This window comes from Micromonospora sp. ATLC16, from assembly GCF_057196645.1.
The window spans coordinates 1-57670 of sequence record NZ_JBXUOW010000037.1 but is presented as its reverse complement, the minus strand read 5'-3'; the positions used below and the strand labels follow the sequence as shown (position 1 = coordinate 57670).

Here is a 57670-nt window from a genome sequence, read left to right as displayed (position 1 = left end):
ACCTGATCCGGGTCGGCCACCAACTCCAGAGTCGATCCCGGCGCACCCGGCTGTTTACCCCGCCGCCTACCGCTGCTCTTGCTCTTGCCCGACTGCGGGAGCGGCCTCGCCAGCCCATCGGACGACGGCGGTTTGGACGAGTTCGACGAGTTCAACCCCAGCCGACGCCGAAGTTCCGCGTTCTCGGCTTCCAGTCGATCCACCCGATCCCGCAGCTCAACCAGCATCGCCAACAGATCCTCGTACGAGGGCGGGACCTGCGGGACGGACGACACACCACGATCATGCCAGCCAATCAACCAAACTGGACGACCGGCCACCGGCTCACATCAAGCTGAATACGTACCCTGCGTCCCGAGGAGGCAATGATGTCCTTGACCTTCGTCGTAGGCACCGGTCGGTGCGGCTCGACGATTCTGAGCAAGGCATTGCACACCCACCCCGATATCCTGAGCCTGAGCGAGTTCTTCGCCTCGCTGCGGAACCGCGCCTTCCCGGACGGGGCGATCGACGGGCAAAGTTTCTGGCAGATGCTCAGCGCGCCGGATCCGGCGATCGACGCCATGATCCGCAATGGACTGCGCACCCCTGAGCAGGAGTACCCGTACGACACCGGGCGGTTCGGCCAGCACCCCGGTGTACCGGCCATCTGCAACATGACGCTGCCGGGGCTCACCGACGATCCGGACGGGCTCTACGACGAACTCGCCGCCGAGCTGCCGAGCTGGCCGCGCCGGCCGGTGGTGGGACACTACCGCGACCTGTTCGACTGGCTCGCCCGCCGCTTCGGCCGCCGGATCACCGTCGAACGCTCCGGCACCTCGCTGCTCTACGTACACCGTTTGCGGGCGATGTTTCCCGAGGCCCGCTTCGTGCACATCTTCCGCGACGGTGCCGACTGTGCGCTCTCGATGAGCCGGCACGTCGGGTTCCGCATGATCATGCTGCCCCGGGCCGCGGCCCGGATCGTCGGGGTACCGGTGCCGGGTCTGATCAAGAACTACCTCACCCGGCTTCCCGAGGACTACCAGCGGTTCTTCCGGCGGGACTTCAGCTCCGAGTTCATCATGGGTGCCGACCTGCCGCTGCGCGACTTCGGCGAGTTCTGGTCCTCGATGATCGAGCACGGTGTGCGGGTGCTGTCCGAGATGGATCCGGCGGACCGGCTCGACCTGCGCTAAGAGCAGGTGGTCGCCGACCCCACCGCCCAGCTCGCCACCCTGGCCAGCTTCCTCGGCGTAGCCGCCGACCAGCGGTGGCTGAGCCGAGCCGGTGGTCTGATCAACAGCTCCCGCACCGGGGCCGCGCAGCGGCTTGATCCGCCGGCCCGGGAGGAACTCCTGCTCGCCTGTGCCCCCGGCGAGCAGGCGTTGCGGTCGGCCTGACCGGCGTCACCGATGCCCCGGCCGCACGAGTCCCGCCTCGTACGCGGCGATCACCAACTGGGCCCTGTCCCTCGCGTCCAACTTGCCGAGCAGCCGTCCGATGTGCGTCTTCACCGTGCCCAACGCGACGTGCAGAGTTTCGGCGATCTCCGTGTTGGACATGCCGCGTGCGACAAGGGTCAGCACCTCGCGCTCCCGTTGGGTGACCACCTCCAGGTTCTCCCTCGACCCGGGCGTCGGCTGGGCCTGCCGGGTGAACGTGGCGATCAGCCGTCGAGTGATCCGTGGCGACAGCAGCGCCTCGCCGGAGGCGACCACCTTGATGCCGGCCAGCAGGTCGGCGGCGGTGGTGTCCTTGACCAGGAACCCGCTCGCCCCGGCCTGCAACGCCGTGTACACGTACTCGTCCAGGTCGAAGGTGGTCAGGATGAGTACCCGCACCGACGCGGTCTCCGGGGCGGCACAGATCTGTCGGGTCGCCTCGATGCCGTCCAACTCGGGCATCCGGATGTCCATCAGCACTACGTCCGGCCGATGCTGCCGGGTCATCCGGACCGCCTCGGCGCCGGTGCCGACCCCGCCCACCGTCACGAATCCCGGCGTGACGTCCAGCAACGCCCGGAAGCTGTCCCGCAGCAGCGCGTGGTCGTCGGCGATGAGCACGCCGATTTCCGATCCGGATGGCGAGGTAGGGGCGGACGGGGCATCGGTCATGCGCTCTCCTCCGTGGCGTCGTACGGGATCTCGGCGGCCAGCCGGAAGCCTCCCCGGGGAAGCGGTCCGGCGGAGAGAGTTCCGCCGTACATGCTCACACGTTCCCGCATGCCGATCAGGCCCTGCCCGCCGCCGGCACGCCGGCCGGTGGACCGGTGCGCCCGGCCGTCGTCGACCACCTCGATCCGCACCCCGTCGTCCCCGGCGCGCACACTCACCCGGACGTGCGTGGCCTGCGCGTGCTTTATCACATTGGTAAGCGCCTCCTGCACGATCCGGTAGACCGTCAGGTCGACCGCCTTGGGTAGCTCGTCCGGACTGTGCACGTCCAACTGCACCCGCAGCCCCGCCGAACGCAGCCGATCGGCCAGGTCGGGCAGGTCGGCGGTGCCCGGCGCCGGGCTCAGTTCGGCGACCGGGCCGGAGTCCGAGCGCAGCACCCCGAGCAGCCGGCGGATCTCGGTGAGCGCCGCCCGGCTGGTGTGCTCGATGGTGCCCAGCGCGGCACGCGCCTCCTCGGGGCGCTCCGTGGCGATGTGGTTGGCCACGGTCGCCTTCACTGCGATCAGGCTCATGCTGTGCCCGATGATGTCGTGCAGTTCCCGGGCGATCCGCAGCCGCTCCTCGTCCACCGCGTCCCGGGCCATCCGACGGACGAAATCCGCCCGCACCATCCGCCGCCACCGAGCCAACCGGCCGGCGACCCAGGCCGCACCGAGGATCACCGCCACCATCCCCAGGTCGACCGGCCACCAGAGCGGCACCTCACTTGCCGCATTCTCGGCGGACGACGCTTCGTACAGGTCGTAGAACCAGGGGATCGTCACGAGCGCGGCGACCAGGCTCCCGGCCAGCGACAGCGTCGACACCACCGGCCCGTGCGCGGTGGCCACGGTGTACAGCGCGAGCGCGACGGAGGCGTACGTCACCCAGATCACCCCGGCACCGGCGACACCGAACGCGGTCGCCGTTGCTGCCACCGCCGCCACCCAGCAGAGCACCGGCAGCGGACGGCGGCGTCGTACCGCCAGCGGCAGCCCGACCGCGGCCCCGACCAGCCAGGCGACCCAGGCCGGCCCGCCGAACGCCCGGCCGGGCGGATCGAGCGGGGCGGCGGCGGCAATGTAAGCCAGCAGGACGCTGACCGCGATGTCGACGACGGCGCGCGTTCGCGATCCGTTGGGCCAGGCGAAGCTCCCGGATATCTCGGAAGGCACCCCACGACGCTATACCGGACGGCGTCGCCGCGCGTACGTCACAGGTCCGAGATGGATTTCCGACCGTGGTCGGACGCGCCGGCAGGCTCCGGTTGGGAGAGTTTCGGGTGAGCGAGCCAAGCGGATCGAGAGCCCGGGACCCACCCGTCCCGCAGCAGCTTCCCGACGCTCGGTCCCCCGTGCGAGCTCGGGGAGCAGCGGGGGCCACCGCCCGGGGGGTGGCCCCCGACTGGACCGTGGTTCCGTCGTGGTCGCGGCGGCGCCGGGGTGGGCACCGCGTCGTCCGGGTGGGTAAGACGTTTCGCGGCGAGCGACGCACCAATTGGATTCCTATCGGCGTCGGTATCTGGCGATGATTTCTCGTTTATAGGTCAGATATCGATGCCCCCGACATGATGAGCCCTGTGTCGTGAAGCGATCGGCCTGGCGACAGGCTGTCGCGCTTCGGCGTTAAGACAGAATGGGGATCATCACGTGACCTCTCACTTTCCGGGATCACCACACGCACCCGACCTGACCCTCGGCGCACTGTTGCGCGACCAACTCGCGGACCTGTTGCGGGCGGTCGGTGCCAGCGCCCAGTACGACTCCGGGATACGACTGCTCGAAACGTTCCTCGGCGACAACGTCGGGTGCCGGGTGACTGCCTCGCCGGCCTGGCCCTCGGACGTCGCCGACGACCACTCACCGGTGGAGTGGTCGGTGGCGTTCGAGCCGAACCGGCCACCGACGGTCCGCATCCTTCTCGAACCCGTCGCGGCCCGTCCGTCCCACCGGGCGAACGCACGGTACGCGCTGAGCCGCCTGGACCGGCTCCCCGGGCATCGTGGACTCGCAACGGACCGGCTGCGCTCCCTGGGCGACCTCTTCTTTCCCCAGGACGCCACCGGGCTCTTCGCGCTGTGGTACTCGATCGTGCTACGGGACACCACGCCGGAGGTGAAGGCGTACCTCAACCCGGCGGCGGCCGGCCCGGCCCACAGCACCGAACTGGTCCGTGAGGCACTGCAGCGCCTCGGCTTCGGCGGGGGCTTCCGGGTGCTTGAGGAGGCCGGCCTGACCCGCGGACCGGGGCTGGACAACTGCGCCTACTTCGCCCTCGATCTCAACGACGGGCCGGACGCTCGGGTCAAGGTCTACCTCACGCACCGGATGGCCGGCGCCGACGACGTCGTCCGGGCGGCCAAGGCGGTGCCGGGACTCGACCTGGACGAGGTACGGGAGTTCTGCCGGCTCGCCGGGGACCCCGCCGACCAGCACCGGCGTCGGCCGTTGATGTCCAGTTACTCCTTCCTGTCCCGCCGCCGGGACCGGCCGAGCGGATACTCGCTGTATGTGCCGGTGCGCGACTACGTGGCCGACGACCGGGAGGCCCGCGACCGCGCCCTCGGGGTGCTGCGGCACTTCGGGTACGACCCGACGAGCTGCGACGACGCCATCGCCGCGGTCGCCCGGCGGCCGCTCGAACAGGGGCGGGGCCTCATCTCCCACCTCTCCCTGCGGATGGGGATCCCCCGTCCCGGTGTGACCGTGTACCTGTCCACAGAGGTCTACGGCAGCCAGCCCGTACGGGGCGGCCGGTCCGGAGCCCTCGCCCTGGCTCGGCCCGAGGAGTGAGCGTGCAGACCCTACCCGTAGCAGACCAGGAGTCCACCGAGTCCGTTGTCCTCTGTGCCCCGGACGGCTCGGCCGCCGGCCAGATGCTCAAGCGGGACGTGCACCATGCCGACACGCCGTTGCATCTGGCGTTCTCGTGCTACGTGTTCGACGCCTCGGAGCGGCTGCTGGTGACCTGGCGGGCGCTGACCAAGAAGACCTGGCCGGGGGTGCGGACGAACACCTGCTGCGGTCATCCGGGACCGGGGGAGCCCATGCGGGACGCCGTCGTACGGCGGCTACGCGAGGAACTGGGGGTGACGGTACAGCGGCTTGACCTCGTACTGCCCCGGTTCCGGTATCGGGCGGTGATGGCCGACGGAATGGTGGAGAACGAACTCTGCCCGGTCTATCGGGCGTACGCCGACGCCGCCGAGGTGCTGGCCATCAACCCGGCGGAGGTGGACTCGGCCCGGTGGTACCCGTGGCAGGAGTACGCGGCCGACGCGTTGGCCCGGCCGGAATCGATCTCACCGTGGTCGACGTTGCAGGTCGCGGAGCTGGTCGGGCTCGGGGCCGACCCGGCGGGCTGGCCGGTTCGGGACGACGCGGAGTTGCCAGCGGCGGCGGTCGCATGACCACACCGGCGCGTGCGGTCCCCGCCCTGCGGGGATCGGCACGCGCTGGTGTCCTGCCGGGGACCGGGCCGCGCTCACCCCGGTTCGGTTCGGTGCGGGCGGCCGGGTCGGTGCTCGGGGCGAACCAGGGGCCGGGACGCCGACCGCGCCCGATCGTCTGCCCCGGCCGGCGGCTCCAGCCGGCACGGCGGACCTGACCTGGGTTCGCCAGGTCGAGGTAGGCCGCCGAGGCCGTCCTGCCGGACGATGTACCGGTGCCCCGTCGCCGCGCCGGGCCTCGTGGCCGTCCCGGCGGAGGCTCTCGGGTGGCCGGGCAGCCGGCGGCGCTCGCCGGTGTCCTAGTCGTTGGGCTGAAGCGGACGACACCATGGCGACCTGCCGGCCGAGCCCGAGCCAGGCCGTCCGACCGGTTCCGATCCCACCGGCGTCGGCGGGTGTTGTTGGGGTGCCGACAACTCGACCGGCATCCCAGGCAGGGTCGGCAGCTCCGACAGCGCCGGCAGTTCCGGAGGGGTCTGCGGTTTCGGCTGGGCGGGCCGACGTCGGGTGTGCCGCGCCGGTCTGGCCGCGTACCGGTTCCTGTGGGGTGATCCGGCCCGGCGGCCGTCCGGCGCGCGACGGGCAGCCCGGCGCCCTTGGCTGGCCCTGGCGGTTTTGGCTGTTCCGGCCGGGTCGCCGGGCGGGCCGGCGTGGCACGACCGGTCGCAGCGGATTGTCTGCCGTGGGGTGTGCGCCGGCCGGGATCGCGCCGGCGCGGGCGGGCACCGGGGTGGCTATGGGCGTCGCGCCGCCGTCCGGTGCCGCCGCGCCGGGTGTGGTCGCCACCGGCACGTTGTTCGGTGCCGGTGGATGCCGTGGCAGGTCGCCGGTCAGTATCGCCTGGTACGCGTTGCGTAGCGTCGGCCCCGGGTCCGTCCCGTACTCGTCGGCGAGCAGCCGGCGACCCTCCTGGTACGTCGCGAACGCCTGGGCCTGCCGGTCCGACCGGTACAGCGCGGTCATCAGCTGTGCCCGGATCCGCTCCCGCATCGGGTACGCGCTGACCAGGCCGATGAGTTCCGAGATGAGCCGGGCGTGCCGGCCGAGCGCCAGTTCGGCCTCGATCCGGTTCTCCAGCGCGTCGATGCGCTCCTCGTCGAGGCGGGGGCACGCGGCATCCGCGAGCACCTTCGTCACACCGGTCAACGTGGGGCCCTGCCAGAGCGCCAGGGCGGCGTCGAGGAGTTCGGCGGCCCGCTCGTGGCGGTGCTCGGCCAGCGCGACCCGACCAGCCTGGGACAGCCGGAGGAAGTCCTGGTAGTCGAAGCTGGCCGAGCCGATCTCCAGCAGGTACCCGAAACCCCGCCGGGTGATTTCGGCAGTGCGATCGAACTGGCGCCGCAGGCGCGACGCGGCCGTGTAGATCTGGGCCTGCTGGGTGTCCGGGATGTCGTCGCCCCAGAGCACCCTGCTGAGCTGGTGGTCGGTCAGCACGTGCCCCTTGGCCAGCAGGAGGGCGGCCAGCAGGGTCTTCTGCTTAGTGCCGTTCAACGGCACCTCGTGCCCGTCCCGTCGTAGTTCGACGGGCCCAAGGATACGAAATTCCACTGCAATGTCACCCCGTGGCAGCGTGTTCGCCGACAGTGCCGCGCCCTTCCGGTCCAGCGTCGGGTCTGCGGCGGCTAGCTCGCGGACAGGTCTCCGGCGTCGCCGGCCAGCTCGCGGGCGACGCTCATCACGTACCGGCCGTAGTCCGAGTTGGGCATTGCGGCGCCCAGCGCGTGGCAGGCGTCGGCGTCGATGAAACCCATCCGCAGGGCCAGCTCCTCCAGGCAGGCGATCCGTACCCCCTGCCGTTCCTCAAGCGTGCGTACGTACTGACCAGCCTGGAGTAGCGACTCGAAGGTGCCGGTGTCGAGCCAGGCGAACCCTCGGCCGAGGTCGATCAGCTTCGCCCGCCCCTGGCGCAGGTACGCGGCGTTCACCTCCGAGATCTCCAGCTCGCCCCGAGCCGAGGGCCGGATGTTCTTGGCGATGTCCACCACCTCGTTGTCGTACAGGTAGAGCCCGGTGATCGCCCGATTCGACCGGGGGCGGTCCGGCTTCTCCTCGATCGCCACCAGCCGGCCGTCGGCGTCGGTCACCCCGACGCCGTACCGCTCCGGATCCTGCACCCGGTAGCCGAAGAGCGTGCAGCCGTCCACCTGGCTGACCTCCCGCTGGAGCAGTCGGGAGAACGCCGTGCCGTGGAAGATGTTGTCGCCGAGGATCAGCGCGCAGGAGTCCTGACCGATGTGGTCGGCACCGAGCACCAGCGCCTCGGCGATGCCCCGTGGCTGCGGCTGCTCGGCGTAGGAGATGTGCAGCCCCAGGTGCGCGCCGTCGCCGAGCAGGGTACGGAACAGCGGCTGGTCGACGGGGCGGGTGATCACCAGGATGTCCTGGACGCCCGCGGCCATCAGCACCGAGATCGGATAGTAGATCATTGGTTTGTCGCCGACCGGCAGGAGCTGTTTCGACACCGGAATGGTGATCGGGTGCAGCCGGGTGCCGGTTCCACCGGCCAGGACGATGCCCTTCACTTCACCACTCCTTCGTCGACCGCGGGGCGGCGCACCGCGTACTCCTTGATCCGCGCCACGGTCTGGGCCTGCCGCAACGACCCGGCCGAGATCTCGGGCAGCAGGTCGCCGCTCGCCACCGCGCCGGTGAACAGGACGACGACGTTGCGGAACTGGTCGTCGGCGGGCAAGGTGATCTCCTCTCGGCGGTCCTGTCGGTCGATCCGGACCACCGGCGCCAGGCTGGACGGTGGGGTGAAGGCGCGGTCCAGCAGCAGCCGGCCGGTGCTGCCGACGAGTTCGTAACAGCTCCGGTACGAGTGCTCCATCCCGAACTGCAACTGAGCCGGCACACCCTCGGCGGTGTGCAGCAGCACGCCGCCGGAGAGCACCGCCCCGCCCACCGGGTCGACCCGGAGCACGGCACCGGTGACCGCCACCTCTCCGGGCAGGTAGTGCAGGGCGGCCCGGACCGGGTAGACGCCGATGTCGTCGAGTGCCCCGCCGCCGACCTCCGGCTGGTAGCGGATGTCCCCGGCCGGCTTGAGTGGGATGGTGAAGGTGCTGACGAAACCGCGCAGCTCCCCGATCACCCCGTCGGCGACCATGCGGGCCACTGCGGCGTGCTGGGAGTGCCGCAGGAACATGAAGTTCTCGTAGAGCACCAGGCCCCGGTGCCGGGCCAGCTCGAACAGCTCCCGTGTCCGGTTCAGGTCGGTGGTGAGCGGCTTCTCGGCGAGTACGTGCTTTCCGGCGTGCAGCGCTCGGGCGATCCACTCGGCGTGCAGGGCGGCCGGCAGCGGCAGGTACACCGCGTCCACGTCGTCCCGGTCGAGAAGCCGGTCGTACCCCTGCACCGGACTGCCCCCGAACCGCTTGGTGACCGTTTCGGCCTTGCCCTGGTCCCGGCTGGCGATCGCGGTGACCACGGCCGACTCCTCGGCCGCCAGCGCGGGCAGCATCCGGCGGAGCGCGATGTCGGCGCATCCCATGATTCCGAAGCGCAGCGGGGAGCCCGTGGCGGCCATCAGTACCCCGCCGATCCGTTCAGGGTGTGCACCCCGGCCAGTACGCTGCGCAGCTCCACGTTCAGGTAGTTGTAGTGCCGCAGCAGGCCGGACAACTGGTGCAGGGTCATCCACCGGTGGTAGCGCCCGGGTGCGGTGGCGAAGTCCGGGTCGGCTTCCAGGACCATGTACCGGTTGTGTGCGTGGTAGAAGCGCCCACCCTCCTCCGAGAGCATCACGTCGTACCGGATCCGGTGGGGATCGGCCGCCAGCACGTGATCCAGGAAGGGCGGGCGGAACGGTGCCGGTACTCCGACGTAGTTGCCCGGTTGGCAGTTCACCGTCGGCGCCAGCTCGGCCACGTTTACCGCACCGGCGTCGATCCGGGCCTGCACGAGCGCGTGCAGTACGCCGTCGACCGGCTTGACGATAAGCGCCACCACGCCGGGCTCGACCGGTGCGATCAGCGGCTGGCTCCACGAGCGCACCTCCCGGTCGCCGGCCTGGACATGTACGCCGACCACCCGGAAGTACTTGCCCTCGGTGTGCGCGATCTCGTCGGGACGCCACCGCCAGCCGTGCTGCCGCACCGAGTGCAGCGACACCCGGCGTTGCACCAGACGGCGCCGTGCCCGGATGTCGGTAAGCCAGCTCAGCAGCTCCGGTGTCGGGGTCAACGGCCGGCCGCGCCCGCAGAGCGAGTCGCGCAGCAGGGCCTGGAACGGGTCGGCGGTCGGGGCCGGATCGGCCGGGCCGGGCGGCGGAACGCAGGCCAGTACCGTCCGGGCGTCCATGTTGACCAGGTAGTCGCGGCGGAGGAGCTGCCGTACCTGCCCCAGGGTCAGCCAACAGAAGCCGTCCCGCGCCTCCACCGGCTCGGTCGCCTCAACGATCATGTTGCGGTTTCGCTTGTGCAGGTACCAGGCGGTCTGTTCAGACTGCAACACGTCGACGACGGTGCGCCCGGCGCCCGGGTTGAGGAAGTGGCTCAGGTACGGCACCTCGCGCCCGCCGTGTACCCCGGTGTAGTTGCTCCAGGTGGCCTGCACGGTCGGTGAGAGTTGGATCCCGTTGACGTTGCCCGGCTCCATCTTCGCCTGCATCAGCAGGTGCGGTACGCCGTTGATCCGGCGTACCAGGATGCCGAGTACGCCGACCTCGGGCTGCACGATGATGGGTTGCCGCCAGTGCCCTGCCCAGGCCCGGTCGGTCCAGACGTCCAGCCCCTCGATGGAGAAGAACCGCCCGCTCTCGTGCACGAGGTTGCCGGTCTCCGGTTCACTCTGCCAGCCGGCCATCTCGGCCAGCGGTATCCGGGTGATCCGGTGCTGCTGGGTCCGGCCACGCTCGGCCAGCCAGGCGTCGAACTCAGGCATCGACAGGACCGGGCGGCCGAGGTGCGCCGCCGACGTCCCGAACAGGTCGTCGCGCGCGGCCGCGTCCAGATCAGGCGTGTCGATGAGCATCGGATCAGCCCTGCCCGGCGGCGGAACGCCCGGGACCGGCCAGCGCGCGGCACTCCGCGTAGCTGGGCAGCAGCCCGGCGTCCGCCGCCTCGGCCAGCGTAGGTGCGGCGGCGTCCTTGTCCGATCGCACCGGCGGCGCGGTCAGGTTCCACGGGATGCCGATCTCGGGGTCGAGTGCCTGCACGTCCACCATGGTCCCGGGCACGTATTCGGTGGAGCAGAGGTAGTTCATGCAGACGTCGTCGGTGAGGGCCAGGAAGGCGTGCCCCAGGCCCTCGGCCAGGTAGACCGCGAGGCCCGAGTCGGCGTCCTGCATCGTGGTCTCGTACCGGCCGTACGTCGGTGAACCGATCCGCATGTCCACCACGACGTCCAGGACGGCGCCCCGGACGCAGGTCACCAGCTTCGCCTGGCCGGGCGGGGTCAGGGTGCCGTGGATGCCCCGCAGGGTGTTGCGCCGGGAGACGGAGAAGTTCACCTGCCGTACCTCGAACCGCCGGCCGACCGCCTCGGCCAGCTCGTCCGAGCGCCACGCCTCGAAGAAGCTGCCCCGCCGGTCCTCGAGGTGCTCCGGTTGGAGCCGGTACATGTCCGGCAGCTCGGTCGGGATGATCTTCATGACCTGGTCTCCCGTCCGAGTGGACGGCCGGTCAGGTGCTGGGGCATGCGGTGAACCTCCGGAGTCCGTACGGCGGGGGCCGCCCCGCGACCGGCCGGATGGGCGGGCGGTCCGGGCGGAAGTGCGCGACGGGTTGTCGATATTCGCTGACGCCGATCGTCGATGCGGCGGTCGGCGCCGTTAATCGGGCGCCGCCGGCGCGGCAACGGCATCGGCTCCCGTCGACGGCGGATAAGGTTCTCGGTCCGCTTTCCGTCGTACGACGGCTCGTGATCATCCTTTCGGAAAAAGGACCTGTGACGGCGGTTATTAAGTCTCGTCCGAAATAGCTGTTTCGGTGCTGGGGTGACCGGGAAACTTCATCCATGCAAGACAAAGACCCAGCTCGTGGCCTCCCACACGCTAGCAGTGGGGGAAGTCGAGGTCATCCTGTTTCAGTGTGCGGTGAAAGACCCAGGACGATATTGTCGCCGTCCATCCCAATCATCGTCGGGCGCTCTGGCGGTTGTCTTTTCGGCTACTCAAAGATTGCTTGACCCTTCCATCGCCGCTCGTTACGGTGGCGCTGCCGAACGTCTAGGAATGGCATTGTCTTCCGGATGCGTTTCGCGCGCGTCAATGCGTACACGCGGCCAATCGATCCGGTCCGGCCACCGCGGGGGAGAGCACAGATGACAGTGGACGGCGACGGTGGCCCGACGGGGATCCGCGAGCTGCCGGAGGCGATCTCGGCAGTGCGCCGATGGGCGGCTCGCCGGCCGTCGTCGGACGCGCTGATCTGGGTCGAGGATCCCGGCGAAGGCCGCGACGAGCGGCTGAGCTACGTCGAACTGGACGAGCAGGCCCGCGCGGTGGCGGTCTGGCTGCGCCGGCACTGTCCGGTCGGCTCTCGGGTGCTGCTGCTGTACTCGCCGGTCCGGTTCGTGGTGGGCTTCCTCGGCTGCCTGTACGCCGGAATGGTCGCGGTGCCCGCCCCGCTGCCGGGGCGTTACCAACACGAGCAGCGCCGGGTAGGCGGCATCGCCGCCGACGCCGAGGTCGCGGCCGTGCTCACCGAGGCCGCGCACCTGGCCACCGTACGGGAGTTCGTCGCGACCGGCCCGCTGGCCGGGCTGGAGATCCTCGCCACCGACGGCGACGTCGGCGCCGGGTCGGACGACTGGGAACCGCCGCCGGTGCACGCCGGCACGCTCGCCCTGTTGCAGTACACCTCGGGGTCCACCGGCGACCCCAAGGGCGTCATGGTGAGCCACGGCAACCTGCTGGCCAACGCCGCCACCCTGCTGGAGACGCTGCGGGTGCCGTCGGACCTGCGGTTTGGTGGCTGGGCACCGCACTACCACGACATGGGGCTGATGGCGCAGACCCTGCCGGCGCTCTTCGCCGGCAGCACCTGTGTGCTGATGGAACCCGTCACCTTCCTCAAGCGCCCGCTGGCCTGGCTCACGATGATCGACAAGTACGACATCGGCTGGTCACCGGCGCCGAACTTCGCCTACGACTACTGCGTCGACCGGATCACCGATCGGCAGTTGTCCGGGCTCGACCTGCACCGCTGGCGGTACGCCGTCAACGGCTCCGAGCCGGTCCGGGTCGCCACGATGCGCTCCTTCGCCCGCCGGTTCGCGCCGGCCGGGTTCTCCGCCGACGCCTGTTGCCCCTGCTACGGCCTGGCCGAGGCGACCGTTTTCGTCTCGGGCTCACCGCCCCGGCCGCTCGGCGTCGCCCGGGTGGACGCCACACAGCTCGACAGCCACCGGTTCCAGCCGGCCACCGGCGACGTCGGCGTCCGGGAACTGCCCAGCAACGGCCCGGCCCCGGGGTACGACGTGCGGATCGTCGACCCCCGGACCGGGCAGGTGCTGGAGCCGGGCCGGGTCGGCGAGATCTGGCTGCGCGGGGTGAGCGTCACGGCGGGGTACTGGCGCCGGCCGCAGGCGACAGCCGAGGTCTTCGGCGCGGTCATCGCGGACGGCGACGAGGGATTCCTGCGTACCGGCGATCTGGGCGCCGTGCACGACGGCGAGCTGTACGTCACCGGGCGGATCAAGGAGATGATCATCATGCGCGGTCGAAACCTGTATCCGCAGGACATCGAGCACGAGCTGCGCGTCCGGCACCCCGACCTCGGCAACGTGGGTGCGGTGTTCACCCTCGCCGAACCGGCGAGCACCGGCGACGACCTGCTGGTCGTGGTGCACGAGGTGGCTGACCCCCGCGACCGGGCTGGCCTCGCCCGGTTGGCCGGCGAGCTGCGGCACACGATCGCCCGCGAGTTCGGTGTCGGCGCCTGCGCGGTGATCCTGCTGCGTCGGGGCGGCGTCCGGCGTACCACCAGCGGCAAGATCGAGCGGACCGCCATGCGCCATCTGGTCCGCTCCGGTGAGCTGGTCGCCGAGCACGTCGAGGTGGACGCCCGGTGGCGCGACCTGGTGCCGGTGCGTACCGGCACCGGCACTGCGGCTCGGCGTGCGGAGCTGGTGTGATGGCCGCCGACCCCCGGGCCGGGCTCCCGATCACCGTCGACGAGCTCCGGGCGTGGATCCTGGCCCGCGCCGCCGCTCTGCTCGACGTACCGCCGCACCAGGTGTCCGCCGAGCGGCCGCTGGCCGACCACGGACTCGACTCGGTCTCCGCGGTGGCCCTGGTCGCCGAGGTCGAGGACCTGCTGCACCGGGAACTCGACTCCGACCTGCTCTGGGAGTACCCCACGGTCGACGACCTGGTCGCCTTCCTCGCCGGGATGTACCAGGTCGGCCCGGCCGCCGGTTGAGAGCCCTCGGCCGGACGGCGCCGTTGCCGGCCACGTGCAGCGCCCGCACCCGTGCGGCCCGGCCTCCGGGCCGCACACCGCGACATCAGGAGAGTGCACCGTGACCATGGTCGACCGCCCTACCACCCGGCAGGCTCTCTCCGCCGCCCAGCGCGGCGTCTGGGTAGCGCAGCAGCTCCAGCCCGGCGAACCCCTGTACCACTGTGGCGTCTGCGTCGACCTGCCCGGCCAGCTCGATCCGGAACTGCTCGGCCGGGCCGTCGGACGGGCCCTGGCCGAGACGCCGGCGCTGCGGGCCCGGTTCCAGGCCGAGGACGACGAACCCTGGCAGGAGTTTCCGGCGGCGCCGGCCGCACCGCTGCGGATCGTCGACCTGCGTCACAGCACCGACCCCGACGGCGCGGCCGAGGACTGGATGCGGACCGACCTCGCCACTCCGACCGAACTGGCCGGCGGCGAGCTGTACCGGCACGCCCTGCTGACCGTGGCCCCGACCCGCAGCGTCTTCTACCTCCGCTATCACCACATCCTGCTGGACGGCTGGGGGCAGACGCTGTACCTGCGCCGGGTGGCGGAGGTCTACACCGCACTGCTGGCCGGCGCCGAACCGGCCGCCACCCGGTTCGGCCCGCTGACCGAGGTACTCGCCGAGGACGCCGCATACCGTGCCTCGGACCGGTACGACCGCGACCGCGCCTACTGGCTGGCGACCCTGGGCGACGTCGGGGACCCGACCCGGCTCACCCCGGCCGCCGCCCCGCCCAGGCACAGCGACCTGCGCGAAACCGTGTGGCTCGACCCCGAGCGGCTCCGCCGGCTTCGCGACACGGCCCGGGCCACCGGCACCGGCTGGAGCACGGTCGTCACCGCCGCCTTCGCCGGCTACGTGCAGCGGATCACCGCCACCGACGACGTGGTGCTCGGCCTGCCGGTGGCCGCCCGCGCCGGCGCCGCCGCGCTCGGCACCCCGGCGATGGTCTCCAACGAGGTACCGCTGCGACTGGCCGGTCCCGTCCGGGCACCCTTCGACCACCTGGTCCGGGACACCGCCGCCGCGCTGCGCCGGGCGGTTCGGCACCAGCGGTACCGGGCCGAGGAACTGCACGCTGCGCTCGGGCGCTCTGGAGACGCGGCCCTCACCGGACCGGTGATCAACCTGGTCACCTTCGACCAGAGCCTCCGGTTCGGGGAGCACCTGACGGTCGCCCGCCAGCTCTCCACCGGCCGGGTCAAGGACCTCTCCCTGCACGCCTACGGCACCCCGGACGCGGGCAGCGGCATCCGGCTCGACGTCGACGCGAACCCGGCCCTCTACCCACCCGAGTTGCTCCGGCGGCACCGGGACGGCTTCCTCACCCTGCTCGACGGACTCCTCGCCGGCCCGGGTCGCCCGGTCGGGCGCAGCGCCGTCACCCCGCCGGCCGACCGCGCCGCCCTGTTGGCCGCCGGCACCGGGCCGACCACCGACGTTCCGGCGACCACCCTGCCCGAGCTGTTCGCCGCGCAGGCCCGGGCCACCCCGGACGCCGTCGCCGTGGCCGACGAGCACGGCGCGCTCAGCTACGCCGAACTGGACGCCAGGGCCGACCGGCTGGCTCGGCACCTGATCGGCGCGGGCGCCGCCGCCGAGACATACGTGGCGGTGGCGCTGCCCCGCTGCGTCGACCTGGTGGTGGCGCTGCTCGCCGTGCTCAGGTCGGGTGCCGCGTACCTGCCGATCGACCCCGCGTTGCCGCCCGACCGGATCGGTCTGATGTGCGACGATGCCCGCCCGGTGCTGGCCGTCACCACCACGGCGCACACCTCCCGGCTCGGCGCCGTCCCGGCCGTCGTCCTCGACGATCCCGGGGTACGCGCACTGCTCGACGTCACCCCGGCCGGCCCGGTGACCGACACCGAGCGTCGGGTACCGCTGCATCCCGGCCACCCGGCCTACCTGATCTACACCTCCGGCTCGACCGGCCGGCCCAAGGGCGTGGTGGTGGAACATCGCTCGCTGGCCCGGTATTTGCACCGGTCCCGGGAGGCGTACCCGGCCGCGGCCGGACGTGCCCTGCTGCACTCGCCGGTCTCCTTCGACCTGACCGTCACCGCGCTCTTCACCCCGCTGGTCAGCGGCGGTTGCGTACACCTCGCGGAACTCACCGAGGAGGGGGTACGGGCGGCCGGGCCGACCACCTTCGCCAAGTTCACCCCGAGTCACCTCGAACTGCTGGACGCGCTGCCGGACGAGGCGTCGCCGACCGGATGCCTGGTACTCGGCGGCGAGGCCCTGCACGGGCACGCGCTGCGCGGCTGGCGGGAACGGCACCCGGACGTGCTGGTGGTGAACGCCTACGGGCCGACCGAGGCGACCGTGAACTGTCTCGACTTCCGGATCGGACCGGGGCACCCGATCGGCGCCGGGCCGGTGCCGATCGGCCGCCCGTTCGCCGGCGTCCGGGCATACGTCCTGGACGCCGGCCTCAACCCGCTGCCCCAGGGCGTCGCGGGCGAGTTGTACGTCGCCGGCACGGTGCTGGCCCGTGGCTACCGGCACCGGCCGGGGCTCACCGCGGAACGCTTCGTCGCCGACCCGTACGGGCCGCCCGGCGCCCGGATGTACCGGACCGGTGACCTGGCCCGGTGGACCGCCGACGGGGTGCTGGAGTTCGCCGGTCGGGCGGACGAGCAGGTGAAGGTGCGCGGGCACCGGATCGAGCCGGGCGAGGTCGCCGCCGCGCTCACCGGCGAGCTCGAGGTGGCCACCGCCGCGGTGCTGCTCCGGGAGGACCAACCGGGCGATCCCCGGCTGGTCGGCTACGTCACCCCGGCTGACGGGGCGCGGCCGGACCCGGCCGCGCTGCGGGACGCGCTGGCCCGGACCCTGCCCGACTACATGGTCCCGGCGGCCGTCGTCGTGCTCGACGAGATCCCGCTGACCGCGCACGGCAAGGTCGACCGGCGGCGGCTGCCGGCCCCGAGCTACGGCCCCACGCAGTCCGACCGTGAGCCGCGTACGGCGACCGAGGAGATCCTCGCCAACCTCTTCGGCGAGGCCCTCGGGCTGGACCGGGTCGGCGTGCACGACGACTTCTTCGCCCTCGGCGGGCACTCGCTGCTGGCCACCCGACTGGCCGGGCGGATCCGGGCCACCTTCGGCGTTGACCTCTCCATCCGGCAGATCTTCGACACCCCGACGGTGGCCGAGGTCGCCGCGCTGCTGGCCCGGGGCGGTACGGCGCTGCCCCGGTGCGCGCCGGTGCACCGGCCGGACCCGATGCCCGCGTCGTTCGCCCAACACCGGTGGTGGTTCCTGGACCGGATCGACGAAACCAATGCCACCTACAACATTCCGGCCGCACTGCGGCTGACCGGCGACCTCGACTCCGCCGCCCTGCGCCGGGCACTGCGGGACGTGACCGACCGGCACGAGGCGCTGCGTACCGTGTTGGTCGGCGAGGCCGGCAGCCTTCGGCAGGTGGTCCGGGCACCGGGGGACGACATCGCCCCGCTGACCGTCCGGGAGGTGACCGAGGCCGAGCTGACCGAGCAGCTCGGGCAGGCGGTGCGGTACCGGTACGAGCTCTCCACCGACCTCCCGCTGCGGGCCACTCTCTTCCGACTGGCGCCGGACCGGCACGTGCTGCTGCTCCTCGTGCACCACGTCGCCGGAGACGGCTGGTCGATGGAACGGCTGGTCGGTGACCTCGCGTCGGCCTATGCGGCCCGCCGTGCCGGCACCGCCCCGGGCTGGCGCCCGCTGCCGGTGCAGTACGCCGACTACACGCTCTGGCAGCGCCAGGTGCTCGGCACCGAGGACGACCCGGACAGCCCGATGGCCCGGCAGTTGGCGTACTGGCGGACCGTGCTGGCCGACGTACCGGAGGAACTGGCCCTACCGGGTGACCGGCCCCGGCCGCCGGTGGCGTCCCGGACGGGACGCCGCCTGGAGGTCGGCCTCCCCGCGGACGTGCACGAAGGGGTCGACAGGCTGGCCAGGGCAACCCGGACCAGCGTCTTCATGGTCCTCCAGGCGGCCCTGGCCACCCTGCTGACCCGGATGGGCGCCGGCACCGACATCCCGATCGGCTCACCGGTCGCCGGTCGGGTCGACGACACCCTCGAGGACCTGGTCGGAGTCTTCGTCAACACCGTGGTGCTGCGTACCGACACCTCCGGCGACCCGACCTTCCGGGAACTGCTGGAGCGGGTCCGGGATACCGACCTTCAGGCGTACGCGCACCAGGACATCCCGTTCGAGCGGCTGGTTGACGTGTTGCGCCCGCAACGGTCGCTTGCCCGGCACCCGCTGTTCCAGGTCATGCTCAGCTACCAGAACACCTTCCGGCACGACGGGCTGCGCGCGGTCGGCGAGCTGACCGGCCTCGACGTCGAACTGCTCGACACCGACACCGGCGGCGCCGAGTTCGACCTCTCCATCGACCTCGGTGAACAGTTCAGTCCGGACGGGCGCCCGGCCGGCATCACCGGCGGGGTCCGGTACGCCGCCGACCTCTTCGACCCGGAGACGGCGCTGGCCCTGGTAGACCGGCTGGAGCGGGTACTGCGTCAGGTGGTCGCCGACCCGTCCCTGCGCCTCGACGCGATAGACGTCTGCGACGAGGCCGAACGCGAGCGGGTGCTGCGCGGCTGGAACGACACCGACGTCGACCTGCCGGCGGAGACCTGGCCGGCGATGTTCGAGCGGCAGGTGCGGCGTACCCCGGACCGGCCGGCCGTCGAGTCCGGCGACACCACGCTCAGCTACGCCGAACTCAACGACCGGGCCAACCGGCTGGCCCGACGGCTGGTCCGGGCTGGTGCCGCGCCGGAGACGGTGGTGGCGCTGGCGCTGCCCCGCTCGGTCGACCTGGTCGCCGGCCTGCTGGCGATCGTCAAGGCCGGTGGCGCCTACCTACCGATCGAGCCCGACTACCCGGCCGAACGGATCCGGATGGTGCTGGCCGACGCCGCCCCGGTGGCGCTGCTCACCGATCGGGCCACCGCGGCGCGGCTGCCCGACACCGACACCGCCGTGCTGCTGGTCGACGGGGAGGGCGACCCGCCGTCGGCGACGGCCGGCGCGGACCTGACCGACCGGGACCGGCGCGCGGTGCTCCGGCCCGAGCATCCGGCGTACGTGATCTACACCTCCGGGTCGACCGGCCGCCCCAAGGGAGTGCTGGTGAGTCACGTCGGCCTGGCCAGCCTGGTCGGAACCCAGGTACCGGCCTTCGGCGTCGACCGGCACAGCCGGGTGCTCCAGTTCGCCTCGGTCGGCTTCGACGCCTCCGTCTCGGAGATCTGCATGGCGCTGTTCACCGGCGCGACCCTGGTGGTGCCGGACGTGGACGAGCGCGCGCCGGGTGAGCCGCTCGCCCGCTATCTGACCCGACGGGCGATCACCCACGCCACCCTGCCACCGGCCGCGTTGGCCGCGATGTCCCCGGCCGACGTGCCGGTCGGGTTGACCATCGTGGTCGCCGGCGAGGCCTCCACCCCGGACCTGGTCCGGACCTGGGCCGCCGGGCGGGTGATGTTCAACGCGTACGGACCGAGCGAGACCACGGTGGACGCCACCAGCTGGCGCTGCACCCCCGAGGTCACCGGGGTGGTGCCGATCGGGCTGCCGTCGGTGAACACCCGGGCGTACGTGCTCGACGACCGGCTCCGCCCGGTGCCCGTCGGCGTTCCCGGTGGGCTGTACGTCGCCGGTGCCGGACTGGCTCGCGGCTATCTCGGCCAGCCCGGCCTGACCGCGCAACGCTTCGTGGCCGACCCGTTCGGCCCCGCCGGCTCCCGGCTCTACCGCACCGGCGACCGGGTACGCCGGCACCGCAGCGGCGACCTGGAGTTCCTCGGCCGCGCCGACGACCAGGTCAAGCTGCGTGGCTTCCGGATCGAACTCGGCGAGATCGAAGCGGCGCTTGCCAGCCACCAGGCGGTGCGGCAGGCGGCGGTGCTGCTCCGTGAGGACCGGCCCGGTGATCCCCGGCTGGTCGCGTACCTGGTCACCCGGGCGCCGGCACCGGAGCCGGCGGAGCTGCGCGCACACCTCTCCCGGATCCTGCCCGAGCACATGCTGCCGGCGGCGTACGTGTCGCTGGAGGCGATGCCGACGAACTTCAGCGGCAAGGTCGACCGGCGGGCGCTGCCGGCGCCGCAGGAGCGGATCGGTGACGGTCGAGCGGCGACCAGCCCGCAGGAGGAGATCCTTTGTGGCCTCTTCGCAGAGGTACTCGGCGTGCCCGGCGTGGGGCCGGAAGAGAACTTCTTCGAACTCGGCGGGCACTCGCTGCTCGGAACCAGCCTCGCCTCCCGCGTCCGGGCCATGTTCCAGGCCGAGATCACCATCCGGCAGCTCTTCCGGACACCCACCCCGGCCGGCCTGGCGGGTGTGCTGACCGCACCGGGCGGCGGCGTCCGGCCGCGCCTCGCGCGCGTGTCCCGGCCGGACCGGATGCCACTCTCCTTCGCCCAGCGTCGCCTGTGGTTCCTGCACCGGCTGGAGGAGAACACCAGCCCGTACAACATGCCGCTGGCCCTGGACCTGGCCGGGCCGGTGAGCCGGGTGGCACTGGAGGCCGCCCTCGCCGATGTGGTGGCCCGGCACGAGTCGCTGCGTACCGTCTTCCCCGAGGACGGCGACGGCCCGTACCAGCGCGTTCTGGACCCGGACGAGGTGCGGCCACAGCTCGCCCTGGAGGTCACCACCGACGAGGCGCTGCCCGATCAGCTCGCCGAGGCGACCCGACACCGCTTCGACCTGGCCACCGAGATCCCGCTCACCGCCCGGCTGTTCCAGGTCGCGCCGAACCGGCACACCCTGCTGATCCTGATGCATCACATCGCGGCGGATGGCTGGTCCGTCCCGCTGCTTGCCCGCGACCTGGCCACCGCGTACGCCGCCCGGCGTGCGGGCAGGGCACCGGAGCAGCCGCCACTGCCGGTGCAGTACGCCGACTACACCCTCTGGCAGCACGACGTCCTCGGCGACGAGCGGGAGGCCGGTTCGCCGGCCCGCGCCCAGCTCGACTACTGGCGTACCGCCCTGGCCGGGCTGCCCGAACAGCTCGACCTGCCGGCGGACCGGCCCCGGCCGGCGATCTCCTCGTATCGGGGGGAGCGGATCTCCTTCACCCTGCCGGCCGAGCTGCACCAGGGGCTGCGTGAGCTGGCCCGGACCCACCACGCCACGCTCTTCATGGTGGTGCAGGCGGCGCTCGCCGCCGTGCTGCACCGGCTGGGCGCCGGCCCGGACGTCCCGATCGGCTCCCCGATCGCCGGCCGGGTCGACGACGCCGCCGAGGATCTCGTCGGGTTCTTCGTCAACACGCTCGTGCTCCGCAACGACCTCTCCGGGAATCCGACCTTCACCGAACTGCTGTCCCGGGTCCGGGAGGTCGACCTGGCCGCGTACGGCCATCAGGATCTGCCGTTCGAACGGCTGGTCGAGGTGCTCAGTCCGGAGCGCTCGATGGGCCGGCATCCGCTCTTCCAGGTGGCCCTGGCCTTCGACAACTCCGACCAGGACATCGCCGCGGAACAAGTCGGCCGGCTGATGGGCCTGACCGTGCGTCCCCGGGACGTGGGGACCGGAGCCGCCAAGTTCGACCTGCTCTTCGGGGTACGCGAGCGGCGGGATCCGACCGGTGCGCCGGCCGGTCTCCAGGGCGCACTGCTGTTCAGCACCGACCTCTACGACCGGTCGATGGCGGGCCAGCTGGTGGCCTGCCTGACCCAGGTGCTGCAGGCCGTCGCCGACGACCCGACGGCCACCGTCGCCGAGCTGGACCTGCTCGGCCCGAGCCGGGACCAGGTGCTGCGCTGGGGTGACCCGGCCGGCCGGGCACCGGCGGTCCGGACCCTGGTCGAGGCGTTCGAGGCGCAGGCCCGGCGGGTCCCGGACGCGGTGGCGGTGCTCAGCGGTGCCGAGCGGCTGCGCTACGCCGAGTTGGAGCGGCGGGCGAACCGGCTGGCCCGGCTGCTGATCGGGTACGGCGTCGGCCCGGAGTCGCTGGTCGTGCTGGCGCTGCCCCGCTCCGTCGACCTGGTGGTCGCGCTGCTCGCCGTGCTCAAGGCGGGCGGTGTGTACGTGCCGGTCGACCCGGACTACCCGGCCGAACGGATTCGGCTGATCGTCGGGGACGCCCGGCCGGTGCTGGTACTCGCCACCGCCGGCACGGCGGCACTGCTGCCGGCGACCGGTGCCCCGGTCGTGGTGCTGGACGAGACGGACCTCGGGGACTTCCCGGACACCCCGGTCGAGGACGGCGACCGGCTCCGGCCACTGCGGCCGGAGCACCCGGCCTACGTCATCTACACCTCCGGCTCGACCGGGCGACCCAAGGGCGTGGTGGTGACGCACGCCAACGTCGATCGGCTGTTCGTGATGACGGACCGGCGGTTCGGCTTCACCGAGGAGGATGTCTGGACGCTGTTCCACTCGTACGCGTTCGACTTCTCCGTCTGGGAGCTGTGGGGTGCCCTGCGGTACGGCGGCCGGCTGGTCGTGGTGTCACACGCGGACAGCCGCGATCCGGCCGCGTTCCGACGGCTGCTCGCCCGCGAGCGGGTGACGGTGCTGAACCAGACCCCGGCGGCCTTCGCCGAGCTGATGCGGGCCGATGCCGAACATCCCGCCGACGGGCCGGACGGCGGGCTCGCGCTGCGTTACGTGATCTTCGGCGGCGAAGCGTTGGACCTGGCCCGGCTGCGGCCGTGGCTGGACCGGCATCCGGACCGTCCCGAGCTGGTCAACATGTACGGCATCACCGAGACCACGGTGCACGTCACGGAGTTGACCGTCGACCGCCGGGTCGCCGACGGCGCGCGGACCCGCAGCCTGGTCGGCCGGCCGATCGCCGACCTCACGGTCCGGGTGCTGGATGACCGGCTCCGGCCGGTGCCGCCGGGTGTCGGCGGCGAGATCTACGTGGGTGGGGCCGGTGTCGCCCGGGGCTACCTGAACCGCCCGCAACTCTCCGCCGTCCGCTTCGTCGCCGACCCGTACGGTCCGGCGGGCGCTCGGCTCTACCGCTCCGGCGACCTGGGCCGGTGGACCGCCGACGGCAACCTGGAGTACCTGGGCCGCGCCGACACCCAGGTGAAGATCCGGGGCTTCCGAATCGAGCTTGGTGAGATCGAGACGACGCTGGAAGCGCATCCGCAGGTGGCGCAGGCCGTGGTGGTGGTTCGGGCCGATCCGTCCGGTGACCGGCGCCTGGTCGGCTACGTCGTGCCGACCGGGGCGACGCCGGATCCGGCCGCTCTGCGCGAATTCGTCGGCCGGCACCTGCCCGGGCACATGGTGCCGACGGCCGTGGTGCTGTTGCCGGTACTGCCCCGCACCGCCCACGGCAAGCTCGACCAAGCGGCGCTGCCGGACCCCGAGTACCAGACCGGCCCGGCGGGACGGCCGCCGCGTAGCCCGCGGGAGGAGATCCTCTGTGAGCTCTTCGCCGACGTGCTGGGGGTCGCGTCGGTCGGCATCGACGACAACTTCTTCGCCCTCGGCGGCCACTCGCTGCTGGCCAACCGGCTGGTCAGCCGGATACGCAGCACGCTTGACGCGGAACTCTCCATCCGGCAGATCTTCGAGTCGCCGACCGTTGCCGGGCTGGGCGAGGCACTCGGACAGGCCGAGGCGGCACGCCCGCCGGTCGAGCGGGTCGCCAGCCGACCGGCCCGGCTGCCGCTCTCCTACGCACAGCAGCGGCTCTGGTTCGTCCACCACCTGCACGGGCCGAACGGGAACGACAACATCGCCACGGCGCTGCGGCTGACCGGCGACCTCGACCAGGAAGCCCTGCTGGCCGCCCTGCGGGACGTGGCCGAACGGCACGAACCACTGCGTACGGTGATCGCGGAGGACGCGGCGGGTCCGCACCATGTCATCGTCCCGGCCGCCGTCGCGGTGCCCCGCCTGGAAACACTGCGAATCGATCCCGAGGCACTGCCGCAGACCCTCGCCGCGGTCGCCCGGCACGAGTTCGACCTGCTGCGCCAGCCGCCGTTGCGGGTGTGGTTGCTGCTGACCGGTGACCGGGAGTTCGTTCTGGTGCTGGTGGTGCACCACGTGGCCGCCGACGGGTGGTCGATGCCGTTGCTGGCGACCGATCTGACCCGGGCGTACGCGGCGCGTTGTTCCGGTGGCGTGCCGGGCTGGTCGGTGCTGCCGGTCTCCTACCCGGACTACGTGCTCTGGCAGCGGGAGTTGCTTGGCACGGAGGACGATCTGGATTCCGGGTTGAGCCGGCAGCTGGGTTTCTGGCGGGACCGGTTGGCGGGCCTGCCGGTGGAGCTGGCGCTGCCGCTGGACCGGGTGCGGCCGGCGGTGGGGTCGCAGCGCGGTGGCGAGGTCGGGTTCGTGATCGGTGCGGGTCTGCACGGCGGCCTGGTGGGGTTGGCGCGCGGGTCCCGGGCCTCCTTGTTCATGGTGTTGCAGGCGGGTCTGGCCGGTCTGCTGTCGCGGTTGGGCGCCGGGCCGGATGTGCCGTTGGGTACGCCGGTGGCCGGACGCTCGGACGCCGGCCTGGAAGGGCTGGTCGGCTTCTTCGTCAACTCGCTGGTGTTGCGGTGTGACGTCTCCGGCGATCCGTCCTTCGCCGAGTTGCTGGGCCGGGTTCGGGAGGTGGACCTGGCGGCGTTCGCGAACCAGGACGTGCCGTTCGAGCGGTTGGTGGAACTGGTGAATCCGGAGCGGTCGTTGGCGCGGCATCCCCTCTTCCAGGTGATGCTCAACCTCGACGGCGCCCAGCACCAGGCCGCGCTGGAGGCGCTCGCCGACCTGCCCGGCCTCACCGTGCGCCACGAACGGATCCCGGTCGGGGCCGGCAAGTTCGACCTCTCCTTCTCGCTGCTCGAACAGAGCGGCGCGGACGGCGCACCCGCCGGGCTGACCGGGCGGCTCACCTTCAACCGCGACATCTTCGACGAGGCGACCGTGCGGGCGCTGGCCGCTCGCTACGTCCGGATGCTGGAGTACGTCGTCGGCGATCCCGACCGCCGGCTGAGCGAGGTGCCGCTGCTCACCGCCGTCGAGGAGGACCGGGTACTGCGGCGGTGGAACGCCACCGACCGGCCGGTTCCGGCCGCCACCGCACCGGAGCGGTTCGCCGAGCAGGCACGCCGGCATCCCCGACGGACCGCGCTGGAGCACGACGGCGAGCGACTCAGCTACGCCGAACTCAACGTGCGGGCCAACCGCCTCGCGCACTGGCTGATCCGGCAGGGCGTCGGCCCGGAGGACCTGGTCGCGCTCCGGATGCCCCGGTCGGTCGACGTGGTGACCGCGATCCTGGGTGTGCAGAAGGCCGGTGCCGCGTACCTGCCGGTCGACCCGGAACTGCCGACCGAGCGGATCGACTTCATCCTCGACGACGCGCGCCCGGTGCTGGTGCTGGACGTGCTGCCGGAGTTGGGTGGCGAAGCGGAGCAGGACCCGCGGCCGGGTCGGACCGCGCCGGAACACGCCGCCTACGTCATCTACACCTCCGGTTCCACCGGTACGCCGAAGGCCGTGCTCAGCACGCACGGCGGACTCGGCAACCTCGCCCTGCTCGCCGCCGAGCACGGCGTCACCGCCGAGAGCCGGGTCCTCCAGTTCGCCTCCTTCTCCTTCGACGTGTCGGTGCTGGAGATGTGGACCGCGCTGCTGAGCGGGGCGACCCTGGTGATGGTGCCGGAGCGGCTGCGCGTCGCCGACCTGCCGCTCACCGAGTTCATCACCCGCGAGCGGATCAGCTATGCCAAGCTGCCCGCCGCCGTGGTGGCCGCGCTGCCGACCGAGGCGCGGCTGCCGGAGACCGTCACCACCCTGGTGGTCGGCGGCGAGTCGCCGAGCCGTGCCCTGGTGCAGCGCTGGTCCACCGGCCGCCGGCTGGTCAACGCGTACGGCCCGACCGAGTGCACGGTGAACGCCACCGCCAGCGGCCCACTCGACGACAGTGGCGCCGTCCCGATCGGCCGTCCGTTGGCCAACACCCGGGCGTACGTCCTCGACGCCGGCCTCCGCCCGGTGCCGCCCGGTGTGGTCGGTGAGCTTTACCTGGCCGGACCCGGCCTGGCCCGTGGCTACCTGCGGCGGCCCGCCCTGACCGCCGAGCGCTTCGTCGCCTGCCCCTACGGGCCATCCGGACAGCGGATGTACCGCACCGGCGACCTGGCCCGCTGGACCGAGTCCGGTGAGCTGGTCTTCGCCGGCCGCGCCGACGACCAGGTGAAGCTGCGCGGCTTCCGAATCGAACCCGGCGAGGTGGAACAGGCGCTGACCGGGCACCCCTCCGTGCGGCAGAGCGCCGTGCTGGTCCGGGAGGACCGGCCCGGCTACCGCCAGCTCGTCGGTTACGTGGTGCCCACGCCGGGCATCGACTGCGACCCGACCGAACTGCGCCGGCATCTCGCGACCCGGCTCCCCGGCTACCTGGTGCCGGCCGCCGTCGTCCCGGTCGAGGCGTTGCCGCTGACCCGCAACGGCAAGCTCGACCGGCAGGCGCTGCCGGTGCCGGACTACGGCCGACTGCTCACCCGGCAGGCGCCGCGCACCCTTCAGGAGGAGCTGCTCTGCGGGATCTTCGCCGACGTACTGCACCTGCCGGAGGTGGGCGTCGACGACGGGTTCTTCCAGCTCGGCGGGGACAGCATCCTCTCCATCGACCTGGTGGCCCGCAGCCGTCGGGCCGGGATGCAGATCAACGTCCGCGATGTCTTCGAGCACCAGACCGTCGCCGCCCTCGCCCGGGTCGCCGTCGACCGTCCCACCGGACCGCCTACCGACTCCGGGGCCGGTCCGGATGTCCCGACCGGGGAGGTGCCGCTGACCCCGATCGTGGCGCGCTTCGCCGAGCGGGCAACTCCCGGCATGCTCTTCAGCCAGTCCCAGGTGGTCCGGGTACCGGCCGACACCGACGAGGCGCAGCTGGCCGCCGCGCTGGCCGCCCTGCTGACCCGGCACGACGCCCTGCGGACCCGGCTCACCGTGACCGACGGTCGGTGGTCGCTGACCATCCCGGAGCCCGGGGAACTGCCCGCCGATCCGCTGCTGCGCCGGGTCGACGTCGGCGACGCGGACGATGGGACGTACGCCGGGCTGCTGCGTGCCGAGGGGGCCGCCGCGCGTGCCCGGCTCGACGCGCGGCGTGGGGTGCTGCTCCAGGCAGTCTGGTTTCACCGAGGCGCCGACCGTCCCGGGTACCTGCTGCTGGTCGTGCACCATCTCGCCGTCGACGGGGTGTCCTGGCGCATCCTCCTGCCGGACCTGGCCGAGGCGTACCGGTCGGTGGCGGCCGGTCGAGAGGTGCGGCTGCCGGCGGTCCGGACCTCGTACCGCCGCTGGGCGCAACTCCTCGACGCGCACGCCGCCGGGCCGCGAGGGCCGGCGGAGGCGCAGTGGTGGCGCGAGGCGCTCGCCCCGGCCTCGGTAACTCCCGGCGACCGCGACGTCGGTACCGCCGATACCTACGGGACGGCTCGCCGGCTCACCCGGCAGCTGCCGGCCCGGATCACCGCTCCGGTGCTCTCCACGGTGCCGTCGAGGTACCAGGCGGGGGTCAACGACGTGCTGCTCACCGCCCTGCTGATGGCGATGGTCCGGGAGCAGGACGCGGCGGCCAGCTCGGTGCTGGTCGACCTCGAAGGGCATGGCCGGGACGAGGAGCTGTTCCCCGGCATCGACCTGTCTCGCACCGTGGGCTGGTTCACCTCGCTGTACCCGGTCCGGCTCGACTTCGGGCCCGAGGCCGGAGCCGACGTCTGGGCGGGTGGGCCGGCCACCGGCAGTCTGCTCAAGCATGTCAAGGAGCTGCTGCGGGCCGTGCCCGGCAACGGCCTCGGGTACGGCCCGCTCCGCTACCTGAGCCCGCAGGGCCGGGCGGAGTTCGCGGCGTTGCCCCGCCCCCGGGTCGGCTTCAACTACCTCGGCCGGGTCGCCGTGCCCGGCGGTGCCGAGTGGGCGGTGGTGCCGGGCCTCGACACGGGCGCCGACCAGGATCCGACGCTGCCGCTGACGCATGTGGTGGAAATCAACGCGGCCACCCGGGACACCGACGCCGGCCCCGAATTGACGGCGGTGTGGACGTGGGCGCCGGGCGCGATCGACGAGGGCTCGGTGCACCGGCTGGCCGATTCCTGGTTCCGCGCCCTGGAGGTGCTGGTGGCCCATGCCGAACGACCCGACGCGGGCGGTCTGACCCCGTCCGACGTGGCACTGTCCACGATCGACCAGGGCGAGATCGACGAATTCGAAGGGGAACTGCAAGCGGAGTGGGAGTCGTCGCGATGAGTCAGCCAGCGTCCGTCATCGAGGACATTCTGCCGTTGTCTGCGTTGCAGGAGGGTTTGCTTTTTCACAATGTTTTTGATGGGGCTGGTCCGGATGTGTATACGGGTCAGTCGGTGTTTGATTTGGATGGTGTGGTTGATTTTGGTTTGTTGCGGGTGGCTGCGGGTGAGTTGATTCGGCGTCATTCGAGTTTGCGGTCGGGTTTTCGTCAGCGGCGTTCTGGTGAGTGGGCGCAGTTGGTGTTGCGTGGGGTGGAGCCGGTTTGGCGTGAGGTGGATCTGCGGGGGTTGCCGGTTGGTGAGCAGTTGGCGGAGTCGGATCGTCTGGTTGATGAGGAGCGGTCGGTTCGGTTTGATTTGGGGTCGCCGCCGTTGGTGCGTTTCCTTGTGGTGCGTCTGGCGGGTTCGCGTTCTCGTTTCGTGGTGACGAGTCATCATATTGCTTTTGATGGTTGGTCGTTGCCTGTGGTGGTGCGGGATTTGTTCCGGCTGTATTCGGCGGGTGGCGATGGTCGGGTGTTGCCGCCGGTGAGGGGTTATCGGGATTTCTTGTTGTGGTTGGCGGGTCGGGATCGGGTTGAGGCGTTGCGGGTGTGGGGTGAGGCGCTGTCGGGTTTGGAGGGTCCGACAGTGGTGGCACCGGGGGCGTCGCGGGTGGCGGTGTTGCCTCGGGAGTGGGAGTTCGGTTTGTCGGAGGTGGAGACGTCCGCGTTGGTGGGGTGGGCGCGGGGTCGTGGGTTGACGTTGAACACGGTGGTGGAGGGTGCTTGGGGTTTGGTGTTGGGGCAGTTGACGGGCCGGTTGGACGTGGTGGGTGGGGTGACGGTTTCGGGTCGGCCGGCGGAGCTTGACGGTGTCGAGTCGATGGTGGGTTTGTTCATCAATACGGTGCCGTTGCGTGTGCGGGTGCGGTTGGGCGAGTCGTTGGTGGGGTTGCTGGAGCGGTTGCAGCGGGAACAGGCCGTGTTGTTGCCGCATCAGCATGTGGGTTTGGCGGATGTGCGGCGGGTGGCGGGGTTGCCGGGCGGGGTGGATCTGTTCGACACGTTGTGTGTGTTTCAGAATTTTCCGTCCAGTGGTGCGGGGTGGGGGGAGCTGGACGGGATTGTTCCGGTGGTGGGGGTGCGTAGTCGTAGCGCGTCGCATTATCCGTTGGCGTTGTTGGTCGGGCCGGGGCGTGAGTTGCGGTTCCAGTTGAACTACCGCCCGGACGTGTTCACCGAGTCCGACGCGGTCGGGATCGCCGACCGACTCCGCCGGGTCCTGCTGGAGATCCTCCGTGATCCCGACCAACTCGTCGGCCGACTGCCGCTACTCGACCACACCCACCACCACCAGGTCATCGGTGAGTGGTCGAGGCGGGTACCGGCGGAGCTGCTGCCGCCCGGAGCGCCCGCCGCCGACGCCCGGGTCTACCTGCTGGACGCCGCGTTGCGGCCGGTGCCGGCCGGGGTCACCGGCGAGGTGTACCTGGCCGGTGCGGTGCGGCGGCCGGCCGGGCCGGTGCGGCTGGTGGCCGATCCGTTCGCCGGGAACGGTTCCCTGATGTACCGCCCGGGTCAGCTCGGACGCTGGTCGCCGCAGGGGCAGCTCACGGTGACCGCCCCGCTGGACGACGGCGGGTTGACGGTACGCGGACGGCGGATCGATCCGGAGGTGGTGCTGGCGGCGCTGACCGGGCACCCGGGGATCCGCAGCGCGGCGGTGCTGACCCGGCCGCTGCGCTCCGGCGTACCGGGGCTGGTCGCGTACCTGCAACCGGAGCCCGGGTACTCACTGGACCGGGTGGCGGTGCTGCGGTACCTGCGTACCCGGCTGCCCGGATACATGGTGCCGTCGCTGTTGTTGCCGCTGGCCGCACTTCCCAGGACCGCCGACGGGGACGTCGACCGGGCCGCCCTGCCGGAGATCGTCACCGAGCCCGGGCCGGTACCGACGGACGCGACCGAGCAAACCGTGTGCGCCCTCTTCGCCGAGGTGCTCGGGCTGGCCGAGGTCGGTCCGGGTGACGACTTCTTCGACCTCGGCGGTGACTCGCTGCTCGCCACCCAACTGGCCGCGCGGGTCCGCGCCGCGCTCTCCGTCGACTGCACCGTGCGGGACATCTTCGACAACCCGACGCCGGCCGAGCTGGCCGTACCGGTCCGCGCGGAGCCGTCCACCGTCGAGCCCGCCGGTGCCGTCGAGCCGACCGGTACTGCCCAGCCCACCGGCACCGAGCCGCCGGCTGCCCAACGGTCGGGTACCGGCGCGGTGGCGGTCCCGGCGGCGAGCCCGCCCGGACCGTCGATCGAGGACATTCTGCCGTTGTCTGCGTTGCAGGAGGGTTTGCTTTTTCACAATGTTTTTGATGGGGCTGGTCCGGATGTGTATACGGGTCAGTCGGTGTTTGATTTGGATGGTGTGGTTGATTTTGGTTTGTTGCGGGTGGCTGCGGGTGAGTTGATTCGGCGTCATTCGAGTTTGCGGTCGGGTTTTCGTCAGCGGCGTTCTGGTGAGTGGGCGCAGTTGGTGTTGCGTGGGGTGGAGCCGGTTTGGCGTGAGGTGGATCTGCGGGGGTTGCCGGTTGGTGAGCAGTTGGCGGAGTCGGATCGTCTGGTTGATGAGGAGCGGTCGGTTCGGTTTGATTTGGGGTCGCCGCCGTTGGTGCGTTTCCTTGTGGTGCGTCTGGCGGGTTCGCGTTCTCGTTTCGTGGTGACGAGTCATCATATTGCTTTTGATGGTTGGTCGTTGCCTGTGGTGGTGCGGGATTTGTTCCGGCTGTATTCGGCGGGTGGCGATGGTCGGGTGTTGCCGCCGGTGAGGGGTTATCGGGATTTCTTGTTGTGGTTGGCGGGTCGGGATCGGGTTGAGGCGTTGCGGGTGTGGGGTGAGGCGCTGTCGGGTTTGGAGGGTCCGACAGTGGTGGCACCGGGGGCGTCGCGGGTGGCGGTGTTGCCTCGGGAGTGGGAGTTCGGTTTGTCGGAGGTGGAGACGTCCGCGTTGGTGGGGTGGGCGCGGGGTCGTGGGTTGACGTTGAACACGGTGGTGGAGGGTGCTTGGGGTTTGGTGTTGGGGCAGTTGACGGGCCGGTTGGACGTGGTGGGTGGGGTGACGGTTTCGGGTCGGCCGGCGGAGCTTGACGGTGTCGAGTCGATGGTGGGTTTGTTCATCAATACGGTGCCGTTGCGTGTGCGGGTGCGGTTGGGCGAGTCGTTGGTGGGGTTGCTGGAGCGGTTGCAGCGGGAACAGGCCGTGTTGTTGCCGCATCAGCATGTGGGTTTGGCGGATGTGCGGCGGGTGGCGGGGTTGCCGGGCGGGGTGGATCTGTTCGACACGTTGTGTGTGTTTCAGAATTTTCCGTCCAGTGGTGCGGGGTGGGGGGAGCTGGACGGGATTGTTCCGGTGGTGGGGGTGCGTAGTCGTAGCGCGTCGCATTATCCGTTGGCGTTGTTGGTCGGGCCGGGGCGTGAGTTGCGGTTCCAGTTGAACTACCGCCCGGACGTGTTCACCGAGTCCGACGCGGTCGGGATCGCCGACCGACTCCGCCGGGTCCTGCTGGAGATCCTCCGTGATCCCGACCAACTCGTCGGCCGACTGCCGCTACTCGACCACACCCACCACCACCAGGTCATCGAGACCTGGAACGACACCGCCCGACCGACCCGGTGGCGCAGCATCCCCGACCGCTTCCTCGACCAGGTCGCCGCCACCCCCGGGATCACGGCTGTCCAGTACGGCGCCGAGTCGCTCAGCTACGCCGAACTCGGCGCCGCCAGCAACCGGCTCGCCCGCCGGCTCCTCGGGTACGGCGTCGGGCCCGAGTCCGTGGTCGCGGTCGCCCTGCCCCGCTCCCTCGACCAGGTGGTCGCGGCGTGGGCGGTCCTCGCGACCGGTGCCACCTACCTGCCCGTCGACGTCGACCTGCCGGCGGCCCGGGTACGGCGCCTGCTGGCCGCCGGGCAGCCGACGGTGACCGTCACGACCGAGCGGTTCGCGGCCGAGCACCAGTCCGTCGGGCGCCCGGCGCTGACCATCGACGCCGGGGCCGAACGCGAACTGGTCGCCGCGCAGTCCCCGGCGCCGCTCACCGACGCCGAACGCGGTGCCGTACCCCGCCCGGACCACGGGCTGTACCTGCTCTTCACCTCCGGGTCGACCGGCGAGCCGAAGCCCGTACTCGTTCCGGCCGCCACCATCACCAACCTGATCGACTGGCAGCGCGACCTGATCCGTCCGGTGGCCGGCACGGTCACCGGGCATTTCGCGCCGATCGGCTTCGACGTGTCGGTGCAGGAGATGCACGCCGCGCTGCTGTCCGGGCAGACCCTCGCGGTCTGCCAGGAACCGGACCGCCGCGACCCGGAGCGGCTGATCGGCTGGCTGGCCGAGGCCGAGGTCGCGCACTGGTACGCGCCGAACCTGGTGATCGAGGCGGTCGCCGAGGCCGCGGTGGCGGCCGGCATCCCGCTGCCCGCGCTGCGGCACATCGTGCAGGCCGGCGAGGCGCTGCGGCCCACCGCCGCCGTCCGGGCCTTCGTCGCGGCGGTACCCGGGCGCCGGCTGCACAACCAGTACGGCCCGACCGAGTCGCACGTGGTCACCGGTGCGGTGCTGCCGCCCGACCCCCGGGAGTGGCCCGATGCCCCCGGCATCGGCACCCCGGTCGCCAACACCCGCGTCTACGTCCTCGACCCGGCGCTGCGCCCGGTGCCGCCGGGCACGGTCGGGGAGATGTACCTCGCCGGCACCGGCCTCGCCCGGGGCTACGCCGGCCGCCCCGATGCCACCGCCGAGCGCTTCGTGGCCTGCCCGTTCGGCACCGGCGACCGGATGTACCGCACCGGTGACCGGGGGAGCTGGCAGCCCGACGGCAGCCTGTCGTACGCCGGCCGAACCGACAGCCAGGTCAAGATCCGTGGATACCGGGTGGAGCCGGGCGAGGTCGAGGCGGTGCTCACCGCCCACGACGAGATCGCTCAGGCCGCCGTACTGGTCGAGCAGACGGCGGCCGGGGCGCCCCGGCTGGTCGGCTATGTGGTGCCGGCGCGCGGGCGGACCGCCGACCCGGAGGCGCTGACCCGCTACCTCGGTGAACGGCTGCCCGACTACCTGGTGCCGGCCGCGCTCGTCACGCTGCCCGCACTTCCGCTGACCCGCAACGGCAAGTTGGACCGCCGGGCGTTGCCGGCGGCCGGGCCGGGCCGGCCGTCCCGGGCTCCCCGGAACGCCCGGGACGAGGCGCTCTGCGCGCTCGTCGCCGAGGTGCTCGGCCTCGACCGGGTTCACATCGACGATGACCTATTCGAGCTTGGTGCCAACTCGCTCACCGTCAGCCGGCTGGCCGGGCGGATCCGCACCGCCCTCGGAGTCGAGGTGCAGCCCCGGCAGATTTTCGAGAAGCCGACCGTGGCCGGACTGGCCGACAACCTGGACGGCGCGGCCGCCCGCCACCTTGCCCCGGTGCCCCGGCCGGAGCGGATCCCGCTCTCCCTCGCCCAGCGCCGGCTCTGGTTCCTCAACCGGCTGGAGGGGAGCAGCGCCACTTACAACATTCCGAGCGCCCTGCGGCTCTCCGGCCCGCTCGACCAGCCCGCGCTCTGGGCGGCGCTGGCCGACGTGATACGCCGGCACGAGGCGCTGCGCACCGTCTTCGCCGAGGACGCCGACGGTCCGTACCAGTCGGTCCGGGACGACCTGCCGATGTCCCGCGAGACCGTGGCGGTGACCGAGCCGGAGCTGCTGCCCAGGCTGACCGAGGCGGCCCGGCACCGGTTCGACCTGGCCGTCGAGCCGGCGCTGCGGGTCACCCTGTTCGAGGTCTCCCCGACCGAACACGCCCTGCTGCTCGTGGTGCACCACATCGTGACCGACGGCTGGTCGATGGAGGTGATCTCCAGGGACATCGCCGAGGCGTACGCGGCCCGCCGCGCCGGCCGGGCACCGGACTGGCCGGACCTGCCGGTGCAGTACATCGACCACGCACTCGCCCAGGAACGGCGCCTCGGATCGATCGACGATCCCCGCTCCACGCTGCGCCGGCAGTTGGAGTACTGGACCGGCACCCTGGCCGGGCTGCCCGAGGAACTCGACCTGCCGACCGACCGGCCGCGTCCCGCCCGCGCCTCCTACCGCGGGGATCGACTCGGCTTCGAGATCCCCGCGCCGCTGCACGCCGCGATGACCAAGCTGGCCCGGATCCATTCCGTCAGCGTCTTCATGGTGATGCAGGCGGCCCTGGCCACCCTGCTCACCCGGCTGACCGGCGGCACCGACATCCCGATCGGCACCCCGGTCGCCGGGCGCACCGACGAGGCAACCGAGCGTCTGGTCGGGCTCTTCATCAACACCCTGGTACTGCGTACCGACACCGGGCGGGACCCCTCCTTCACCGAACTGCTCGGCCGGGTCCGGCAGACCAACCTGGGGGCCTACGCGCACCAGGACGTCCCGTTCGAGCGGGTGGTGGAGGCGGTCAACCCGGTCCGCTCGCTCGCCCGGCATCCGCTGTTCCAGGTGTTGTTGGCCGCCTCCGCCGGTACCGCCGGCGCACCGTTGCCCGACCTCGACGGGCTGACCGTCAGCCCGTACCTGCTCGCCACCGGCACCTCCCGGTTCGACCTCTACTTCTCCATCGTGGAACGCCGCGACCACCACGGAGAGCCGGCCGGCATCCGGGGCGGGCTGGAGTTCAGCACCGACCTCTTCGACCGGGACACCGCCGAGTCGATGGTGGCCCGCCTGGTCCAGATCCTCGACGCCGTCGTCGCCGAACCGGACCGGCCGATCCGCGACGTCAACCTGCTCGTCGGGGACGAGCGCGAGCTGCTGCTGCACACCTGGAACGACACCGCCGTCCCAGTGCCGCCCGACCCGCTGACCCGGCTGGTTGAGGAGCGCGCTCGGCAGCGTCCGGACGCGGTGGCGGTCCGGCACGGCGACCGTGACCTGACGTACCGGGAACTGGATGCCGCCGCGAACGGGCTCGCCCGGCACCTGCTGCGGCACGGTGCCGGACCGGGCCGGTTGGTCGCGGTCGCGCTGCCCCGGTCCGAGCGGCTCGTCGTCGCCCTGCTGGCGGTGCTCAAGGCCGGTGCCGGCTACCTCCCGATCGATCTGGACTATCCCGCCGAGCGGATCGGCTACCTGCTCGACGACGCGAAGCCGGCGATCCTGCTGGGTACCGTCGACCAGCCCGTCGACCGGAACCCGGCCGGTGCCCGCCGCGTCCTGCTCGGTGAACCGGCCACCGAGGCCGCGCTGGCCGCGCTGCCCGGTACCCCGCTGCCCGGCAGTGGCGAGATCTCGGCCGACCAGCCCGGTTACGTCATCTACACCTCCGGCTCCACCGGTCGACCCAAGGGTGTGGTGGTGACCCGGGGCGGCCTGGCGAACTTCCTGCACTCGATGACCTCGACGGTGCCGCTGACCGGCAACGAGCGGCTGCTCGCGGTCACCACGGTCGGCTTCGACATCGCCGGCCTGGAGCTGTTCGGACCGCTGCTGACCGGCGGCACCGTGGTGCTCGCCTCCCGCGATCTGGTCCGGGACCCGGACGCGCTCAGCGCGGCGCTCGTCGACGAGCGGATCACCGTCATGCAGGCCACCCCGAGCCTCTGGCACGCCGTGTCGGAGGCGATGGCCGGCCGCGACCTCGGCGGGGTACGGGTCCTGGTCGGCGGCGAGGCGCTCCCCGCCGACCTCGCCCGGGTGCTGCGCCGGCGTACCCGCTCGATGCTCAACCTGTACGGCCCGACCGAGACCACGGTCTGGTCCACCCAGGCCGAGGTGACCGCGGACCCTGGGCCGGTCTCGGTGATCGGCCGGCCGATCGCCAACACCGCCGTGTACGTGCTGGACCGCGGGCTAAACCCGGTGCCACCGCTTGTGGCCGGCGAACTCTACATCGCCGGTGACGGCCTGGCCCTCGGCTACCTGCACCGCCCCGGCCTCTCCGCCGAACGGTTCGTCGCCGCTCCGTTCGGCCCGCCCGGCCGGCGCATGTACCGGACCGGTGACCGGGCCCGTTGGACCCGGGACGGGCGACTGGAGTTCCTCGGCAGGGTCGACCACCAGGTCAAACTGCGCGGATTCCGGATCGAACTCGGCGAGGTCGAGTCCGCCCTGGCCGCCCTGCCGCAGGTGGCCCGGGCCGCCGTGCTCATTCGGGAGGACCGTCCTGGCGACCGTCGGCTGGTCGGCTACCTGGTGCCGGTCGACGGGGTCGCGCCGGAGCCGGCCGAGCTGCGCGCGGCACTCGGCCGCACCCTGCCGGAATACATGGTGCCGTCGGCGTTCGTCGTCCTCGACGCGCTGCCGTCGACCCCGAACGGCAAGCTGGACCGGGCCGCGCTGCCCGCACCGGCCCAGGACCCGGCCGGTGCGGGCCGGCCGCCGAGGGACGCCCAGGAGGAGATCCTCGCCGCGATCTTCGCCGAGGTACTGAACCTGCCGGCGATCGGTGTCGACGACAACTTCTTCGACCGGGGCGGGCACTCGCTGCTTGTCACCCGGCTCGCCGGCCGGATCCGGGCCACGCTCGACACCGAGGTGAGCATCCGGGATCTGTTCGAGGCGCCCACCGTCGCCGGGGTGCGCCGGCTGCTCGACGCCGCCGCACCGGCCCGGCCCGGCATCGTCGCCGCGGACCGCCCGGACCGGGTACCGCTCTCCTACGCCCAGCAGCGGCTCTGGTTCCTGCACCGGTTCGAGGGACCGAGCGCGACCTACAACATGCCGCTGTCGCTCCGGCTGACCGGCCCGCTCGACGTGGCCGCGATGCGGGCCGCCCTGGCCGACGTGGTCGCCCGGCACGAGTCGCTGCGCACCCTGTTCACCGAGCACGACGACGGTCCCTGTCAGCAGATCCTCGACGCCGCCACGGCCCGCCCCGAATTCGAGCTGCGGCACACCACCGCCGAGGCGGTCGACGACGACGTGGCGCGGACCGCCCGGTACGCCTTCGACCTGGCCACCGAACTGCCGGTGCGCGGCTGGCTGTTCCGGGTGACCGAGCACAGTCACGTCCTGCTGATCCTGGTGCACCACATCGCCGGCGACGGGTGGTCGATCCCCGTACTGGCCCGGGACTTCGCCACCGCGTACCGCGCCAGGACCGCAGGCGCCGCACCGGGCTGGCCCGCCCTGCCGGTGCAGTACGCGGACTACACCCTCTGGCAGCAGCGGCTCTTCGGTGCCGACGACGACCCACAGTCCATGCTCAGCCGCCAGCTCGACTACTGGGCGGAACGGCTGCGCGGGCTGCCGACCGAGATCGAACTGCCGACCGACCGGCCCCGTCCGGCGGTCGCCTCCGAGCAGGGCGACCGGGCCGAGTTCGCGCTCCCCGCCGAGCTGCACGAGCGCCTCGCCGCGTACTGCCGGGGCCGGGGCGTCACCCCGTTCATGGTGTTGCAGGCGGCCTGGGCGGCGGTCTTCTCCCGGCTCGGCGCCGGCACCGACGTCGCGATCGGCACCCCGGTCGCCGGCCGGGTGGACTGGGACCTGGAACAGTTGATCGGCTTCTTCGTCAACACGCTGGTGCTACGCACCGACCTCTCCGGCAACCCCAGCTTCGACACCCTTGTCGAGCGGGTCCGGGAGACCGCGCTCGGCGCGTACGCCCACCAGGACGTGCCGTTCGAGCGGCTGGTCGAGCGGCTGAACCCGGAGCGTTCCGGCGCCCGCCACCCGCTGTGCCAGGTGGTGCTGGTGGTCAACAGCGCCGATCCGGAGCGTGCGGTGGCCGGGCTGCCGGGACTGACCGTGTCGCCGAACCGGGTCGACACCGGTACCGCCCGGTTCGACCTGCGGATCTCGCTGGACGAGCACCGGACCGAGGACGGGGCGCCGGCCGGGCTGCGCGGCGTCGTCGCGTTCCGGACCGATCTCTACGACCGGGCCACCGTGGCGACGATGGCCGAACGGTTCGTGCGACTGCTCGACGCGGCGCTGACCGGGCCGGGCCGGGCGATCCGGGACCTGCCGCTGCTCGGTGCGGTGGAGCGCGACCTGGTGCTGCGGGACTGGCAGGGTGCGACCGGCCCCGCGCCGGATGTCTTCTTTCACGACCTTTTCGCCGACCGGGTGCGTGCGGTGCCGGAGGCGCCGGCCGTACAACACGGCGAAGACGTCCTCTCGTACGCCGAACTGGACGCCCGGTCGTCCCGGCTGGCCGGCGTGCTGCTGGCCCACGGCGTCGGACCGGAGGCACTGGTCGCGGTGGTGATGCCCCGGTCGGTGGACGCGGTGGTGGCGCTGCTCGCGGTGCTGAAGGCGGGCGGCGCGTACGTGCCGGTCGATCCGGCCCAGCCCCGGGACCGGCTCGCCTTCATGGTCGCTGACGCCGGCCCGACCGTGGTACTGACCTCCGTCGACTGTGCCGGGCTGCTGCCGGAGCTGGCGGTACCGGTGTTCGAGGTCGACCGGTCCATCGACGCCCCGTCGGACGGATCGCCGGCCGGGTCGGGCCGCACCGTTGCGCTCCGGCCGGACAACCCGGCGTATGTCATCTACACGTCGGGCTCGACCGGCCGCCCGAAGGGCGTGACGATCACTCACCGTACCCTCGGCAGCTACGTCGCGCGGTCCGCCCGGGTCTACGGCTCGGCCGCCGCCGAGGTCGCCTGGCTGCACACCCCGATCTCCTTCGACATGACGGTCACCTCGCTGTACACCGCGCTCGCCTGCGGCGGGCGGATCGTGCTCGGCGAACTGAACGACCTGGCCGCCTCCGCCGCGCCGCGCCCGGCGCTGCTGAAGGTGACCCCGTCCCATCTGGAGCTGCTGGACAGTCTGCCGGCGGCGGCGTCACCGTCCGGAATGCTGGTGCTCGGCGGCGAACTGCTCACCGGTGCCGCGTTGGGTCGGTGGCGGGACCGGAATCCGGGTGCCACGGTCTTCGCCGCGTACGGGCAAACCGAGACCACCGTCAACTGCGCGGAACTGCGCCTGCCACCCGGCGAGCCGACCCCGGCCGGCGCGGTGCCGGCCGGGCGTCCGTTCGAGAACACCCGGGTCTACGTTCTCGATTCGGCGCTGCGTCCGGTGCCGCCCGGCGTCACCGGCGAACTCTACGTGGCCGGGGCCGGGCTGGCCCGGGGGTACTGGAAGCGGGCCGGACTGACCGCGGAACGCTTCGTCGCCGACCCGTTCGCTGCGGACGGCTCCCGGATGTACCGCTCCGGCGACCTGGGACGGTGGAGCCGGGACGGCCTGTTGCAGATCGCCGGCCGGACCGACGACCAGGTCAAGGTACGGGGCTTCCGGATCGAGCTGGGTGAGATCGAGAACGTCGTCGCCGCGCATCCGGCCGTGGCTCGCTGCGCCGTGGTGGTTCGGGAGGACCGGCCCGGCGACCGACGGCTGGTCGGCTACGTGGTACCGGTGGGTACCGTCGGCGAGCCGGAGCTGCGTGACCACGCCGCCCGGGTCCTGCCCGACTACATGGTGCCGGCGGCCTTCGTCCGCCTCGACGAACTGCCGCTGACGGTCAACGGCAAGCTCGACCGGCGCGCACTGCCGGCGCCCGACTACGGTGCCGCCGCCGGTGGCCGCGACCCGCGCACCCCGAGCGAGGAGATCCTCTGCGGCCTCTTCGCCGAGGTCCTCGGCGTAGCCCGGGTCGGCATCGACGACGATTTCTTCACCCTCGGCGGCCACTCGCTGCTGGCGACCCGGCTGGCCAGCCGAATTCGCAACACCTTCGACGTCGAGATGTCGGTCCGGCAGGTCTTCGAGACCCCGACGGTGGCGACCCTCGGCGGCGCGTTGGACACCGCCGGCACACCGGTGCGCGGGGTCGAGCCGGTCCGGCCGAGGCCGGCGCGCATCCCGCTGTCCTACGCGCAGCGCCGGCTCTGGTTCATGTACCAACTGGAGGGCCCGAGCAGCACCTACAACATCACGATGGCGATGCAGCTCACCGGCCGGCTCGACGTCCCGGCGTTGCGTGCCGCCCTGGGTGAGGTGGTGACGCGGCACGAGTCGTTGCGGACCGTGTTCGCGGAGGACGAGCTGGGCCCGCATCAGGTGGTGCTGGTGCCGGAGCTGGCCCGACCGGAGCTGGTGCTGGTTCCGTCTTCCCCCTCCGACGTGGACAGCGATGTGACGGCCGCGGCGAGGTACGCCTTCGACCTGTCGGCGGAGTTGCCGGTGCGGGCGTGGCTGTTCGAGGTGGCGGAGCGCGAGCACGTGCTGCTGCTGGTGCTGCACCACATCGCCGGCGACGGTTGGTCGAACCCGATCCTCGCCCAGGACCTGAGCCAGGCGTACGCGGCCCGGTCCCGGGGCCGGGCGCCCCGGCTGGCGCCGCTGCCCGTGCAGTACCCCGACTTCGCGCTCTGGCAGCCGGAGTGGCTCGGTGCCGAGGACGACCCGGAGAGCCTGCTCGCCGGGCAACTCGCGTTCTGGAAGCGGACTCTGGCCGGCCTGCCGGAGGAGTTGCTGCTGCCGACGGACCGACCGCGTCCGGCGCTGCCGTCGTACGAGGGGGGCCGCGTACCGGTGGAGATTCCGGAGGAGCTGTACCAGGGTCTGCTGGCCCTGGCGAGGTCGTCCGGGGCGACGTTGTTCATGGTGTTGCAGTCGGCGTTGGCGGTGCTGCTGTCCCGGCTGGGCGCGGGTACCGACGTCCCGATCGGCACGTCGATCGCGGGGCGTACCGATGACGCGTTGTCGGGGTTGGTCGGTTTCTTCGTGAACACGTTGGTGTTGCGGACCGACGTGTCGGGGCGGCCGTCCTTCGTGGAGCTGGTGCGTCGGGTGCGGGAGGCGGACCTGGCCGCGTACGCGCACCAGGATGTGCCGTTCGAACGGCTGGTCGAGGTGCTCAATCCGGAGCGGTCGCTGGCCCGGCATCCGCTGTTCCAGGTCATGCTCTCGTTGGACAACACCGACCTGTCCAGTTCGGTCGACGTGGTACGGCTGCCCGAGCTCCAGGTCAGTAGCCGCCCGGTACGCCGCACCGTCTCCCGGGGAGACCTCGGCTTCACCTTGCGGGAGTGGCACGACGCCGACGGTGTCGCCTCGCTGCGCGGAATCCTGGAGTTCAGTGCCGATCTCTTCGACCGGGAGTCGGCGGTACTGCTGGCGGAGCGCTTCGTCCGGCTGCTCAGTGCGGTGGTCGCCGACCCCGCGGCGGGGGTGGACCGGCTGCCGGTGCTCTCCGGTGTGGAGCGCGAGTTGTTGGTGGTGGGTCGGAACGACTCGGCCCGGCCGGTGCCGGGTCTGACGTTGGGGGAGTTGTTCGAGGCGCAGGCGCTGCGCTCGCCGGACGCGGTCGCGGTGCAGTGCGCGGACGAGGTGTTGTCGTTCGCGGAGGTGGACTCCCGGGGCAACCGGTTGGCCCGGCACCTGCTGGGTCGTGGGGTGCGGCCGGGTGACGTGGTGGGGTTGCTGTTGCCCCGCTCGGTGTCGTGGGTGGTGGCGATGCTGGCGGTGGTGAAGGCGGGTGCGGCGTACTGCCCGATCGACCCGGAACTGCCGGCCCAGCGGATGAGTTTCGTGCTGGGGGACGCGGCGCCGTCAGCACTGCTGGCGGTGTCGTCGACGGTGTCGGCGGTGTCCGGGTTGATGGACGGCCGGGTGCTGGTGCTGGACGATCCGGCCGTGGCGGCGGAGGTGGGGTCGTTGCCGGGGATGGGGCTGTCGGTGCCGGAGCGGGGCGGCCGATTGCCGCTGGACGGTCTGGCGTACGTGATCTACACGTCGGGTTCGACGGGACAGCCGAAGGGCGTCGCCGTCACCCACCGTGGGCTCGCGTCGTTCGCCGCCCACCTGATCGAGAAGCTCGACGTGACCTCGGACGACCGGGTGTTGCAGAACGTGTCGCTGAACTTCGACTCCTCGCTTTCGGACCTACTCACGGCGTTCTGTGCCGGAGCCCGCCTGGTGCTCAACCCGGCGGATCAGGCGGTCACCGAAGCGGACCTGACCGCGCTCGTCAACCGGTACGGCATCACCCAGTTGGCGGCCAGCCCGACCATGCTGCGGACCCTGGACCACATCGAGGTGCCGACCCTGCGCGGCGTGCACCTCGGCGGCGAGCCGCTCCCCGCCGAACTGGCCGAGACCTGGGTCCGGGCCGGCGTCCGGGTGGTGCAGGGCTACGGGCCGACGGAGTCGACGGTGGCGGTGACCACGTCGGGTGCGTTGGCGGTGGGTGAGCCGCCGCACATCGGCGGGCCGGTGGCGAACTCGCAGGTCTACGTGCTGGACGGCGGGTTGTCGCCGGTACCGGTGGGCGCGGTGGGCGAGCTGTACGTGGCGGGTGCCGGGTTGGCCCGCGGCTACGTGCGCCGCCCGGGGCTGACGGCGGAGCGTTTCGTGGCGTCTCCGTTCGGTGCCGCGGGGTCCCGCATGTACCGCACGGGGGACCGGGTGCGCTGGTCCCGGCGCGGGGTGTTGGAGTTCGTCGGTCGGTTGGACGACCAGGTCAAGATTCGTGGGTTCCGGGTCGAACTGGGCGAGGTCGAGGCGGCGGTGGCCGCGCACGCCGCGGTGGACCAGGCGGTGGTGGTGGTCCGGGAGGACCAGCCGGGGGACCGGCGACTGGTGGCGTACGTGGTGGCGCTGCCGGGAGCGGTGGTGGATCCGGCGCAGGTACGGGGATTCGTCTCGGGCGTGCTGCCGGGGTACATGGTGCCGTCGGCGGTGGTGGTGCTCGCGGAGTTCCCGAGATCGGCGAGTACGAAGGTGGACCGGCGGGCCCTGCCGGCGCCCGACTACGGCGCGGCTGTCGGTGGCCGGGAGGCGCGTACGCCTCGGGAGGAGATCCTCTGTGGTCTCTTCGCCGAGGTGCTGGGTGTGGAGCGGGTCGGCGTCGACGACAACTTCTTCACCCTCGGCGGTCACTCGCTGCTGGCGACCCGGCTGGCCAGCCGAATCCGTGCCGTGCTGACCCGGGACATGCCGGTCCGGCAGCTCTTCGAGCATCCCACCGTGGCGGAACTCGCCCCCGCGCTCGACAGCACGATGAGCCGAGGTGTCCTGGCCCCGGTCTGGCCCCGCCCGGAGCGTATCCCACTCTCCTTCGGGCAGCGCCGACTCTGGTTCCTCAACCGCTTCGAGGGTGCCGATCCCACCTACAACATGCCGCTGGCACTGCGCCTGTCCGGCCCGCTCGACACCGAGGCGCTGGACGCGGCCCTGGGCGACCTGGTGGCCCGGCACGAGTCGTTGCGGACGGTGTTCGCAGAGGACGAGCTTGGCGTGCACCAGGTGGTGGTGGCGCCGGAGATAGCGCGGCCTGAGCTGGTGCGGGTCTCCTCGACGCCGGCCGGTGTACCGGGTGAGGTGACCGAGGCGGCGCGGTACCCATTCGATCTCTCGGTGGAGCTGCCGGTCCGGGCCTGGTTGTTCGAGGTGGCCGAGGAAGAGCACGTCCTGCTGCTGGTGGTGCACCACATCGCGGCGGACGGTTGGTCCGCCCCGCTGCTGATGGCCACGCTCGGCGACGCCTACCGGGCCCGCCGCAACGGTGTGGCGCCGACGTGGCAGCCGCATCCGGTCAGCTATGTCGACTACACGCTGTGGCAACACGAGCTACTCGGCTCCGAGGAGGACCCGGACAGCGGCATCAGCCGGCAACTCGGGTTCTGGACCGAGACCCTTGCCGGTATGCCGGAGGAGCTGCTGCTGCCGACGGACCGGCCGCGACCGGCGGTGCCGTCGTACTCCGGTGGTCGGGTGCCGGTGGAGATCCCGGACGAGCTGTACCGGGGATTGTTGGGCCTCGCCCGCTCGTCGGGCGCAACGTTGTTCATGGTGCTGCAGTCGGCGTTGGCGGTGCTGCTGTCCCGGCTGGGCGCGGGTACCGACGTCCCGATCGGATCGCCGGTCGCGGGGCGTACCGATGACGCGTTGTCGGGGTTGGTCGGTTTCTTCGTGAACACGTTGGTGTTGCGGACCGACGTGTCGGGGCGGCCGTCCTTCGTGGAGCTGGTGCGTCGGGTGCGGGAGGCGGACCTGGCCGCGTACGCGCACCAGGATGTGCCGTTCGAACGGCTGGTCGAGGTGCTCAATCCGGAGCGGTCGCTGGCCCGGCATCCGCTGTTCCAGGTCATGCTCTCGCTCAACAACAACGACCAGTCGCCGGCCGGCACCGCCGTCTCGTTGCCGGAACTCTCCGTGACCGCCCAGCCGCTCGGTGCCGGGGTCAGCAAGTTCGACCTGCTCTTCGGCTTCAGCGAGCTGCGCCGGGCTGGCGCGGCGACCCGGTTGCACGGGGTGCTGGACTTCAGCGCGGACCTGTTCGACCGCGAGTCGGCGGCCACGTTGGCATCCCGGTTCGTGCGGCTGTTGGAGGCCCTGGTCGCCGATCCGACCGCCCGGGTGGACCAGGTCGAGGTGGTGGAGCCGGTCGAGCGGGAGCTGCTGGTGATGGGCCTCAACCGGACGACCCGGGCGGTTCCGGCCCTGACGTTCGGGGAGTTGTTCGAGGCGCAGGTGCTGCGCTCGCCGGACGCGCCGGCGGTGGAGTGCGCGGACGAAGTGTTGTCGTTCGCGGAGTTGGACTCCCGGGCCGACCGGTTGGCCCGGTACCTGCTCGGTCGCGGGGTGCGGGCGGGTGACGTGGTCGGGGTGGCGATGCCCCGCTCGGTGTCGTGGGTGGTGGCCACGCTGGCGGTGGTGAAGGCGGGCGCGGCGTACTGCCCGATCGACCCGGAACTGCCGGCGCACCGGTTGGAGTTCCTGGTGGCGGATGCGGCGCCCGCGGTGCTGCTGACGGTGTCCTCGACCGTACCCGTGGTGGCCGGCGCGGCGGGTGAGCGACTGGTCATCCTGGACGAGCCGGAGGTGGTGGCGGCGTTGTCGTCACTGCCGGGTGGAGAGCTGTCGGTGCCGGAGCGGGGCGGCCGGTTGGCGCTGGACGGTCTGGCGTACGTGATCTACACGTCGGGTTCGACGGGGCAACCGAAGGGCGTCGCCGTCACCCACCGTGGCCTGGCCAGCATGTTCTTCGAACACGTCGCGCGGATGGAGGTCGGCCCCGGTGACCGGCTGCTCCAGATCGTCTCGCCCAGCTTCGACGTCAGCATTGCCGAGATCGGCCACACGCTCTGCTCCGGCGCCACCCTGGTGATCGCGCCGGCCAGCCACGAGACCGGCGGCGACGAGCTCGCCGAAGTTCTCGCCGAACACTCCATCACGCACACCATCCTGCCGGCCGCGCTGCTGGCGACGGTGCCGCACGGCGTCGCCACCACCCTGCGGACGATCTGTACCGGTGGCGAGGCGCTCTCCGTCGCACTCGCCTCCCGCTGGGCCGCCTCCGGAGTCCGGCTCGTCAACGCGTACGGGCCGACGGAGTCGACGGTGGCGGTGACGATGTCGGCACCGCTGGCCGAGGGCGAGGTCCCGCACATCGGCGTGCCGGTGGCGAACTCGCGGGTTTACGTACTGGACGACTCACTGCGTCCGGTGCCGGTGGGCGCGGTCGGTGAGTTGTACGTGACGAGCCTGGGTCTGGCCCGTGGTTATGTCCGTCGGCCGGGGTTGACGGCGGAACGCTTCGTGGCCTGCCCGTTCGGGCCGGACGGGTCGCGGATGTACCGCACCGGCGACCGGGTGCGGTGGTCCCGGCGCGGGGTGCTGGAGTTCGTCGGCCGCTCGGACGACCAGGTGAAGATTCGTGGGTTCCGGGTCGAGTTGGGCGAGGTCGAGGCGGCGGTGCGTTCGTACCCGTCGGTGGACCAGGCGGTGGTGCTGGTCCGGGAGGACCGGCCGGGCGATCGGCGTCTGGTCGGGTACCTGGTGCCGGTGGCCGGGCAGGACGTCGACCCCGCGGCGGTGCGGGCGCACGTGGCGGAGTTGCTACCCGGTTACATGGTGCCGTCGGCGGTGGTGCTGCTTGACGAGTTTCCGAGATCGGCGACCACCAAGGTGGACCGGCGGGCCCTGCCGGCGCCCGACTACGGCGCGGCTGCCGGTGGCCGGGAGGCGCGTACGCCTCGGGAGGAGATCCTCTGTGGTCTCTTCGCCGAGGTGCTGGGCGTGGACCGGGTCGGCGTCGACGACAACTTCTTCACCCTCGGCGGCGACAGCATCATCTCGATCCAGTTGGCCAGCCGGGCGCGCCGGGCCGGCCTGGCGCTCTCCGCCCGGCACGTCTTCGAGCACCAGACGGTCGCCGAACTCGCGGCCGTGGTCGAGGACGCCGTCGACGAGCGGACCGAGGAACCCGGCGCAGGCCTTGGTGCGGTGCCGGTCACCCCGATCGTCGGATGGCTGGCCGAACTCGGTGGCCCGGTCGACGGCTTCCACCAGGCCCGCTTCCTGCACGCCCCGGCCGGTGCCGACCGCCGGCAGCTCGCCGACGTACTACAGGCTCTGCTCGACCACCACGACGCGCTCCGGCTCCGCGTCGACCGCGCGGCCGGTACCGGCTGGAACCTCAGCGTCGGCCCGCCCGGCTCGGTACCCGCCGACGACTGCCTGCGGCACGTCGACGTCACCGGTCTGGACCCCGCCGGGTACCTCGACCGGGTGCGCGCCGAGGCCGCCGCTGCCCGGGACCGGCTGCGGATGGACGGCCATCTGGTACAGGCGGTCTGGTTCGACGCCGGCCCGGACCGGTCGGGTCGTTTCCTGCTCGTCGTACACCACCTTGCCGTCGATGCGGTCTCCTGGCGAATCCTGATGCCGGACCTGGTCGAGGCCTGGGAGGCGGTCCGGGCCGGTCAGCCGGTCCGGTTGGCCCCGGTCGGCACCTCGTTGCGGACCTGGGCGCGCCGCCTCAGCGAGTGGAGCCGACAACCGCAGCGCCAGGCCGAACTCGCGGCATGGACTGCGGAACTCGGCGAGCCGGAGGCCCCGCTGGGCGTCCGGCCGCTCGACCCGGCGGTCGACGTGGTGGCCTCGGCCGCCGGGCTCACCCTGAGCCTGCCCACCGACGTCACCGAGGCGGTACTGACCGAGGTGCCGGCCACCTACCACGCCGACGTGGCCGAGGTGCTGCTGGCCGGGCTGGCCATCGCGTTCCGGACCGCCGGGCTGCCCGGCGCCCGGGGCGTCCTGGTGGACCTGGAGAGCCACGGCCGGGCCGAGGAGGTGATCGGCGGCGTGGACCTGTCCCGCACCGTCGGTTGGTTCACCGCGACATACCCGGTGCGGCTCGACCCGGGCCCCGCAGACCTGGCCGAGCTGCGCGACGGTGGGCCGGTCGTCGGCGACGTTCTGAAGCGGGTGAAGGAGCACCTGCGCGAGGTGTCCGACCGTTGCCTCGGCTACGGGGCGCTCCGGCACCTCGACCCCCGCAGCGGAGAGGTCCTGGCACGGCTGGCCCGACCGCAGGTGGGCCTCAACTACCTGGGCCGGGTGCCGGCCACGTCGAACGGGCCGGGCGCCGACTGGTCGGTCGCCACGGATGTGCCGGGCGTGGTCGGCCAGGATCCGGCGATGCGGCTGCCGCACGCCCTGGAGATCGTCGCGTTCGTCCGGGACACCGGCTCCGGGCCGTGCCTGGAGACCACCTGGGTCTGGCCCGGCGAACTGTTCACCGAGGACCGGGTCCGGGACACCGTACTGGCCTGGTTCGACGCGCTTGCCGCGCTGGTGCGGCAGAGCCGCTCGGCGGGCGGCGGGCTGACCCCGTCCGACGTATCCCTGGCCGGTCTGGACCAAGCCGAGATCGACCTACTCGAAGCCGAATGGGAGACAGACGAATGAGCCCTTCTCAACCTGGACAAGGCGGCGCGGGCACCCCGGCTCCCACCTCCGGCCAGCAGGGATCGCAGGGGAGGGTCGAGAAAGGCGCGGTGGGCCGGGGCAAGCTCGACGACATCCTGCCACTGACGCCGCTACAGGAGGGCATGCTCTTCCACAACCAGTTCGACGAGTCGGCGCTCGACGTGTACGCCGCCCAACTGGTCGTCGACCTGGCCGGTCCGCTCGACGAGACAGCCCTGCGCGCGGCCGGGGAGGCGCTGCTGGCCCGGCACCCGAGTCTGCGCGCCGGCTTCCGGCACCGGGGACTGAGCAAGCCGGTGCAGGTCATCCCCCGGTCGGTCCGGCTCCCGTTCACGGTGCACGACCTGACCGGGACGCCCGAGCAGGAGCAGGATCAGGCCGTCCGGCGGATCGCGGCGATCGATCGGGTCACCCGCTTCCAGCTCGGCCGCCCACCCCTGCTGCGGTTCATCCTCATCCGGCTGACGCCGGAGGAACACCGGCTGGTCCTGACGATGCATCACATCCTGGCCGACGGTTGGTCCACTGCGGTGCTCTGGCGCGACCTGCTCGCCCTCTACCACGGTCGGGGGGAGGCGCCGGAACTGCCGCAGGTTCCGCCCTACCGCCGGTACCTGGCCTGGCTCGCCGAGCAGGACTCGGAGGCGGCCCGGACCGCGTGGCGGGAGTATCTCGCCGAACTCGACGCCCCGACGCTCGTGGCGCCGCTTGCCGGGACCGAACCGGAACTGCCGCAGCAGCAGCGGCGCACCCTGTCGCCCGAGGTCACCGAGGCGCTCACCGGATGGTGCCGGTCCCGTGGGGTCACCCTGAGCACGGCCGTGCAGGCCGCCTGGGTACTCGTGCTCGGTCACCTCACCGGGCGTACCGACGTGGTCACCGGCATCACGGTGTCGGGGCGCCCGCCCGAACTGCCGGGTGTGGAGACGATGGTCGGTCTGTTTATCAACACCGTTCCGCTGCGGGTCCGACTCCGACGCGGCGAGACCCTCGGCGGCCTGGTCGAGCGGATGCAGGCGGAGGGCCTGCGGATGCTCCCGTACCAGCATCTCGGCCTGGCGGACATCCAGGCGGTGACCGGCCTGCCCAAACTCTTCGACGCGCCCACGGTCTTCGAGAACTACCCCACCGGGCGGACGGGCGCGGCCGGGGAGCCGTCCGGCCCGGACCAGCTGCGCGTCACCCGGGTGCACGGTCAGGACGGGACCCACTACCCGCTCACCCTCGCCGCCGCACCCGGCCGCGAACTCGTGCTGCGGGTCGACCACCGGCCGGCGGTGTTCGATCCCGAGTTCGGCCGCCGGACCCTGGACCGGGTCGCGCGGGTGCTCGAACGGCTCGCGGCCGCTCCGGAGACCGTGCTGGACCGGTTGGACCTGCTGCTGCCCGGCGAGCGCGAACAGTTGCTCACCTGGTCTGCGGGGGCAGAGCCGCCGACCCCCGCCACCTTGCCGGCCCTCTTCGAACGGCAGGTGCGTACGACCCCGGACGCCGTGGCGGTGGTCGACGACGACGAGTCGGTGACCTTCGCGGAGCTGAACCGGCGGGCGAACTGGTGGGCCCATCGCCTCATCGCCCGGGGCTTCGGACCGGAGCAGGTGGTCGCCGTCGCGCTGGGGCGCCGAGCCGACCTGCCGGCCGCCCTGCTGGCGGTGGCCAAGGCCGGTGCCACCTACCTGCCGCTGGACCCGGCCTATCCGGCCGACCGCCTCGCCGCCCTGCTCGCCGATGCCGCGCCGGCCGGCCTGCTCAGCACAACGGAGATTGCCGGAGACCTCGGCGTGCCCGTCGGGTTGCCGGTGCTGGCCATGGACGACGTCGAGGTCGAGCCAGCGCCGGAGCACGACCCGGTGGACGCCGAGCGGACCGCTCCGCTGCGCACGACACACCCGGCCTACCGGATCTACACGTCCGGCTCGACCGGACGCCCCAAGGGGGTCGTGGTCACCCACGGCGGACTGGCTGCGCTCGTCGCCGGCCAGACCCGGGCCTTCCGGGTACGTCCAGGTGACCGGGTACTCCAGTTCGCCGCGCTCGGCTTCGACGCCACCGTCTCCGAATTCTGGGTGACCCTGGTCTCCGGTGCCACCCTGGTGCTCACCGCGAGCGACCGCATGTTGCCCGGTCCGCCCCTCGCGGGACTGATCGCGGAGCGTGGGGTCAACAGCCTCACGCTGCCGCCCACCGCGTTGGCCGCGCTGCCGCCGGACGCGCTGCCGCCCGGCGGCACGCTCGTGGTCGCCGGCGAGGCCTGCCCGCCGGCACTGGTCACCCGCTGGGCGCCGGGCCGACGCATGGTGAACGCCTACGGGCCGACCGAGAACACGGTCTGTGCCACGATGAGCGGACCGCTGCCCGACGGCGACCTTCCACCCATCGGGCGGCCGATCGACGGCACCCGCGTCTACCTGCTCGACCAGCGGCTCGGGCTCGCGCCGCTGGAGGGCACCGGCGAGCTGTACCTGGCCGGTGCCGGCCTCGCCCGTGGCTACGCCGACCGGCCGGGGCTGACCGCCGAGCGGTTCGTCGCCGACCCGTACGGGCCGCCCGGCTCCCGGATGTACCGCAGCGGTGACCGGGCGCGTCGGCGGGCCGACGGCAACCTTGAGTACCTCGGCCGGACCGACACCCAGGTCAAGATCCGTGGCTTCCGGATCGAGCTGGGAGAGATCGAGGCGGTACTCGGCGAGCACCCGGCGGTGGCCCAGGCGGTCGTGGTGGCCGGCGCCGACCACGAGGACCAGCCGCGCCTCGTCGGCTACGTGGTGGAAAGTGCCAGCAGCGCGGCCCCCGACCTGCGGGCGTACCTGGCTGACCGGCTGCCCGACCACATGGTGCCGGCGGCGGTGGTGGTGTTGCCGGCCATGCCGGTCACGCCGAACGGCAAGGTCGACATCCGCGCCCTGCCCGACCCGCAGCTGGACGGCGCGGCCGGTGGCCGGTCACCGCGCAATCCCCGCGAGGAGATCCTCTGCGAGATCTTCGCGGAGCTGCTCGGCGTGGCGCGGGTCGGTATCGACGACAGTTTCTTAGAGCTGGGCGGGCACTCGCTGCTGGCCACCAAGCTGATCGGGCGGATCCGCGCCATCCTCGACGCCGAGGTGCCGGTGAAGCGGCTCTTCGACGCGCCGACAGTGGCGGGGCTGGCCGAGCTGCTGGACCAGCGGGAGGGGCGACGGCCGATGGTCGAACCCGTGGTGCCCAGGCCGGCCCGGGTACCGCTCTCCGCCGCGCAGCGCCGGCTCTGGTTCCTCAACCGGGTGGAGGGGCCGAGCCCCACGTACAACATCCCGATGCCGATGCGGCTCCGGGGCGACCTGGATGTGGAAGCTCTGCGGGCCGCACTCGGCGACGTGGTGCAGCGACACGAGGCCCTGGGTACCGTCTTCGCCGAGGACGAGGCGGGCCCGTACCAGACCGTCGCGGAAGGCGTCGCACCCGACTTCGCGGTCGTGCCGGTGACGCCCGAGGAGGTACCTGCGCAGATCGCCGCCGTGGCGGGCCACCGGTTCGATTTGGCGGCCGGCGAGCCACCGTTGCGGGTCCGGCTACTCGCGGTGGGCGAGCGGGAGTTCGTCCTGGTGGTGGTGGTGCACCACGTGGCCGGGGACGGCTGGTCCATGCCGTTGCTGGCGTCGGATCTGACCCGGGCCTACGCGGCGCGGTCCGCCGGCACGGCGCCGCAGTGGCCGGCGCTGCCGGTGTCGTACGCGGACTACGCGCTCTGGCAGCAGCGGGTGCTCGGCGACGAGGACGACCCGGATTCGCTGCTGAGCCGGCAGTTGGCGTTCTGGCGGGAGCGGTTGGCGGGGTTGCCGCAGGAGCTGGCGTTGCCCTGTGACCGGCCGCGCCCAGTGGTGGGCTCGCAGCGTGGTGCCGAGGTGACCTTCGCCGTGCCGGCCGAGTTGCACGAGGCGCTACTGCGGTCGGCCCGCAGCGGCCGGGCGACGTTGTTCATGGTGCTGCACGCCGCCGTGGTGGGCCTGCTGTCGAGGCTGGGCGCCGGTGTCGATGTGCCGGTCGGTACCCCGGTGGCCGGCCGTTCCGACGCGGGGCTGGAGGGGGTGGTCGGGTTCTTCGTCAACTCTCTGGTGCTGCGGGCCGACGCTTCCGAGGATCCGCCCTTCCGGGAGCTGTTGCGGCGGGTCCGGGAGGTGGACCTGGCGGCGTTCGCGCACCAGGACGTGCCGTTCGAGCGGCTCGTGGAGGTGTTGAATCCGCAGCGTTCGTTGTCCCGGCACCCGCTGTTCCAGGTCATGGTCTCGCTCAACAACACCGAACCGACGCCGGGGGAGGCGGCCTCCACGGGATTGCGGGTCGAACGGGAGCGGGTCGAGGTGCGGACCGCGAAGTTCGACCTGCTCTTCTCCTTCGCCGAACGGCACGAGGCGGACGGTCGGGCGGCCGGCATCGAGGGTTCCGTGCAGTACAGCACCGATCTGTTCGACCCGGAGACCGCCCGGGGATTCGCCGACCGGCTGTCGCGACTGCTCACCGCCGCGGTGGCGGACCCGTCCACCCGGCTCAGCCGGCTGGAGATCCTCGACCGCGCCGAGCGTGCCCTCGTGATCCGGACCTGGAACGCCACCGAGCGCCCGTCGTCGGGCCGGCACCTGGCGGACCGGCTCGCCGACCAGGCACGCGCCACCCCCGACGGCTGCGCGGTCCGGTGCGGCACCAGCTCGTTGACCTACCGCGAACTGGACGGGGCCGCGAACCGGCTGGCCCGGTTGCTGCTGCGGCGCGGTGCCGGGCCGGACCGGGTGGTCGGGATCGCCCTGCACCGCTCGGTGGAGCAGGTGGTGGCCCTCGTCGCGGCTGTCAAGATCGGTGCCATCGCGCTCCCGCTGGACGTCGGATTGCCGGACGAGCGGGTGGCGGCGGTGCTGCGGGATGCCGGTCCGGTGCTGCTGCTGACCGCCGGCCCGGTGGCCGAACGGAGCTGGACCCGGGTGCCGCACGCGGTGCACCTGGACGCCGACGAGGTCCGCGCCGAGCTGGCCGGATGTTCCGCAGCGGCGGTGACCGACCGGGAGCGCGGCCGGCCGTTGTGCCCGGACCTGGGCCTGTACCTGCTCTACACCTCGGGATCGACAGGTACGCCGAAGGGGGTGCTCATGCCGACCCGGTCGATCGAGAACCTGGTCGAGTGGCAACGCGACACCCTTCCCGGCGGCCCCGGCATCGTGACCGCGCAGTTCGCGCCGATCGGCTTCGACGTCGCGATGCAGGAGATGTGCTTCGCGCTCGTCACCGGCCGGACCCTGGAGATCTGTCCCGAGGAGGTCCGCCGCGACGGCCGGACCCTGGTCGGATGGCTGGCGGAGCAGGAGGTGCGCGAGCTGTTCGCGCCCACCCTGGTGATCGAGGCGGTCGCCGAGTCGGCGGCGACGGAAGGGGTCCGGCTGCCGGCGCTGACCGACGTGGTCCAGGCCGGCGAGGCCCTACGCCTGAACGCCCCGATCCGCGACTTCTTCGCCGCCGAGCCGGGGCGCCGGCTGCACAACCAGTACGGGCCGACCGAGTCGCACGTGGTCACCGGTACGGTGCTGCCGGCTGATCCGGCGCACTGGCCGGAGCTGCCCGACATCGGCGGCCCGATCGACAACGTCCGGGTCTACGTGCTGGATTCCTTCCTGCGCCCGGTGCCGCCGGGTGTCACCGGCGAGGTCCACCTCGCCGGTGAGTGCCTGGCGCGCGGGTACAGCGGGCGGCCGGACCTGACCGCCGAGCGCTTCGTCGCCTGCCCGACCGGCACCGGGCGTCGGATGTACCGCACCGGCGACCTCGGTCGCTGGACCCGGGACGGGCGGATCGTCTTCGTCGGCCGCGCCGACAGCCAGGTGAAGATCCGCGGGTTCCGGGTGGAGCCGGGTGAGGTCGCGGCCGTCCTCGCCGGGCACCCCGGGGTGAGTCGCGCCGCCGTGCTGGCCCGGCCCGGCAGCGCCGGAGGCAATCTGCTGGCGGCGTATGTGGTGCCGGCCCCGGAGGCCGTCGAGCCGGCCAACTTCGCCGAGTACCTTCGCCGCCGGCTACCGGAGTACATGGTGCCGTCGGAGTTCGTGGTGATGTCGGAGCTGCCGGTCAACCGCAACGGCAAGCTGGACCGGGCCGCCCTGCCGGCGGTGGGGTCCGGTGACCGGGCGGCCAGCAGGCCGCGGACCCCCGAGGAGCACGTGCTCAGCGAGATCTTTGGTGAGCTGCTCAACCGTGCCCCGGTCGGTGTCGACGAGGACTTCTTCACCCTCGGCGGTCACTCGTTCCTGGCCACCAAGCTGGTCCAGCAGATCCGCTCCCGGCTCGGCGTCGAGCTGTCGGTCCGCAGTGTCTTCGAGGCGCCGACCGTCGCCGGCCTGGCCCGCGAGCTGGGCGCTGGCACCGAACACGACCCGTTCGCCGTCATCCTGCCGTTGCGCCGGCACGGCGACCGGCCGCCACTGTTCTGCCTGCACCCGGCCTCCGGCACGAGTTGGAGTTACGCCGGTCTGTTGGCGCACGTGTCGGCCGAGTACCCGATCTACGGGGTGCAGGCGCGCGGTCTGGGCAGCTCTGTGCCGCTGCCCAGCTCCATCGAGGAGATGGCCGCGGACTACGCAGCGCAGATCCGTGCCGCCTACCCCTCGGGGCCGTACCGACTGCTCGGGTGGTCGTTCGGCGGGCTCGTGGCGCACGCCGTGGCGACCCGGTTGCAGCAGTTCGGTGCCGAGGTGGCGGATCTGATCATTGTGGACACCTACCCGAACCCGGAGGTTGGCGTGCCGGACCGCCCGGACCACGAGATCATCGGCTCGCTCCTGGCCCGGGACTTCACCTTCGACCCGGCGGAACTCGCCACCGACCTGGACAGGGTGCTGAGCCGGTACGCCGAGCATCTGCGGCAGCGCGACCACCGGCTCGCCGCCCTCGGTGAGCAGGGCCTGAAGGACAGCATGCGGGTGTATGTCAACTGCGCCCGGCTCATGGCGGACTACCGGCCGGAGGTGTTCGCCGGTGACCTGACCTTCGTCACGGCCACGATCAAGTCCGACGCGATCGCCGGCTCGCCGGAATTGCGCGAGCACTTCACCGCCGAGGCGTGGTCCCCACTCATTAAGGGACGGATTAACAACCATCATATCGAAGAAACCCACGGTATGATTTTCAGCAATCCTTCGTCTGTCGCGGCGGTCGGCCGCGTGGTGGCCGCGACGCTTGCACAGACGGAAAAGACATCCGGTCGCGGGTGACGGACCGGCACTTTCCAGGCTCGTTCCGGAGGACCTTCCGTGGCTCGATATCTGTTCGTTCCGTACCCGATGCATGGGCACGTCAATCCGATGGTCCCGATCGCCGCGGAGCTGGTGCGGCGCGGGGAGACGGTGACTGTGGCGGTCGCGGCGCAGTTCGCCGACGTGTTCCGCGAGGTCGGCTGTGCGGTTACCGAAATCGTCACGACGGTGGTGACCGATTGGCCGGAGAATCCGACCGCGGAGCAGCGTCGGCGGAATCGGCGGGCGGCCTTGCGGATGTTCCGCGAGCGTCGCGGCGTGGTGCGCCGGTTGCGGAAGCGGTGGCCGGGGTGGCGGCCCGACGTGGTGGTGACCGACCTGGCCGCCCGGTGGGGACAACTGGCCGCCCTGCGCGAGGGCACCCCGCTCGCGTCGTTGAGCGTCACCTACACCGTGAGCGAGGAGATGGTCGTCGAGAACCTGCGCCGGCAGCGCGGCGATCGTTGGGTCCGTACCATCCGGCGGCTCGGCCTGTTGCCGCAGTTCCACCCAGCGCTTCGGGACCGGGCCCAGTTGGCGCTGGTCAACGCCACCCCGGAGCTCCAGCCGCGGTGGGAGACGTTCGGCGACCGGTACCACTTCGTCGGGCCGTTGTTGCGCGACACCAGCGGCTACGGTGACACGGACCTGCCGTGGGAGTCGATCGAGCGCGGTCCCACGCTCTTCTTCTCGCCGGGCACGGTCTTCGGGTGTGGGCCGCGGTTCTTCCGGGACCTTGCGGACGCCTTCGCGGCTACCGAGTGGACGGTGGTGCTGGCGACGGCGGCCACCGACCCGGCCGCGCTCGGTGACCTGCCGCCGAACGTCATCGCGCGCCGCTATGTGCCGCAGTCTGCGGTGCTGGCCCGGTCCGCGGTCTTCCTGACCCGGGCGAGCATGAACTCGGTGCTGGAGGCGGTCCGGCACCGAGTGCCGATGATCGCCCTGCCCCGCGCTTACGACCAGCGCGGGGTGGCGGCGCGGCTGGCACAGCTGGGCGTCGCCGTGGTGCTCGACCAGGAGGCGCCCGGCGCCACGTTCGTGCAGACGGCCCGCCGGTTGAGGCCCGACCCGGAGGTGGCCCGCGCGCTGGAGCGGATGGCGGCGCCGATGCGCGACGCCGATCCGGTCGGTGCGGCGGCGGACGCGCTGCAGAAGTTCGCAGCGGACCGTTGACCCTGCGCCAACCCGGACCGCGTACCGGCCCCGAACTCACTGGCAGCCCGACGGACGGAGTTTCCATGGACCTCGGCGATCCCGACCTTTATCTCGACATCGACCGCTACGCGTTCTGGGACGGGCACGTCGCCAGCGGTCGGGCGGTCTGGAGCGAGCCCGGAAGCTCACCGAACGGATTCTGGTCGGTCTTCTCGTACGACGCGGTACGCCAGGTCCTCGCGCCGAACGGTCCCTTCACGTCGGAGTACGGGATGATGATCGGGTTCGACGCGACCCGTCCCGACCGGTCCGGCGGCCAGATGCTGGTGGTGACCGACGGAGCACACCACGAGCGACTGCGGAAACTCGCCGGGGCGATGCTCTCGCGCCGGACGGCGGCCGCCCTGAACGACTTCGTCGAGAAGGAGATCCGCGACCTGCTGACGAAGTGTCGGGACACCGCCGCGACCGACGTCACCGCGGATCTCGGACCGCGCATCCCGGCCTCCGTGGTCTGCGAGATCATGGGCGTACCGGCCCAGGACCGGGATCGCCTGCTGACCCTGACGAACCACGCGTTCGGTGGGACGGACAGCAGCTTCTCGGCTATGACGCCGGCCGAGGCACACACCGAGATCCTGCTGTACTTCTCCGACCTGATCGAAACCAAGCAACGCCGGCCCGGCGACGACCTGGTGAGCATCCTCCTCGCTGACCCCGAGCTCTCCGCGACCGACGTGTTGATGAACTGCGACAACGTGCTGGTCGGTGGAAACGAGACGACGCGACACGCGGTGACCGCCGCGTTCAGCGTGCTGGGCACGACCCCGGGCGTACTGGACTCGCTGCGCGACGACCCCGACCTCAACCCGCTGATGGTCGAGGAGATCATCCGATGGTCCTCTCCGGCCATGCACGTCCTGCGGGTCGCCACCGACGATGTCGTCGTCGGTGACGATCCCATCCGTCGCGGCGAGCCGGTCGTCGCGTGGCTGCCAGCGGCCAACCGGGATCCTCGCGAATTCGCCGATCCGCAGGTCTTCCGGCCCGGTCGCCGGCCCAACAAACACCTGGCGCTCGGCCACGGCCCGCACCACTGCCTCGGCGCCGCGCTGGCCCGGATGGAATTGTCCGCGCTGCTTCGGGTGATCGCCGACGAGATCCGGTCGGTCCGGGTCACCGACGGGCCGATCTGGCAACGCAGCGTGCTGGTGCAGGGGTACCGCCAGGGTCATTGCGTTCTCGGGTTGTTGCTGATCACGGCGGTGATGAGGTCGTGGGGGCGGCGGTCGGCTCGTCGGGTGGCGCGGGCGATGTTGGTTTCCCCGTTGGTGCGGTGGAACCCGATCGAGGTGTTACGCAGGGTGGCCATGACGGCGG

Annotated in this window: 19 protein-coding genes; 11 read left to right on the top strand and 8 right to left on the bottom strand. The window is 71.9% G+C overall.

Annotated elements, in window-relative coordinates; all coding sequences use genetic code 11:
- The coding region (locus AC2CHE_RS17040; protein ID WP_484505869.1) for a DUF6444 domain-containing protein at positions 1–275 on the bottom strand (275 nt) is incomplete at its 3' end.
- Between the two features lie 93 nt (positions 276–368).
- Between AC2CHE_RS17040 and AC2CHE_RS17035 the strand changes: the two genes are divergently transcribed.
- Both AC2CHE_RS17035 and AC2CHE_RS17030 read left to right on the top strand, forming a co-directional pair.
- Positions 369–1181 carry a sulfotransferase gene (locus AC2CHE_RS17035; protein WP_484505868.1) on the top strand — a complete coding sequence of 271 codons (813 nt, stop codon included), beginning with the start codon at positions 369–371 and terminating at the stop codon, positions 1179–1181.
- A 6-nt stretch (positions 1182–1187) separates the two neighbouring features.
- Complete coding sequence (locus tag AC2CHE_RS17030) at positions 1188–1385, top strand: hypothetical protein (protein ID WP_484505867.1); 198 nt, start codon at positions 1188–1190, stop codon at positions 1383–1385.
- Positions 1386–1391: 6 nt separating this feature from the next.
- Here AC2CHE_RS17030 and AC2CHE_RS17025 read toward each other — a convergent pair whose 3' ends face one another.
- Entirely contained in the window at positions 1392–2099 is a 708-nt protein-coding gene (locus AC2CHE_RS17025) for a response regulator (protein ID WP_484505866.1), read from the bottom strand.
- On the bottom strand, positions 2096–3316 hold the full coding sequence (locus AC2CHE_RS17020; protein ID WP_484505865.1) for a sensor histidine kinase: 1221 nt from the start codon (positions 3314–3316) through the stop codon (positions 2096–2098). Before AC2CHE_RS17020 ends, AC2CHE_RS17025 begins: the two co-directional genes overlap by 4 nt.
- A 474-nt stretch (positions 3317–3790) precedes the next feature.
- Between AC2CHE_RS17020 and AC2CHE_RS17015 the strand changes: the two genes are divergently transcribed.
- Both AC2CHE_RS17015 and idi read left to right on the top strand, forming a co-directional pair.
- Positions 3791–4933, top strand: a complete 1143-nt coding sequence (locus tag AC2CHE_RS17015) for a tryptophan dimethylallyltransferase family protein (protein WP_484505864.1) — start codon at positions 3791–3793, stop codon at positions 4931–4933.
- A gap of 2 nt (positions 4934–4935) precedes the next feature.
- Entirely contained in the window at positions 4936–5550 is a 615-nt protein-coding gene (idi, locus tag AC2CHE_RS17010; protein ID WP_484505863.1) for an isopentenyl-diphosphate Delta-isomerase, read from the top strand.
- Here idi and AC2CHE_RS17005 read toward each other — a convergent pair.
- The 5 genes from AC2CHE_RS17005 to AC2CHE_RS16985 all read right to left on the bottom strand — a co-directional run bounded on the left by AC2CHE_RS17005 (position 5443) and on the right by AC2CHE_RS16985 (position 11182).
- Positions 5443–7080, bottom strand: coding sequence for a BTAD domain-containing putative transcriptional regulator (locus AC2CHE_RS17005; RefSeq protein ID WP_484505862.1), 1638 nt, complete (start codon positions 7078–7080; stop codon positions 5443–5445). The genes idi and AC2CHE_RS17005 overlap by 108 nt on opposite strands.
- A 131-nt stretch (positions 7081–7211) precedes the next feature.
- Positions 7212–8111 carry a glucose-1-phosphate thymidylyltransferase RfbA gene (gene rfbA, locus AC2CHE_RS17000; RefSeq protein WP_484505861.1) on the bottom strand — a complete coding sequence of 300 codons (900 nt, stop codon included), beginning with the start codon at positions 8109–8111 and terminating at the stop codon, positions 7212–7214.
- Positions 8108–9118: a Gfo/Idh/MocA family protein gene (locus AC2CHE_RS16995; RefSeq protein WP_484505860.1), complete on the bottom strand. Its 1011-nt coding sequence runs from the start codon at positions 9116–9118 to the stop codon at positions 8108–8110. The genes rfbA and AC2CHE_RS16995 overlap by 4 nt, the downstream gene beginning before the upstream one ends.
- Positions 9118–10563 (bottom strand): NDP-hexose 2,3-dehydratase family protein, encoded by a 1446-nt coding sequence (locus AC2CHE_RS16990; protein WP_484505859.1) that lies wholly within the window; start codon positions 10561–10563, stop codon positions 9118–9120. Before AC2CHE_RS16990 ends, AC2CHE_RS16995 begins: the two co-directional genes overlap by 1 nt.
- 4 nt (positions 10564–10567) lie before the next feature.
- On the bottom strand, positions 10568–11182 hold the full coding sequence (locus AC2CHE_RS16985; RefSeq protein ID WP_484505858.1) for a dTDP-4-dehydrorhamnose 3,5-epimerase family protein: 615 nt from the start codon (positions 11180–11182) through the stop codon (positions 10568–10570).
- Between the two features lie 671 nt (positions 11183–11853).
- Here AC2CHE_RS16985 and AC2CHE_RS16980 point away from each other — a divergent pair.
- The 7 genes from AC2CHE_RS16980 to AC2CHE_RS16950 all read left to right on the top strand — a co-directional run.
- Positions 11854–13668: a fatty acyl-AMP ligase gene (locus AC2CHE_RS16980; RefSeq protein WP_484505857.1), complete on the top strand. Its 1815-nt coding sequence runs from the start codon at positions 11854–11856 to the stop codon at positions 13666–13668.
- Positions 13668–13955, top strand: coding sequence for an acyl carrier protein (locus AC2CHE_RS16975; protein ID WP_484505856.1), 288 nt, complete (start codon positions 13668–13670; stop codon positions 13953–13955). Before AC2CHE_RS16980 ends, AC2CHE_RS16975 begins: the two co-directional genes overlap by 1 nt.
- 106 nt (positions 13956–14061) lie before the next feature.
- The gene (locus AC2CHE_RS16970; RefSeq protein ID WP_484505870.1) at positions 14062–28218 is read left to right on the top strand and encodes an amino acid adenylation domain-containing protein; all 14157 of its coding nucleotides are present in this window, start codon (positions 14062–14064) and stop codon (positions 28216–28218) included.
- Positions 28215–47864: a non-ribosomal peptide synthase/polyketide synthase gene (locus AC2CHE_RS16965; RefSeq protein WP_484505855.1), complete on the top strand. Its 19650-nt coding sequence runs from the start codon at positions 28215–28217 to the stop codon at positions 47862–47864. Before AC2CHE_RS16970 ends, AC2CHE_RS16965 begins: the two co-directional genes overlap by 4 nt.
- An 89-nt stretch (positions 47865–47953) precedes the next feature.
- A complete protein-coding gene (locus tag AC2CHE_RS16960) occupies positions 47954–55111 on the top strand; it encodes an amino acid adenylation domain-containing protein (protein ID WP_484505854.1) in 7158 nt (2385 codons plus the stop codon).
- A gap of 39 nt (positions 55112–55150) precedes the next feature.
- Positions 55151–56308, top strand: a complete 1158-nt coding sequence (locus AC2CHE_RS16955) for a glycosyltransferase (RefSeq protein WP_484505853.1) — start codon at positions 55151–55153, stop codon at positions 56306–56308.
- Between the two features lie 65 nt (positions 56309–56373).
- The coding region (locus AC2CHE_RS16950; protein WP_484505852.1) for a cytochrome P450 at positions 56374–57670 on the top strand (1297 nt) is incomplete at its 3' end.

Coding starts and splice junctions, on each gene's coding strand:
- AC2CHE_RS16975 (WP_484505856.1), top strand. CDS start 13,668: ATGGCCGCCGACCCCCGGGCCGGGCTCCCGATCACCGTCGACGAGCTC.
- AC2CHE_RS16995 (WP_484505860.1), bottom strand. CDS start 9,118: ATGGCCGCCACGGGCTCCCCGCTGCGCTTCGGAATCATGGGATGCGCC.
- AC2CHE_RS16970 (WP_484505870.1), top strand. CDS start 14,062: ATGGTCGACCGCCCTACCACCCGGCAGGCTCTCTCCGCCGCCCAGCGC.
- AC2CHE_RS16965 (WP_484505855.1), top strand. CDS start 28,215: ATGAGTCAGCCAGCGTCCGTCATCGAGGACATTCTGCCGTTGTCTGCG.
- AC2CHE_RS16990 (WP_484505859.1), bottom strand. CDS start 10,563: ATGCTCATCGACACGCCTGATCTGGACGCGGCCGCGCGCGACGACCTG.
- AC2CHE_RS17025 (WP_484505866.1), bottom strand. CDS start 2,099: ATGACCGATGCCCCGTCCGCCCCTACCTCGCCATCCGGATCGGAAATC.
- AC2CHE_RS16985 (WP_484505858.1), bottom strand. CDS start 11,182: ATGAAGATCATCCCGACCGAGCTGCCGGACATGTACCGGCTCCAACCG.
- AC2CHE_RS16980 (WP_484505857.1), top strand. CDS start 11,854: ATGACAGTGGACGGCGACGGTGGCCCGACGGGGATCCGCGAGCTGCCG.
- AC2CHE_RS17035 (WP_484505868.1), top strand. CDS start 369: ATGTCCTTGACCTTCGTCGTAGGCACCGGTCGGTGCGGCTCGACGATT.